Source organism: Caballeronia sp. INML2 (assembly GCF_023631365.1).
Classification (GTDB): domain Bacteria; phylum Pseudomonadota; class Gammaproteobacteria; order Burkholderiales; family Burkholderiaceae; genus Caballeronia; species Caballeronia turbans.
In genome coordinates this window covers 57,672-113,206 of sequence record NZ_JALQDH010000016.1, presented here as the reverse complement: position 1 = coordinate 113,206, position 55,535 = coordinate 57,672, and the positions used below count along the sequence as shown (strand labels likewise).

Annotated in this window: 56 protein-coding genes and 1 tRNA gene (2 of these 57 cut by a window edge); 17 read left to right on the top strand and 40 right to left on the bottom strand. The window is 63.3% G+C overall.

The features are described 5' to 3' along the window. On the top strand, positions 1-292 hold the 3' portion of the coding sequence (locus NCT32_RS06355; protein ID WP_061117509.1) for a hypothetical protein. The gene continues 92 nt to the left of window position 1, outside the view; the window shows 292 of its 384 coding nt (coding positions 93-384); the start codon falls outside the window, past its left edge; the stop codon is at positions 290-292. 21 nt (positions 293-313) lie between these two features. Here NCT32_RS06355 and NCT32_RS06350 read toward each other — a convergent pair whose 3' ends face one another. From NCT32_RS06350 to NCT32_RS06340, 3 genes are all read right to left on the bottom strand, one after another. Then, positions 314-652, bottom strand: coding sequence for a multidrug efflux SMR transporter (locus tag NCT32_RS06350; RefSeq protein WP_061117510.1), 339 nt, complete (start codon positions 650-652; stop codon positions 314-316). Positions 653-698: 46 nt separating this feature from the next. Then, on the bottom strand, positions 699-1,196 hold the full coding sequence (locus NCT32_RS06345; RefSeq protein WP_061117511.1) for a heme-degrading domain-containing protein: 498 nt from the start codon (positions 1,194-1,196) through the stop codon (positions 699-701). Positions 1,197-1,418: 222 nt separating this feature from the next. Next, positions 1,419-1,495, bottom strand: a tRNA-Met gene (locus NCT32_RS06340). A gap of 186 nt (positions 1,496-1,681) precedes the next feature. On the opposite strand from NCT32_RS06340, the gene NCT32_RS06335 reads away from it, so the two are divergent. The 3 genes from NCT32_RS06335 to NCT32_RS06325 all read left to right on the top strand — a co-directional run bounded on the left by NCT32_RS06335 (position 1,682) and on the right by NCT32_RS06325 (position 2,978). Then, entirely contained in the window at positions 1,682-2,062 is a 381-nt protein-coding gene (locus NCT32_RS06335; RefSeq protein WP_061117512.1) for a DUF2946 domain-containing protein, read from the top strand. A gap of 114 nt (positions 2,063-2,176) precedes the next feature. Then, complete coding sequence (locus NCT32_RS06330) at positions 2,177-2,539, top strand: copper resistance protein CopC (RefSeq protein ID WP_061117629.1); 363 nt, start codon at positions 2,177-2,179, stop codon at positions 2,537-2,539. A 7-nt stretch (positions 2,540-2,546) separates the two neighbouring features. Then, on the top strand, positions 2,547-2,978 hold the full coding sequence (locus NCT32_RS06325; protein WP_061117513.1) for a copper chaperone PCu(A)C: 432 nt from the start codon (positions 2,547-2,549) through the stop codon (positions 2,976-2,978). An 84-nt stretch (positions 2,979-3,062) separates the two neighbouring features. On the opposite strand, the gene NCT32_RS06320 is transcribed toward NCT32_RS06325, so the two are convergent. Next, positions 3,063-5,609, bottom strand: a complete 2,547-nt coding sequence (locus NCT32_RS06320; RefSeq protein ID WP_061117514.1) for a penicillin-binding protein 1A — start codon at positions 5,607-5,609, stop codon at positions 3,063-3,065. Between the two features lie 489 nt (positions 5,610-6,098). On the opposite strand from NCT32_RS06320, the gene NCT32_RS37575 reads away from it, so the two are divergent. From NCT32_RS37575 to NCT32_RS06305, 3 genes are all read left to right on the top strand, one after another. Then, a complete protein-coding gene (locus NCT32_RS37575) occupies positions 6,099-6,506 on the top strand; it encodes a plasmid mobilization protein (protein WP_061117515.1) in 408 nt (135 codons plus the stop codon). Positions 6,507-6,713: 207 nt separating this feature from the next. After that, on the top strand, positions 6,714-7,394 hold the full coding sequence (locus NCT32_RS06310) for a PspA/IM30 family protein (RefSeq protein ID WP_061117630.1): 681 nt from the start codon (positions 6,714-6,716) through the stop codon (positions 7,392-7,394). Positions 7,395-7,540: 146 nt separating this feature from the next. Beyond that, complete coding sequence (locus NCT32_RS06305; RefSeq protein ID WP_061117516.1) at positions 7,541-8,752, top strand: lipopolysaccharide assembly protein LapB; 1,212 nt, start codon at positions 7,541-7,543, stop codon at positions 8,750-8,752. 362 nt (positions 8,753-9,114) lie between these two features. On the opposite strand, the gene glgX is transcribed toward NCT32_RS06305, so the two are convergent. After that, a complete protein-coding gene (gene glgX, locus NCT32_RS06300) occupies positions 9,115-11,325 on the bottom strand; it encodes a glycogen debranching protein GlgX (RefSeq protein ID WP_061117517.1) in 2,211 nt (736 codons plus the stop codon). 258 nt (positions 11,326-11,583) lie between these two features. Between glgX and NCT32_RS06295 the strand changes: the two genes are divergently transcribed. The 4 genes from NCT32_RS06295 to NCT32_RS06280 all read left to right on the top strand — a co-directional run bounded on the left by NCT32_RS06295 (position 11,584) and on the right by NCT32_RS06280 (position 14,858). Continuing rightward, on the top strand, positions 11,584-12,969 hold the full coding sequence (locus NCT32_RS06295; RefSeq protein WP_061117518.1) for a DUF2252 domain-containing protein: 1,386 nt from the start codon (positions 11,584-11,586) through the stop codon (positions 12,967-12,969). A gap of 176 nt (positions 12,970-13,145) precedes the next feature. After that, on the top strand, positions 13,146-13,589 hold the full coding sequence (gene mscL, locus NCT32_RS06290) for a large conductance mechanosensitive channel protein MscL (RefSeq protein WP_061117519.1): 444 nt from the start codon (positions 13,146-13,148) through the stop codon (positions 13,587-13,589). Between the two features lie 322 nt (positions 13,590-13,911). After that, complete coding sequence (locus tag NCT32_RS06285) at positions 13,912-14,403, top strand: hypothetical protein (RefSeq protein WP_061117520.1); 492 nt, start codon at positions 13,912-13,914, stop codon at positions 14,401-14,403. Between the two features lie 248 nt (positions 14,404-14,651). After that, positions 14,652-14,858 carry a dodecin gene (locus NCT32_RS06280; RefSeq protein ID WP_061117521.1) on the top strand — a complete coding sequence of 69 codons (207 nt, stop codon included), beginning with the start codon at positions 14,652-14,654 and terminating at the stop codon, positions 14,856-14,858. 90 nt (positions 14,859-14,948) lie between these two features. On the opposite strand, the gene NCT32_RS06275 is transcribed toward NCT32_RS06280, so the two are convergent. From NCT32_RS06275 to NCT32_RS06260, 4 genes are all read right to left on the bottom strand, one after another. After that, positions 14,949-16,034: a BMP family ABC transporter substrate-binding protein gene (locus NCT32_RS06275; protein WP_061117522.1), complete on the bottom strand. Its 1,086-nt coding sequence runs from the start codon at positions 16,032-16,034 to the stop codon at positions 14,949-14,951. 108 nt (positions 16,035-16,142) lie between these two features. After that, positions 16,143-17,072 (bottom strand): ABC transporter permease, encoded by a 930-nt coding sequence (locus NCT32_RS06270; protein WP_061117523.1) that lies wholly within the window; start codon positions 17,070-17,072, stop codon positions 16,143-16,145. Between the two features lie 14 nt (positions 17,073-17,086). Continuing rightward, complete coding sequence (locus NCT32_RS06265; protein WP_061117524.1) at positions 17,087-18,193, bottom strand: ABC transporter permease; 1,107 nt, start codon at positions 18,191-18,193, stop codon at positions 17,087-17,089. Between the two features lie 5 nt (positions 18,194-18,198). After that, positions 18,199-19,773 carry an ABC transporter ATP-binding protein gene (locus tag NCT32_RS06260; protein ID WP_061117525.1) on the bottom strand — a complete coding sequence of 525 codons (1,575 nt, stop codon included), beginning with the start codon at positions 19,771-19,773 and terminating at the stop codon, positions 18,199-18,201. Positions 19,774-20,042: 269 nt separating this feature from the next. On the opposite strand from NCT32_RS06260, the gene NCT32_RS06255 reads away from it, so the two are divergent. Next, the gene (locus NCT32_RS06255; RefSeq protein WP_061117526.1) at positions 20,043-20,975 is read left to right on the top strand and encodes a LysR substrate-binding domain-containing protein; all 933 of its coding nucleotides are present in this window, start codon (positions 20,043-20,045) and stop codon (positions 20,973-20,975) included. Positions 20,976-21,133: 158 nt separating this feature from the next. Here NCT32_RS06255 and NCT32_RS06250 read toward each other — a convergent pair whose 3' ends face one another. Next, a complete protein-coding gene (locus tag NCT32_RS06250) occupies positions 21,134-22,498 on the bottom strand; it encodes an 8-oxoguanine deaminase (RefSeq protein ID WP_061117527.1) in 1,365 nt (454 codons plus the stop codon). Positions 22,499-22,982: 484 nt separating this feature from the next. Between NCT32_RS06250 and uraH the strand changes: the two genes are divergently transcribed. Beyond that, positions 22,983-23,336: a hydroxyisourate hydrolase gene (gene uraH / locus NCT32_RS06245; RefSeq protein ID WP_061117528.1), complete on the top strand. Its 354-nt coding sequence runs from the start codon at positions 22,983-22,985 to the stop codon at positions 23,334-23,336. A gap of 81 nt (positions 23,337-23,417) precedes the next feature. Beyond that, a complete protein-coding gene (locus tag NCT32_RS06240) occupies positions 23,418-24,611 on the top strand; it encodes a urate hydroxylase PuuD (RefSeq protein WP_250476564.1) in 1,194 nt (397 codons plus the stop codon). A gap of 57 nt (positions 24,612-24,668) precedes the next feature. Here the strand turns inward: NCT32_RS06240 and ltaE are convergent, their stop codons facing one another. The 21 genes from ltaE to guaB form a co-directional block, all read right to left on the bottom strand. Continuing rightward, positions 24,669-25,673, bottom strand: coding sequence for a low-specificity L-threonine aldolase (gene ltaE, locus NCT32_RS06235; protein ID WP_061117530.1), 1,005 nt, complete (start codon positions 25,671-25,673; stop codon positions 24,669-24,671). A gap of 103 nt (positions 25,674-25,776) precedes the next feature. Further along, positions 25,777-26,280, bottom strand: a complete 504-nt coding sequence (locus NCT32_RS06230; RefSeq protein WP_061117531.1) for an ureidoglycolate lyase — start codon at positions 26,278-26,280, stop codon at positions 25,777-25,779. After that, the gene (gene alc, locus NCT32_RS06225) at positions 26,280-27,290 is read right to left on the bottom strand and encodes an allantoicase (protein WP_061117532.1); all 1,011 of its coding nucleotides are present in this window, start codon (positions 27,288-27,290) and stop codon (positions 26,280-26,282) included. The genes NCT32_RS06230 and alc overlap by 1 nt, the downstream gene beginning before the upstream one ends. A 53-nt stretch (positions 27,291-27,343) precedes the next feature. After that, on the bottom strand, positions 27,344-27,868 hold the full coding sequence (gene uraD, locus NCT32_RS06220) for a 2-oxo-4-hydroxy-4-carboxy-5-ureidoimidazoline decarboxylase (protein WP_250476560.1): 525 nt from the start codon (positions 27,866-27,868) through the stop codon (positions 27,344-27,346). Beyond that, on the bottom strand, positions 27,865-28,815 hold the full coding sequence (puuE, locus tag NCT32_RS06215) for an allantoinase PuuE (protein WP_061117534.1): 951 nt from the start codon (positions 28,813-28,815) through the stop codon (positions 27,865-27,867). Before puuE ends, uraD begins: the two co-directional genes overlap by 4 nt. Before the next feature lie 134 nt (positions 28,816-28,949). Continuing rightward, positions 28,950-29,684, bottom strand: a complete 735-nt coding sequence (locus NCT32_RS06210) for an aspartate/glutamate racemase family protein (protein WP_061117535.1) — start codon at positions 29,682-29,684, stop codon at positions 28,950-28,952. A gap of 63 nt (positions 29,685-29,747) precedes the next feature. Beyond that, the gene (locus NCT32_RS06205; protein ID WP_061117631.1) at positions 29,748-31,241 is read right to left on the bottom strand and encodes an NCS1 family nucleobase:cation symporter-1; all 1,494 of its coding nucleotides are present in this window, start codon (positions 31,239-31,241) and stop codon (positions 29,748-29,750) included. A gap of 354 nt (positions 31,242-31,595) precedes the next feature. Then, entirely contained in the window at positions 31,596-32,342 is a 747-nt protein-coding gene (locus NCT32_RS06200) for a GntR family transcriptional regulator (protein WP_061117536.1), read from the bottom strand. A gap of 297 nt (positions 32,343-32,639) precedes the next feature. Beyond that, positions 32,640-33,563 (bottom strand): muramoyltetrapeptide carboxypeptidase, encoded by a 924-nt coding sequence (ldcA, locus tag NCT32_RS06195; RefSeq protein ID WP_250476577.1) that lies wholly within the window; start codon positions 33,561-33,563, stop codon positions 32,640-32,642. After that, entirely contained in the window at positions 33,557-34,168 is a 612-nt protein-coding gene (gene tadA, locus NCT32_RS06190; protein ID WP_061117538.1) for a tRNA adenosine(34) deaminase TadA, read from the bottom strand. The genes ldcA and tadA overlap by 7 nt, the downstream gene beginning before the upstream one ends. Continuing rightward, complete coding sequence (locus NCT32_RS06185) at positions 34,165-34,557, bottom strand: DUF1992 domain-containing protein (RefSeq protein WP_061117539.1); 393 nt, start codon at positions 34,555-34,557, stop codon at positions 34,165-34,167. Before NCT32_RS06185 ends, tadA begins: the two co-directional genes overlap by 4 nt. 277 nt (positions 34,558-34,834) lie before the next feature. Continuing rightward, positions 34,835-35,593, bottom strand: a complete 759-nt coding sequence (locus NCT32_RS06180; protein WP_061117540.1) for an ABC transporter ATP-binding protein — start codon at positions 35,591-35,593, stop codon at positions 34,835-34,837. Beyond that, positions 35,590-36,462 (bottom strand): ABC transporter ATP-binding protein, encoded by an 873-nt coding sequence (locus NCT32_RS06175; protein WP_061117541.1) that lies wholly within the window; start codon positions 36,460-36,462, stop codon positions 35,590-35,592. Before NCT32_RS06175 ends, NCT32_RS06180 begins: the two co-directional genes overlap by 4 nt. Further along, positions 36,452-37,363 (bottom strand): nickel transporter permease, encoded by a 912-nt coding sequence (gene nikC / locus NCT32_RS06170; protein WP_061117632.1) that lies wholly within the window; start codon positions 37,361-37,363, stop codon positions 36,452-36,454. The genes NCT32_RS06175 and nikC overlap by 11 nt, the downstream gene beginning before the upstream one ends. Positions 37,364-37,382: 19 nt before the next feature. After that, positions 37,383-38,414, bottom strand: a complete 1,032-nt coding sequence (locus NCT32_RS06165; protein WP_250476576.1) for an ABC transporter permease — start codon at positions 38,412-38,414, stop codon at positions 37,383-37,385. A gap of 32 nt (positions 38,415-38,446) precedes the next feature. Continuing rightward, positions 38,447-40,015, bottom strand: a complete 1,569-nt coding sequence (locus NCT32_RS06160; protein ID WP_086960925.1) for an ABC transporter substrate-binding protein — start codon at positions 40,013-40,015, stop codon at positions 38,447-38,449. 50 nt (positions 40,016-40,065) lie between these two features. Next, complete coding sequence (gene ddpX, locus NCT32_RS06155) at positions 40,066-40,629, bottom strand: D-alanyl-D-alanine dipeptidase (protein ID WP_061117544.1); 564 nt, start codon at positions 40,627-40,629, stop codon at positions 40,066-40,068. A gap of 91 nt (positions 40,630-40,720) precedes the next feature. Further along, complete coding sequence (thpR, locus tag NCT32_RS06150; RefSeq protein WP_061117545.1) at positions 40,721-41,296, bottom strand: RNA 2',3'-cyclic phosphodiesterase; 576 nt, start codon at positions 41,294-41,296, stop codon at positions 40,721-40,723. Between the two features lie 36 nt (positions 41,297-41,332). Beyond that, the gene (gene guaA, locus NCT32_RS06145) at positions 41,333-42,916 is read right to left on the bottom strand and encodes a glutamine-hydrolyzing GMP synthase (protein WP_061117546.1); all 1,584 of its coding nucleotides are present in this window, start codon (positions 42,914-42,916) and stop codon (positions 41,333-41,335) included. A gap of 190 nt (positions 42,917-43,106) precedes the next feature. Next, on the bottom strand, positions 43,107-43,934 hold the full coding sequence (locus NCT32_RS06140) for a hypothetical protein (RefSeq protein WP_061117547.1): 828 nt from the start codon (positions 43,932-43,934) through the stop codon (positions 43,107-43,109). A gap of 15 nt (positions 43,935-43,949) precedes the next feature. After that, positions 43,950-45,410: an IMP dehydrogenase gene (gene guaB, locus NCT32_RS06135; RefSeq protein ID WP_061117548.1), complete on the bottom strand. Its 1,461-nt coding sequence runs from the start codon at positions 45,408-45,410 to the stop codon at positions 43,950-43,952. Between the two features lie 212 nt (positions 45,411-45,622). Here guaB and NCT32_RS06130 point away from each other — a divergent pair, with 212 nt between their 5' ends. Then, on the top strand, positions 45,623-46,603 hold the full coding sequence (locus tag NCT32_RS06130) for a DMT family transporter (RefSeq protein ID WP_061117549.1): 981 nt from the start codon (positions 45,623-45,625) through the stop codon (positions 46,601-46,603). Between the two features lie 6 nt (positions 46,604-46,609). Here the strand turns inward: NCT32_RS06130 and NCT32_RS06125 are convergent, their stop codons facing one another. Together NCT32_RS06125 and NCT32_RS06120 are read right to left on the bottom strand one after the other, a co-directional pair. Then, a complete protein-coding gene (locus NCT32_RS06125; RefSeq protein WP_061117550.1) occupies positions 46,610-46,933 on the bottom strand; it encodes an RnfH family protein in 324 nt (107 codons plus the stop codon). Further along, positions 46,930-47,367 (bottom strand): type II toxin-antitoxin system RatA family toxin, encoded by a 438-nt coding sequence (locus tag NCT32_RS06120; protein WP_061117551.1) that lies wholly within the window; start codon positions 47,365-47,367, stop codon positions 46,930-46,932. The genes NCT32_RS06125 and NCT32_RS06120 overlap by 4 nt, the downstream gene beginning before the upstream one ends. Before the next feature lie 119 nt (positions 47,368-47,486). Between NCT32_RS06120 and smpB the strand changes: the two genes are divergently transcribed. Next, positions 47,487-47,936 carry an SsrA-binding protein SmpB gene (gene smpB, locus NCT32_RS06115; RefSeq protein ID WP_061117552.1) on the top strand — a complete coding sequence of 150 codons (450 nt, stop codon included), beginning with the start codon at positions 47,487-47,489 and terminating at the stop codon, positions 47,934-47,936. A gap of 42 nt (positions 47,937-47,978) precedes the next feature. Here the strand turns inward: smpB and NCT32_RS06110 are convergent, their stop codons facing one another. The 4 genes from NCT32_RS06110 to NCT32_RS06095 form a co-directional block, all read right to left on the bottom strand. Beyond that, entirely contained in the window at positions 47,979-48,905 is a 927-nt protein-coding gene (locus NCT32_RS06110) for an SPFH domain-containing protein (protein ID WP_061117553.1), read from the bottom strand. Between the two features lie 30 nt (positions 48,906-48,935). Beyond that, entirely contained in the window at positions 48,936-49,364 is a 429-nt protein-coding gene (locus NCT32_RS06105) for an NfeD family protein (RefSeq protein ID WP_061117554.1), read from the bottom strand. A gap of 96 nt (positions 49,365-49,460) precedes the next feature. Further along, the gene (ppsA, locus tag NCT32_RS06100) at positions 49,461-51,878 is read right to left on the bottom strand and encodes a phosphoenolpyruvate synthase (protein WP_250490003.1); all 2,418 of its coding nucleotides are present in this window, start codon (positions 51,876-51,878) and stop codon (positions 49,461-49,463) included. Between the two features lie 60 nt (positions 51,879-51,938). Continuing rightward, positions 51,939-52,244: a hypothetical protein gene (locus tag NCT32_RS06095; RefSeq protein WP_143756311.1), complete on the bottom strand. Its 306-nt coding sequence runs from the start codon at positions 52,242-52,244 to the stop codon at positions 51,939-51,941. A 122-nt stretch (positions 52,245-52,366) separates the two neighbouring features. Between NCT32_RS06095 and NCT32_RS06090 the strand changes: the two genes are divergently transcribed. Beyond that, positions 52,367-53,185, top strand: a complete 819-nt coding sequence (locus tag NCT32_RS06090) for a pyruvate, water dikinase regulatory protein (RefSeq protein WP_061117556.1) — start codon at positions 52,367-52,369, stop codon at positions 53,183-53,185. A 9-nt stretch (positions 53,186-53,194) separates the two neighbouring features. On the opposite strand, the gene NCT32_RS06085 is transcribed toward NCT32_RS06090, so the two are convergent. The 3 genes in view from NCT32_RS06085 to lpxB are tightly spaced (at most 17 nt apart) and all read right to left on the bottom strand, a layout consistent with a single transcriptional unit that may run on beyond the window. Beyond that, positions 53,195-53,971, bottom strand: coding sequence for an RNA methyltransferase (locus tag NCT32_RS06085; protein WP_061117557.1), 777 nt, complete (start codon positions 53,969-53,971; stop codon positions 53,195-53,197). Between the two features lie 17 nt (positions 53,972-53,988). Further along, positions 53,989-54,690, bottom strand: a complete 702-nt coding sequence (rnhB, locus tag NCT32_RS06080) for a ribonuclease HII (RefSeq protein WP_061117558.1) — start codon at positions 54,688-54,690, stop codon at positions 53,989-53,991. Beyond that, positions 54,690-55,535: the 3' portion of a lipid-A-disaccharide synthase gene (gene lpxB, locus NCT32_RS06075; RefSeq protein ID WP_061117559.1), read on the bottom strand. 321 nt of this gene lie beyond the right edge of the window; 846 of the gene's 1,167 nt are visible here — the last part of the coding sequence; its start codon lies off the right edge, out of view; it ends in the stop codon at positions 54,690-54,692. The genes rnhB and lpxB overlap by 1 nt, the downstream gene beginning before the upstream one ends.

The following is a 55,535-nucleotide window of genomic DNA, read 5'->3' as shown; positions in this document are numbered from 1 at the left end:
ACTCGGCGCGGCGGTCGTCGCCGTGGCGAGTCTCGGCGCGTGCGCGTCGTCGAACGAAGCATCGCTCATCAACCTGCCCGATGGACAGACCGGCTACGCCGTCAATTGCAGCGGCGCGGACGCGGGATCGAGCTGGGCGAGCTGCTATGTGCTCGCCGGCAAGAAATGCGGCGCGACGGGATACGACATCGTCTCAAAGGATAACGAGGAAGGCGGCCCGACCGGCGGCGGCATCACCAACGTGATATCGGCGAACGTCAAGAACCGCTCGATGATCGTGCGCTGCAAGTAAGCACGCAGGCGATGGACCGTGTCAGTGTGCGCTCATCTTCGAGAACGCATTGAGCACGACCACGCCGGCGACGATGAGGCCCATGCCGAGCATGGCGGGCAAATCCGGCGTCTGCTTGAAGAGCAGCGCCGCGACGAGCGTGATGAGCACGATGCCCGCGCCCGACCACACGGCATACACGACGCCGACGGGCAACGCGCGCAACGTCAGCGACAGCAGATAGAACGACAGCCCGTATCCGGTCACGACGATGACCGCGGGGAGCGCGCGCGTGAAGCCATCGGAGGCGCGCAGCGCGGAGGTCGCGACGACTTCGGCGACGATCGCGATCGCGAGGAGCACATAAGCGGTTGAGCGCATCTTTGTTGTCGTCAGTTGTCGTGTTCGTTCGAAGATGTCGATGGCGTCAGTCGCGTCCGAGCGAAAGATCGCCGAAGTTCTGGCCGAGCACGGCGCAAAGCGCTTCGACGACCATCTGATGATCGTCGCGCTGCGCAAGCCCCGACACCGCGACCGAGCCGATCACGCCCGCGCCGGATACGCGCAAGGGAAACGCACCGCCGTGCGTCGCGAACTCGGCGAGATCGAGACCGTACTTGTCGGCGAGCGTCGCGCCGGCCTGCTGCAGCGTAAGACCGATCGCATAGGAACTGCGGCGAAAATGCTCGACGGTGCGCGACTTTCGCTCGACCCAACGCGCGTTGTCGGGCGTGGTGTTGTCCATCGCGGCGTAGAAGAGCTTGCGGCCGAACGTGCGCACGTCGATGACGACGGCCGCGTCGCGCGCGAGCGCCATCTCGCGCAACTGCGCGCCGATCTGCCATGCATGCTCGGCGTGAAACTGGGGGAACACCAGCGTGTGTTCCTGATGCGCGATAGCCTGCAGAACGTGTGGAATGTCCATGAGCGAGGACTCCTTTAGCGTGCGTGGATTGGGATTGGCGTATGTGACTTCGCCGAGATTTTTGCGATTTTGACACGCGCGTGTGAAGTCGCCACGCGAGAGTCGGCCATGAACCGGTTCAATTGCGACCTGGGAGCTGGCACGCTGGACGCATCGCAATACGCGCGCGGAAAAGCAAAAAGCCCGGCTTGACCGGGCTTTTTGCGTAATGCTGGACGGTGTTGGTTGCGGGGGTAGGATTTGAACCTACGACCTTCGGGTTATGAGCCCGACGAGCTGCCAGACTGCTCCACCCCGCGTCCGTCGAAGAAAAGATTATAAGTCCTCGCTTAGTTTGCCGCAATACCCCGTTTGCTTCGATCTTCGAAAAAGAAGAAACGAAGCTGCGTCGCAGCGTCTCGCGTCGAAGCGAAGCCCGTAGAAACACGCGTGGCATAATCGTCCGTTCGTCATGGTCTCCATATCGACAACGGATCAAACGCGGCATGCATCACTTGCGTCGGGGCATCATCGGAAAGATCAGCGGGTTCGCGGCGATATGCGCGATCCTGCTGCTCTCGCTCGCGCCCGTCGCATCGCAGGCGTTCGAACATGCGCGCATCGAATCGCTGCTCGCTTCCGTGTGCGCATCCGATGCGCAGGCATCGCGCGATTCGCATCCAGCGAACCACCACGTCGCCGATCATCTTCAGGCATGCGCTTATTGCGATCTCATCGCGCACGCGCCAACGCCGCCGGTATCGCTCGATCGAGCTTTCTCCGCGTTTTCACCACGCGATGTATTCCCTTCCGCCCCGCTCACGGATGCGCCGCGACGCGAGTTGGTCAACGCTGCGCAACCGCGCGCCCCGCCCGCTTTCGCCTGAATCAATTTCCCATGCACGGGCTTCGTCCATCGCACAGCGCGATAGAAGTCTTTCATTCGCATGCAGCAAATATCGCCCGAAGCGTCGACTGCTTCGAGCACGCAAGGAACCATCATGCTTTCATCATCGTTCAGGCGGGGCGCGCTCGCGCTGGCGTTCTTCGGCTCGACGCAACTCGCGTTCGCGCACGCATTGCCTAAGCTGCAACAGCCCGGCCCCGGCGCGACCGTCAGTGGGCCGCACGAAGTCGCGATCGACTTCGGGGAGGCGCTCGAGCCGACCTTCAGCAAGCTCATCGTCACCAATGCGCGCGGCACGCAGGTCAACACCGCGAGCTCCACCGTCGATGCCGGCAACAAAAAGCACATGAGCGTCGCGCTTCCCGATCTCGCGCCGGGCGTCTACGAAGTGCAATGGACCGCTGTCGCGGCGGACGGTCATCGGACGCAAGGTCACTACAACTTCACCGTCAAGTGAGGACGATATGAAAAAAATCGCTGTACTCGTGGGCACGCTCGCCTGCGCATCGTTCGCCCAGGCCGCCACGCTCGAAGCCCGCGATTGCTGGATTCGCGCGATGCCGCCGAACCTGCCGTCATCGGGCTACTTCATCGTTACGAATAACGGCGACAAGCCCGCCACACTCACGGCCGCCGAGACCCCCGCCTTCGGCATGGCGATGATGCACAAGTCCGAGAGTAAAAACGGCACGGCGACGATGTCGCCGGTCGACTCGGTCGACGTCCCCCCGCACGGCACGCTGAGCTTCGCGCCCAAGGGCTATCACCTGATGCTCGAAGAACCCGGCAAGCCGCTCAAGGTAGGCTCGACGATTCCCCTCACCCTTTCGTTCGCGGACAAATCCACGCTCAACGCGAACTGCGAAGTGAAGTCGCCGGCGACGGTCGGTCATTGAGATCACGCAGCTCACGCTTCTTAAAAACAAAGCGCGCCGGATTTGCAGCCCGGCGCGCTTTTTTAGCGGCTACACAGCATTACTTCACGGCCTGCTGAACATGTCCATGATCTGCTTGCGTTCGTCGGTCGTGACTTGCGGCGTTGGGGGCGCCTGCATGCCCGCCGGTCCCACGCCGCCCATCGTGGTCGCATCGCCCGCCATGGGGTTGGTGTTATCCAGTCCGATGCTCGCGACGAAGCCGGCGCCCGGCGTGCGGTCGGCATAGAACAACTCGCCGTCGACGGTCGTAATGCCATCGGGCTTCGCCATCTGCTCCTGCGGAATACCCCGCAGCGCGCGTCCCATGTATTCGACCCAGATCGGCAACGCGAGCTGCGCGCCGAACTCGCGGCTGCCGAGCGTCTTGGGCTGGTCATAGCCCATCCACGCGACCGCGACGAGTTGCTTCTGATACCCGGCGAACCAGCCATCCTTCGCGTCGTTGGTCGTGCCGGTCTTGCCTTGCAGGTCGTTGCGCTTCAGGACGTTGGTGCCCGAGCCCGTGCCCTGCGTCGCGACCGTATGCAGCAGGCTGTTCATGATGTACGCGTTGCGCGGCTCGAGCGTCTGCGGTGCGTTGCTGCCGGCCGTGAGCGGATTCGCGCGCGAGATCACGGTGCCGCGCGCATCGGCGACATCGGCGATGAGATAAGGATTGATGCGATAGCCGCCGTTCGCAAACACCGAATACGCGCCGCTCAGTTGCAAAGGCGTGACGAGCCCGGCGCCGAGCGCAAGCGGCAGATAAGGCGGCGTCTTGTCCTTGTCGAAACCGAACTTCTGTGTGACGAAGTCCTGCGCGTAGCCCGTGCCGATATACGACAGGATGCGGATCGACACCAGGTTCTTCGACTTCTGCAGGCCGGTGCGCATCGACATCGGGCCGTCCGGCTGGTCGTCGTCCTTCGGTTCCCACGCGTCGCCGCCGCCCGCCGCGGGGAAGTACAGCGGCGCATCGTTGATGATGGTCGCCGGTCCGAGACCCTTGTCGAGCGCCGCCGAATAGATGAACGGCTTGAAGCTCGAGCCCGGCTGGCGCCAAGCCTGCGTGACGTGATTGAACTTGTTCTTGTTGAAGTCGAAGCCGCCGACGAGCGCGCGGATCGCACCGTCCTGCGGCGTCATCGACACGAGCGCGCCCTCGACCTGCGGCAGTTGCGTGAGCTGCCAGTTGCCCTTGTCGTCCTTCGCGAGGCGCACGATCGAGCCCGGCTTGATCGCAAGCGCCTTCGTCGCGTTGCTGCGCAGCCCCGCCGCCACAAAGCGCAGGCCTTCGCCGGAAATGGTCGCGGTATCGCCGCCGACGAACTGCGCCGTCACCTGCTTCGGGCTCGCGCTCGTCACGACCGCCGCAACGAGCTCGCCGTTGTCCGGATGTTCGACGAGCGCGTCTTCGATCGCCTCGGCGCGGTCGTCCGCGTTCGACGGCAGATTGATGTTGCCCTCCGGGCCACGATAGCCATGCCGGCGCTCGTAATCCATCACGCCCTTGCGCACGGCCTTGTAGGCGGCGTCCTGATCGGCGGAATCGATGGTCGTCGTCACCGTGAGGCCGCGCGTATAGGTCTCTTCCTTGTACTGCGCGTACATCATCTGCCGCACCATTTCCGCGACGTATTCCGCATGCACGCCGTACTCGGTGCCCGCGGACTTCGTGCGAATATCCTCGGCGATCGCCTGATCGTACTGCTCGCGCGTGATGAAGTTCAGGTCCAGCATGCGCTTGAGAATGTATTGCTGGCGCACCTTCGCGCGCTTCGGATTGACGACCGGGTTATACGCAGACGGCGCTTTCGGCAGGCCCGCGAGCATCGCCGCTTCGGCGAGCGTGATGTCCTTCAGATCCTTGCCGAAGTACACGCGCGCCGCAGCCGAAAACCCGTAGGCGCGCTCGCCGAGATAAATCTGGTTCATGTACAGCTCGAGGATCTGATCTTTCGTCAGCGCGCGCTCGATCTTGTACGCGAGCAGCATCTCGTAGATCTTGCGCGTGTAGGTCTTCTCGCTTGACAGGAAGAAGTTGCGCGCGACCTGCATCGTGATCGTGCTCGCGCCCTGCGATGCGCCGCCGTGCGTCAGATCGGTCACGCCCGCGCGCAGAATCCCGACGAAGTCGACGCCGCCATGATCGTAGAAGCGGTAATCCTCGATCGCGAGGACGGCCTTCTTCATCTGGTCGGGAATGTCCTGGAAGCGCACGAGGCTGCGCCGTTCCTCGCCGAACTCGCCGATCAGCACGTGATCCGCGGTGTAGACGCGCAGCGGCACCTTCGGCCGATAGTCGATGAGCGCATTGAGCGACGGCAGGTTCGGCCCCATGACGACGAGCGCATAACCGACGATGAGCGCGCCGATCACCACGCCGATCGCGGCGAGGCCCGCAAACCAGAGCGCGATGCGCGCGAAGGGCGAACGCCCTCGCCCGTCGCCGTTACGATCGTTGCGGCCGCCGCGGCCATTTCCGCCGTTACGTCCGCCGCCGTCGCGGCCGCCCGAGTCATTGCGTGAGTCGTTGCGAGAGTCGTTCCAGCGGGGCTCGCGATCGTATCGCGAAGACTTCGATGAGTCGGGTCGTTTGATGATAGGCATGTGTGGTTTGTTCAGCGTGCCTTGAAGCGCGCGCGCTGCCGGGCTGCGATGCGACGCGCCGAAGCCTCGGCGCTACTGCAAAGACGGGACGAACGAATGGGGCCGGTTTCGACCGAGAATAACTGCCCATTTTAAAGAATTCGTGCGCGCCACTACAAAACCAGCGGGAATTTTTTGTAAGTAAATGCCGCGCGCCTGGCGAACGCCTGCGTATGTCGGGTTACCCACAGAAAGTGTTGAGAGCCTTGTGGACAACCGTATGAGAAAATATCCAAGTTGTTGATCGCGCGCCGTTTTTGCGCGACGCTCAAACGCGTGCGATGCGAGGTGGCTCACACGCACGGCCGGCGCGCAAACCGATATGATGGTTGAGTGGATCGCGGGTTCCCCGCAACCACTCGGGCGTGCCTGAGATATAGATGTCGTGCCGTTTGATGAACCGAAGCCGCGATCTTTCCATACGATCGCCTTACTGTTTGCGAGCCGCTCATGACGACCAAACCCAGCGAACGCATCGTTGTTTTCGTGACTCCCGCGCAGAAGCTGGCCATCAGCAATACAGCGGACACCCTCGGCATCAGCGTGAGCGAGCTCATGCGACGCGCGGTGCTGAACTTCAACGCGACGAGCGAGCAGATCAAGGTGGCTGGCATCGTCGATCGTCTGCGTGCGCCGAAGGCCCCCGATCCGCTCAACGCCGCGCTGAAAAGCGTCGCCGCGAAAGCAGCCGCGCGAGAAGCCCGGGAAGCGGCGGCGAGCGCGACCAAGCGCGCCGCGCAGGCGCGCACCGTCACCCAGCCCCTTCCTGACCCCGCTTTAGCCGAAGATGAAGTCGTGCACGACACCGATCACGACGACGATGCCTCCCTGACGGACGACACGCGTTCCGAACGCTAGCTCTGCCCCGCTGCGGCCGCGCGCGTCGTTACACTCCTTAACCTTCCGTTAAGGCCCGATTAAGTCACGGCATGATTTAATGAGCGGGTAAACCCGGCGTGAACGCAAGGCTCACGCCGCTTGCAATCCCGCGCGTTGCGCCTCACATTCGAGCCGCGTGGCACGCTGATGAGCGCGCACGCCGCCGTCTTCATCCAGGAGAAATACATGTCGCTTTTCGATTCCATCACGCGCACCGTCAGAGGCCTCTTGAACGACGCCGCCGATACCATGCAGGACCCTTCGCGCGACGCGCGCCAGATCGTGCGCGAGCTCGACGACAGCATCGCGAAGGCGGAGAACTCGCTCATCGAGATAGAAGCGCAGGTCGCGACGCAGCAAAGCAAGCGCGACGCCGCCGCCGACAAGGCGAAGAAGTACGGCGACGGTGCGAAGCGCGCACTGCAGACAGGCGATGAAGGACTCGCGCGCGAAGCACTCGCGGCGCAGGCGAACGCCGAAACCGAACGCGACGCGCTCGCGGCGGAACTGCAGACGCTGGAGCCTTCGGTCGAGCATCTGAAAAAGCAGATCGCGGACATGCGTCAGCGCCGCAACGATCTCAACGCGCGTTCCAATATTCTTCAGGCAAAGCAGCAGATCGCGCAGGCGAAGGACACTGCGGCGACGGCGCTGGGCGGCATCGGCGGAAAAAATCTTTCAGAGGACTTTCAGAAGCTCGAAGACAAGGTTCAGCTCGCCAACGCCCGCTCGGACGCGCGTCTGAATTCGGCGGACCAGAAATCCGGCAAGGCGCTCGACGACAAACTCGCGGAACTCAATCGCGGGCCTTCGGTCGAGGATCGTCTCGAGGCGCTGAAGAAGCAGTTGAATACGCCGGCGCAATAAGTGCTGGTGTTGAAGGCGTCGACGCATGGCGAACTCCTGGGTTCGCGACGCGTTGCACGAACATGCGCTACTTTGAGTATCACCACTTGCATCACTCGTTCGCAGCATCGACAGGAGACGGACGTTCATCGCGTCCGGCCCGCATCATGAAAAAGACTTTGACGGCTCTGGCGTTGTCGCTGTCGCTTGCTTCCCCGCTCGCGTTCGCCGTGCCGACCGCGCAGCAGGTAGAGCAGTCGATGACGCAAGGCAACTGGCAACAGGCCGACTCCCAGTTGAGCGAAGTGCTTGGCGCGCATCCGAAGAATGCGCATGCGCACTATCTCTATGCGCAGGTGCTCGACCGCGAAGGCCGTTACAGCGATGCTCTTTCGCATCTTCAACAGGCGAAATCGCTCGATCCTTCCCTGAGCTTCACGGATCCGTCGCGCTTCGCCGCCACGCAAGCCCGCATTCAGGCCGATGCGACGCGCGCCAGCATCTCGCCGCGCTCGAGCAACGGCACGACTACATCGAGCGCGCAGAATCCCTTCAATCAGGATCAGGCCGCCGCGGCACCGCAAAAGCACGGCATCGGCATGGGCGCGTGGATCGGTTTGGCGCTGCTGATCGCGGCGATCGCGCTCGTGCTGCGCTGGGGCTTGCGACGCGCCCGCGCACGCGACGACGGTCAGGCCGAGAACGACCGCCGCTCGCAGATGAAGCGCGCGACCGAACTGCTCAACGACGTGCGCACGCTCAAGCTCGATGTCCGGCTGTCTACTGCGCCCGGTCACGAAGCGCTGCTGAGAGACGTCGAAGGCACCGAGACTCAACTGCGCGAGATGGTCGAGTCGCTATCGAACTCGAAGAATCCGGTGCCGCCGTATGCGATCGAAGATCTGGAAAATCAGGTCGCGAGCCTGAAGGCCCGTTCCGAGGGCCGTCCCGATCCGAACGTTGGCAACAACGCTCAGCCGGGCGCGCCGAACGGCTCGCCCTATGCGCAGGAAGCCGAGCGTTTCGGGCGCGGCCAGCAGTATCCGCAGCAAGGGCCTTATCCGCCTTATCCGCCCCAGCAGGGGCAGCAGCAGCCGCCCGTCATCATTCAGCAAGGCGGCGGCGGATTCGCCGGCGGCATGGGAGGCCTGCTCACCGGCGTGCTGCTCGGCGAAGCGTTGTCACATGGACGCGATCGCGTGATCGAGCGCGAGGTGCCCGTCGATCGTCCGCCGCAGAACGATAACGGCGGACTGGATTTCGGCAACAACAGCGGCGGCGGCCTCGATCTCGGCAACGGGTCGAACGACTGGAACGACGGCAGCGGCGGCGGCGGGCTCGATCTCGGCAGCAACGACGACAACTGGCGCGACTCCTGACCTTGCCACGCACGCATCAATGAGGGCCCCGTTTTCGCGGGGCCCTTTTTCGTTCTGACTTGAAGAACCGGCGCGCAGAAGTCAGCGCGTCACCCGCCGCCGAGAAAGCGCAGCAGGCCCCACAGAAACCTGAAGAAGCCGACGATGAACTCCCAGATGCGCTCGAGCTGATCCCAGCTCGCGACGTGCAGGATGGCGCGGAGGATCATGCCGTCGGCGTCGCGCGGCCTTCGACGAGCGCGCGTTCATGCTTGAATGAAACATCCATCGTGGAAAAAAGAAGGCGGCTCTCGCCGCCTCCTGTGCCTGTCGCAAAAATCGCATGATACCCGGTCGGGCATGGCGGCCCGCCGAGTCGAGCTTCACCCCTGCGCTTTCTTCTCCTCGCTTTCGGGCGGTGCTTCGTCGGTCAGCGCCTCCTCCAGTCGGTCAAAGATTCGCTTCGTTGCGCCGCGCGGCTGAAGCGCGAACAACAGCAACGAGCGGCCCGTCACCTGATATACGTCGTCCGAGCCGAACTCGGGCAACTCCTCACGGATCGGCGCGTTCGTGTCGATCAGACAAATCCACTCGTCCGGACCCGGGATGTCCGGCAGCGTGAAATCGACCACGTCGTGATACGCGTTCACGATGAGCAACAGCGTCGCGTCCGATGCCGGCTTGCGGATGCCTGACGCCCGCGCGCGGCCGTCGAAGACGACGCCGAAGCAGCGCATGTTCGGATCGTCCCATTGTTCCTGCGTGAGTTCGTCGCCGGTCGTACCGAGCCATCTGACGTCGGCCACCTGCAAGTCGGCGTTGTACTCGCCCGTGAGGAAGCGCTGGCGGCGCAGCACCGGCAGCGTGTGGCGCAGCGTCGTGAGCTTGCGCACGAACTCGGTGAGCGCGCGGCCATCGTCATCGATTTCCCAATTCACCCAGCTGATTTCGTTGTCCTGGCAGTACGCATTGTTGTTGCCCTTCTGCGTGCGGCCGAACTCGTCGCCCGCGAGCAGCATCGGCGTGCCTTGCGAGAACAGCAGCGTCGCGAGCATGTTGCGTTTCTGGCGCTCGCGCAGCGTGCGGATTTCCACATCGTCGGTCGGGCCTTCGGCGCCGCAGTTCCACGACTTGTTGTCCGAGTGGCCGTCGTTGTTGTCCTCGCCGTTCGCCTCGTTGTGCTTTTCGTTGTACGACACGAGATCGTTCAGCGTGAAGCCGTCGTGCGCCGTGATGAAGTTGACGCTCGCCCACGGCCTGCGTCCGCGCTTGTTGAACTTGTCGCCCGACGCGGTGATCCGCGTCCCGAGCTCCGGCGCGACGCCCTCGTCGCCCTTCCAGAATTCGCGCACCGTGTCGCGATAGCGATCGTTCCATTCCGCCCAGCCCGGCGGAAAGCCGCCGACCTGATAGCCGCCCGGCCCGCAATCCCAGGGCTCCGCGATGAGCTTGACGCTCGAGAGAATCGGGTCCTGCCGGCAACTGTCGAGAAAGCCGCCGCCTTCGTCGAAGCCGTACGGCTCGCGGCCGAGAATCGTCGCAAGGTCGAAGCGGAAGCCGTCGACATTCATCTCCGTCACCCAGTAGCGCAGGCTGTCGGTGACCATCTGCAGCACGCGCGGATGCGAGAGATTGAGCGTGTTGCCCGTGCCGGTATCGTTGATGTAGTAGCGCGTCTCTTCCGGCATCAGCCGATAGTACGACGCATTGTCGATGCCGCGGAACGACAGCGTCGGCCCGCGCTCGTTGCCTTCGGCGGTGTGGTTGTACACGACGTCGAGGATCACTTCGAGGCCGGCTTCATGCAGCCGGTCGACCATCTCCTTGAACTCGGCGACGACGCCCGGCCCGCGCGCGAAATAGCGCGGATCGGCGGCGAAAAAGCCGATCGTGTTGTAGCCCCAGTAATTCGTGAGACCCTTGTCGAGCAGGTAACTGTCGTTGACGAACGCGTGAATCGGCATCAGCTCCACCGACGTCACGCCGAGGCTCTTGATGTATTCGACGACCTCTTCCTGCCCGAGCCCTTCGAAGGTGCCGCGCATGTGCTCCGGAATCGCCGGATGCAGCTTCGTGTAGCCGCGCACGTGGGTCTCGTAGAAGATCGTGTGCTCCCACGGCACGCGCACGCGCGTCGCATGGGTCCAGCTAAAAGTCTGATCGACGACCTGGCACTTCTGCATGAAAGGCGCGCTGTCGCGTTCGTCGAAGGTGAGATCGTCGCCTTCGGCGTCGAGCGTGTAGCCGAACAACGCCGGGTCCCATTCAAGCGTGCCGACGTGCGCCTTCGCATAGGGATCGAGCAACAGCTTGTTCGGGTTGAAGCGATGTCCGGCTTCCGGTTCGTATGGACCGTGCACGCGGTAGCCGTACACCGTGCCGGGTTCGAGCCCGTGAACATAAACGTGCCAGACTTCGTCGGTATATTCGGGCAGCTCGATACGCTGCGTTTCCTTCTCGCCCTTCTCGTCGAAGAGGCATAGTTCGACCTTGGTCGCGTTCGCGGAGAAAAGCGCGAAATTGACGCCCTTTCCGTCCCAGCTCGCGCCGAGCGGAAACGGGGAGCCTTCAGCAATGCGGAGTTCTTTCGGCATGAGATGATGTGTTCGAGTGGTTGACACGCGGTGCGTCGGGATTGTGCGTGGGCATTGCGGGGCTTCCAACGGATCGTAAGGAGCATTTAGCGTGCCCATGCGCTGATTCGGCGCGCGGCTCGCTTCAGATTGGCTGCAACGTCCGAAGCGTTACGCGCGCACCGCCCCGCGTGTAAAACGTTCGCTTACCGGAGCGCGAAATGCTCGGCGCCCGAATGACGTTCGACACACCCGCCCATCGCAGCAGGAGAACACGCCTTGTCCACACGCCCAGGTCCCGCCATGTCGATTTCCCCGATCAACGGCACAGCCGAAGACAGCCGCGCGGCCGGCCGCGCGCTGCGCGACGCCGTTCCGTTCGAGGCCCACGGCGCGTGGTCGCCCGAGCCCGACCGGCCCGACCCGGTCGAGCGCGTGCTCGCGGGCAACGCGGGCCGGCAGGAGCGGCTCATTCCACTACGCATGCAGCGTATGGCCGAGTCGCCGTTCGCCTTCCTGCGCGGCTCCGCGACCGTGATGGCGTGGGATCTGGCGAAGTCGCCGTCGATCGGGCACAACGTGATCATCGACGGCGATGCGCATGTCAACAATTTCGGCCTCTTTCGCACGCCGCGCCAGGACGTGGTGTTCGATCTGAACGATTTCGATGAAACGCTCGTCGGCCCGTGGGAGTGGGATCTGAAGCGCCTGACGGCGAGCATCAACGTCGCGGCGCGCGAGAACGGCGTGGACGCCGCGGGGCGCGAGCGCGCGGTGCGCTCGGCCTGCTTGGCGTATCGCACGACGATGGCCGGCCTCTGGCAAGTGAGCCCTTACGATCTCTGGCAGATGCGCTCCTACGCGAGCGCGCTGCACATGGACGCCCCGACGAAGCTTAACGCCGAAGAAAAAGCGACCATCGAAAAGACCGTCGAGCGTGCGATGAAGCGCTCGCACGCGACCATGCTCGCGAAAGTCGCGGAACCGGTCGGCAAGAGCTATCGCTTCAAGGTCGATCCGCCGATCCTCACGAGCCTCGACGCCGCCGAGAAAAATCATGTGATCGACGGCCTGAAGGCGTATCTGCAGACCATCGCGGGCGAATGGCGCATGATGCTCGAGCGATACGACGTCGTGGATGTCGCGCATCGCGTCGTCGGCGTGGGCAGCGTCGGCACGCGCGCGTATCTCGTGCTGATGCTGAGCCGCGCGCTCGGCGATCCGCTTTTCATTCAGGTCAAGGAAGGCATCGTGCCCGCCGCCGCGCCGTTCGTGCCACCGCTCGAGGAGCCGTATCGGCACCAGGGACGGCGCGTCGTGCATGGCCAGCGGCTTTTGCAGAGTTCGTCGGACGCGCTGCTCGGCTGGACGACCATCTCCGGCCGCGATTTCTACGTACGACAGATGAAGCAGATCCGCGGCTCGATTCCGATGGACTGGCTGCACGGCGCCACGTTCGATTTCTACGCGTGGTGTCTCGGCCTCCTGCTCGCCCGCGCCCACGCGCGCACGGGAGACGCCGCGCTCATCGCGGGCTATTGCGGCAATTCGGATCGCCTGGATGCCGCGTACGCGACCTGGGCCGAGCGCTACGGCGCACAGACGGTCGCCGATCACGCCGCCTTTTGCGCGGCGATCAGCGTGGGCCGCGTCCCGGCCGCCTGATGGTCGAACGGGCGCGATTCTCAGCGCGCGGGCGGTCCGCAGTCGAATTGACTATCATTGTCGGAGCCCGCAATGGAACGCACTTTGCCGCATGTTTCGCGGGCTTTTCAATGGCATAGCCCTTGCTGCCGCTTTGGCCCGCACAACCGTCTAACTCAAACTGGAGGAAGCCGCGCATGAGCATGATCGATGAATTCAAGAACTTCGCGCTAAAGGGCAACGTCATGGACCTCGCGGTCGGTGTGATCATCGGCGGCGCTTTCTCGACGATCGTGAACTCCGTCGTGAAGGATCTGATCATGCCGGTGGTCGGTCTCGCCACCGGTGGCCTCGACTTTTCGAACCTCTTCGTAAGACTCGGTCAGATACCGCCTACCTTCAAGGGCAATCCGGATTCGTACAAGGATCTGCAGACCGCGGGTGTCGCCGTGTTCGGCTACGGTTCGTTCATCACGACGCTGATCAATTTCATCATCCTCGCGTTCATCATCTTTCTGATGGTCAAGTTCATCAACAATCTGCGCAAGCCCAATGAAGCCACGCCGCCGCCCGCGACGCCGGAAGACGTGCTGCTGCTGCGCGAAATTCGCGACGAACTCAAGAACGCGCCGCGCGTCTAGCCGGACAAACCCGCTCGAAACAGATTGAACCCACGCGGCTCGCGCGGGTCTGCCCGGGTAGCCCACCCCCGCTCGCTTGGTGCGCCCACCCGCTTTTTTCTTTACGAAAGCTGTTCGCGCGGGTAGCAGCAGGACTATTATTGGGATAGATGCTCAGAGGGATGCCAAGCGGGCCGCCAAACGGTCATCGGCACGAATCATGCGCCACGGACGTGCACCGGCACCTTGCCGGTCACGACGAGATGGCCCGATTCACCGTGACCTAATCACATCGATGCGCTATAAAAGATCGACGTGCGGCGCGCAAGACGGGAGTGGCCGCATGAGGACGCTGCGTTTCTTGCAAATCTTTTTCAGGCGAGTTTTTATGTCCTTCCCGAAAAGGCGTAAGCGCGTGAAGGCCGATGGCGACGAGTCTTTTCTCGCCGTGCTGCGGCATTTCAAGCCATTTGGTCAGCTCGACACGAAGATCGCCCGGGCTCGCGCCCAGGATGAACCGGTGCTCTACGCACACGTTCTGCCCGGTCTCGATGTCCTTCTGTGCAGCGTGCGAGGCGCACAGCCACCGTACCCGGCCATCGACGACTTACACAGGCGCTGCGTCGAATCGATCACCAATGCGCTCGAGCAGCCGCTCGACGGACTGGAGAACGGCGGCTACTGGTACGAGGCAAACGGCTTTGGTTTCCTCGTGTTCGCGAGCCGCGCCCGTGCGCAGATCCTGAGCGAATTCGGTGCGACGGTGTCAGCGCGCAGGCGTCGCGGCACCCGCCGGCAGGACGCGGGCGATGCCGCATCGCGGCCGCTGCGTTGATCCCTCTCTGACCTTTCCCGTGTGTCTTTGATGCGCGCGGGCCTCGTGAACGAGGCCCGGCGTGCCGTCGGCTGCGCGTCGAGGCGCTTCGCGCAAACCCCGACTACTCCCGCGCGCTTTCGTGTTCTTTAATGGAAGCCACGCGCGAAAGCGTGATGGCGCGTGCCTTGCTGCGTCGGGATTGCAAGCTGCCTACCCGATCCATCATGCCCCGAGGAAATCGCCTTGGGGACTACAAGGAGAACACCATGTCGGAACACGTCTACAAGCAGATCGAATTGACCGGCTCCTCGACGCAATCGAGCGATGACGCCGTACGCGTCGCGCTGGACAAGGCGTCGAAAACGCTGCGCAACATGCACTGGTTCGAAGTGGTGGAAACACGAGGGCACATCGAGGACGGCAAGATCCTGCACTGGCAGGTGACGATCAAGGTGGGATTGCGCATCGATTGATCCGCTCGCTGCATCGCATGAAAAAACCGCGCTTCGTTTTGCAACGAAGCGCGGTTCGTCATTGCGCGGACTGAAGATAGAGACGCGAGCTTACTTCGGCAGCGAGCCGTCAACGCCCTCGACATACCAGTTGATGCGCTGCAGTTCCGGATCGGTCAGCGTCTTGCCAGCCGGCACTTTCTCCGCGCCCGACTGATCCTTGATCGGACCGCTGAACACATCCCACTTGCCCGCGTGCAGTTCGTCACGCTTCGCGGCAACCGCCTGCACCGCCTTCGCCGGAATCACGCCGGTGTTCAGGTCTTCGAGATCCACGGCCTTCTGCGGAATGCCGAGCCACACCGGATCGTTTTTCCACTTGCCGTCGAGCACTTGCTGGATCACCGAGTTGTAGTACACGCCCCAGTGCGCGACCACCGAGCCCAGATGCGCGCCCGGGCCAAACTTCTTCATGTTCGAATCCCAGCCGAACGCGAAGACCTTCTTTTCGGCGGCGGTGTTGAGCGTCGCGTTCGAGTCCGTGTTCTGCAGCAGCACGTCGGCGCCCTGGCCGATCAGCGTCTCGGCAGCCTGCTTTTCCTTGCCCGGATCAAACCAGCTGTTGATCCAGATGACCTTCGTGTGGACCTTCGGGTTCACGGAGCGCGCGCCCATCGTGTAGGCGTTGATGTTGCGCACGACTTCCGGAATCGGCACCGACGCGACGAAGCCGAGCGTGTTGGTCTTCGTCACGTAGCCCGCGGCGACGCCGGCCAGATACGCGCCCTGATACATGCGCACGTCATAGGTGCCGAAGTTTTTCGCTTTCTTGAAGCCGGTTGCCGTCAGGAAGATGGTGTCCGGGAAATCCTTCGCGACCTTCAGCGCAAAATCCTGATAGCCGAAGCTCGTAGCGAGGATGACCTTGTTGCCCTTGTTCGCGAGGTCGCGGAACACGCGTTCCGAATCCGCCGACTCCGGCACGTTTTCCACGCGCGTGATCTTGATCTTGTTGCCGAACTTCGCTTCGGCTTCCTTGCTGCCCGCATCGTGCGCGAAGGTCCAGCCCGCATCGCCCGGATTGCCGAGATAGACGAACGCGACGCCCGGCGCATCCGCCGCCTGCGCGCTCAGCGCCGCGACGGTGGCGGACAATGCGACCGTCGCGGTGATCGCCTTCAGCCATGGTTTATTCATTGTGATTCTCCTGGTCGATGTTGTGTGTGAAACGATATTTCAGGCCCGCATCAGTGTGGTCGGTCAAAAATGAGAGCGGAACCGCGATGCTGCGCAAGAACAACAGCATCAGCTCGCCGCGAAAAACGGCTTGCCGAGCGATGCGGGCGCGTTGAGCTTGATGGTGTTCGGGTTGCGTGAGATGAGCACGAGGACGACGATCGTCGCGATATAAGGCAGCATCGCGAGAAATTGCGTCGGGACGGGCACGCCGATCGCCTGTGCGTAGAACTGCAACGCCATCACCGCGCCGAAGAGCAGCGCGCCGATCAACAGGCGGCCGGGGCGCCATGTCGCGAACACGACGAGCGCGAGCGCGATCCAGCCGCGACCTGAAGTCAGTTGTTCCTGCCAGACATGCAGATAGACGATCGAGTAATAGCCGCCCGCGATGCCGGCCATCGCGCCGCCGAAGAGCGTCGCGCCATAGCGCACGCCGACGACCGGAAAGCCCACCGCATGCGCGACCGCCGGCGACTCGCCGACCGAGCGCAGCACGAGGCCCGCGCGCGTCTTGTAGAGAAACCAGCCGATGACGGCGAACATGATGAACGCGAGATAGCCGAGCGGCGTGAGCGAGAAGATCGCGGGTCCGAGCACGGGAACGTTCGCGAGGCCGGGAATCGGCATCACGTCGATGGTCGAGCGCACCGCCGCCGACGTATAAGGCTTGCCGACATACGCCGAAAAGCCGATGCCGAAGATCGTCAGCGACAGGCCCGTCGCGACCTGATTGGCGAGCATCGTGATGGTGAGAAAGCCGAAGAGCAGCGCCATCGCGAGTCCCGCAAACACGGACGCGACGATCCCGAGCCACGGACTTCCGGTGATCGCCGTGACGGCGTAGCCGGTGACGGCGCCCATCAGCATCATTCCTTCGACGCCGAGATTCAGCACGCCGGATTTTTCCGCGACGAGTTCGCCCGCGCCCGCGTACATCAGCGGGATGGCGGCGATCACGGCGCTCGACGCGAGGTTGCTGGCCTGATTGATGTCCATTTCTTATTGCCTCGTCATGCGGCGTGATGCGCAGGCGTCCTGCGCTTGATGCGGAAATTCACGAACAGATCGCAGCCGAGCAGGCAAAAGAGCAGCAAGCCCTGGAACACGCCCGCGAGCGCTTGCGGCAATTGCAGCGAGGTCTGCACGGCTTCGCCGCCGAGATACAAGAGCGCCATCAGCAGGCTGGCGAGCACGATGCCCACCGGATGCAGACGTCCCACGAACACGACGATGATCGCCGTGAAGCCGTAGCCCGGCGACCAGCCCGCCTGAAGCTGGCCGATCGGGCCGGCCACTTCGCCCATGCCGGCGAGTCCCGCCAGGCCGCCGGAGAGCAGGAGCGATGTCCAGATCGTTTTCTTGTCGGAGAAACCGGCGTAGCGCGCGGCGAGCGGCGCGAGACCGCCGACGTTCATGCGAAAGCCCGCGAAACTCTTGCGCATGAAGAGCCACACGCACGGAATCGCGATCGCCGTCAGAAACACCGACGCATTGATGCGCGTGCCCTTGAGCCACGTCCAGTGCCAGTCTCCGTAGAGGCGCGGGAACAGCGCGTCGTCGCCGAACATCGCCGAGATCGGGAAGTTCATGCCTTCCGGGTCGCGCCACGGGCCGCTCACCAGATAGATCAGCAATTGCGTCGCGACGTAGGTGAGCATCAGGCTCGTCAGGATTTCGTTGGTGTTGAAGCGGCTCTTGAGGAGCGCGGGAATCGCCGCCCACACCATGCCGCCGACGACGCCGCCCGCCATCATCAGCGGCAGCGTCCACCAGCCGGACGCATCGCCGGCGTGAATCGCGATGCCGCCCGCGACGATTCCGCCGAGCAGCATCTGCCCTTCCGCGCCGATGTTCCACACATTCGCGCGATAGCCGACCGCGAGCCCGAGCCCGATCAGGCACAGCGGCGACGCCTTCAGCACGAGCTCGGACCAGCCGTTGATGCTGGAAAGCGGCTCGATGAAGAACGCGTGCATCGCGCGCAGCGGGTCCTGTCCGACGAGGCTGAAAATCAGAAAGCCGATGACGAGGGTCGCGACGGCGGCAACTACCGGCACCGCGAGCTGCATGACGCGCGAGGGCGTCGGGCGCGCTTCGAGTCGATAAGGAAAGGTCATCGTGCTTAATGCTTCAAGAGAGAGTCGGGTTCGGCGGCGGGCGCGGTCTTGCCTTCGAAAAGACCGGCCATGAAGAGGCCGACCTCCTCCGCGTTGGTTTCGCTCGTCTTGCGCACCGGCGAGAGCTTGCCGCGCGCGATCACGGCGAGCCGGTCGCAGATGTCGAAAAGTTCTTCGAGCTCTTCGGAAATGACGAGGATGGCGACGCCGCGCGCCGACAGATCGAGCAGTTGCTGACGAATGAAGCCCGCCGCGCCCACATCGACGCCCCAGGTCGGCTGCGCGACCACGAGCACCTTCGGCTCCTGAAGAATCTCGCGCCCGACGATGAACTTCTGCAAGTTCCCGCCCGACAGGCTCTGCGCGAGCGCACCGCTGCCGCCGCAGCGCACGTCGAACGCCTTGATGCAACGCTCGGCGAACGATTTCACCGCCGCAGTTTTTATCCAGCCGCCGCGCACCATGTTTTCGCGGTGCGCGGTGAGCAGACCGTTATCGGCGAGGGACATCGCCGGAACCGCGCCGCGCCCGAGGCGTTCTTCGGGCACGAAGGCAAAGCCGAGCCTGCGCCGTCCGCCCGCGGTCAGACGTGCGGCGGGCTTGCCGCAGATCGAGACGGCATCGGGCGCGACGTGCCGGTCGCGGATCTCGCCCGAGAGCGCCGCGAGCAGCTCCGCCTGTCCATTCCCCGACACGCCCGCAATACCGAAGATCTCGCCCGCGTGCACGGCGAACGAAACGTTCTCCAGCGACGTGCCGAACGGATCGGGGCTCGCCACCGACAGGTTCTTCACCGCGAGCCGCACGTCGCCCGGATTGTGCTCGCGCCGCGTGTAGTCGGGCAGCGAATGGCCGACCATCAACTGCGCGAGCGACGCCTGCGTCTGCTTGCGCGGATCGACGTTGCCGGTCACGCGCCCGCCTCGCATCACGGTGGCGTTTTCGCAGAGCGACTGAATTTCGTCGAGCTTGTGGCTGATGTAGAGAATGCTGCAACCTTCAGAGGCGAGGCGTCGCAGTACTTTGAAGAGCTTCTGGACGGCCTGCGGCGTGAGCACCGAGGTCGGCTCGTCCATGATGAGCAGACGCGGATTCTGCAGCAGGCATCGCACGATTTCCACGCGTTGCCGCTCGCCGACCGTCAGGCTGTGGACGTGCCGCTGCGGATCGACATCGAGACCGTAATCCTTTGAGACGTCGCGGATGCGTTTGCCCAGCGCCTTCATGTCGAACTTCTCGTCGAGCGCGAGCGCGATGTTCTCGCCGACCGTCAGCGTCTCGAAGAGCGAAAAGTGCTGGAACACCATGCCGATGCCGAGCTTGCGCGCGGCGGCCGGGCTGCCGATCTCGACCGTTTCGCCCTGCCAGCGGATCTCGCCTTCGTCCGGACGCACCGCGCCGTAGATGATCTTCATCAGCGTGGACTTGCCCGCGCCGTTCTCGCCGAGCACGGCGTGAATTTCCCCCGGCATGACGACGAGATTCACGCCGTCGTTCGCCTTGACGGACGGATACTGTTTGCTGATACCCGACAACGCCAGGCGCGGTGGCGTCATCGACGTGGAAATGGCGTCGCCCATTGAGATCCAGAAATGCGCCCGGCCACCGAGCAGGCCAGGCTGGAAAGGTTACCGCTCATGAGCGCGAGACAGGTCATGTCGCACGAACTCATATCGCGGGCAGAATTTACAGAATTCGGGGCCCTAAGTCGATAACTCAAAATTAGTGTTGCGTGCCGGTAAAGCCAGTGTTTGCGGGTATCCCACACCTTGACGAATTTTTCACGTCATATTAAAAACGATATGTCGCACCCCCGCGTCGATCAGCCAGAACATATAGTGGAGATAACATGAGTCAGCAGCGCGAGGCGATCGATACGTATCTGTTACGCGTCTTGCATACCCTTCTGATTGAACGCAGCGTGACGCGTGCAGCCGTCAAGCTCAATCAGTCGCAACCCGCCATCAGCGCCGCCTTGCGCCGGCTGCGCGATATCACCGGCGACCCGCTGCTGGTACGCGGCAAGTCCGGCATGGTGCCGACCGAATACGGTCTGCGCCTGCTCGAGCCCACGCAGAACGCGCTGCGTGAAATCGAGCGCATCAAGGTCCAGCAGCACAACTTCGATCCGTCGACCTCCGTGCGGTGCTATCGCATCGGCTGCCCCGACTATCTGAACGTGCTGTTCGTGCCGACCGTCGTCGAACGATTCCGGCAGGCTGCGCCCAACGCGACGCTCGAGTTCCATTCGCTCGGCCCCGCGTTCGATTACGAACTCGCGCTCGAGGACGGCAAGCTCGATATCGTCGTCGGCAACTGGCCTGAGCCGCCCGAGCAGTTGCATCTCTCAAACTTGTTCGTCGACAAGATCGTGTGTCTTGTCAGCAACACGCATCCGTTCGCCAAGCGCGGCGGGCTTACGCTCGATCAATACCTCAACGCGCCGCATCTCGCGCCGACGCCCTATTCCGTCGGCCAGCGCGGCGCAATCGACGTGCATCTCGCGCGCGAGCGCCTGAAGCGCCATGTCGTCGTCACGCTGCCGTATTTCAACCTCGCGCCTTACGTGCTGATCAAGTCGGATCTCGTCTTCACGACCACGCGCCTTTTCGCGGACCATTACGCGCGGTTCCTGCCCCTCGCGGTCGTGCCCGCGCCGCTCGATTTCCCGCCGATGCAGTATTACCAGCTCTGGCATGAGCGCTGTCATTATTCCGACGAAGTCCGCTGGCTGCGGGGGCTCGTCGCGGAAGCGACGCGGTCGTTGATCGATCAGCCTTAGGGCGTGGTTGCCGCTTGTTTGATCGTCGCGAAAACTGGTGTTCGTGTTGGTGTATTTGCACTGCCCCTGTGCGGGGCGCAGTGCTCATAACCAACACGTAGACAGGTTTCACGAACGCAAACCAAACCAGACAAGTCAAGCCACCGCGCAGCCGACCCTCACACACCCGAAGCCTCAACCAGCCCCCGCGCCAGGCGATTGTGGCGCTCCACCACCACGCCCAGATCGACTGTCGTCAGCCGCCCTTCCTTCACCACGATCTTCCCGTCGATGACACTCGTCGACACCTGCGACGGCGCGCAAAACACGAGCGCCGCCACCGGATCGTGCAGCGCGCCTGCAAACGCCGCCTGCGACAGGTCGAACGACACGAAATCCGCCGCCATGCCGGGCGCGAGCGCACCGATGTCGTCGCGATTGAGCACTTTCGCGCCACCGAGTGTCGCGATTTCGAGCGCCTCGCGCGCAGTCATTGCGTCCGGCCCGAAGCCGACACGTTGCAAAAGCAGCGCCTGACGCACTTCCGCGACCATCTGCGCACCATCGTTCGACGCCGAGCCATCCACGCCGATGCCCACCGGCACGCCCGCGTCACGCATCGCGCGGATCGGCGCGATGCCCGACGCGAGGCGCATGTTCGAGCAAGGGCAATGCGCGACCCCCGTGCCCGTGCGCGCGAACAGCTCGATGCCCGCCCTGTCGAGCTGCACGCAGTGCGCATGCCATACGTCGTGCCCGACCCAGCCGAGGTCCTCCGCATATTCGGCGGGCGTCATGCCGAATTTCTCGCGGCTGTACGCAACATCGTTCACATTCTCAGCCAGATGCGTGTGCAGCGACACGCCGTATTCGCGCGCGAGCAGCGCCGAATCGCGCATCAATTCGCGGCTCACCGAAAACGGCGAGCAAGGCGCGACGACCACGCGCAGCATCGCGTAGCGGCCCTCGTCGTGATACGTCTCGATCAGGCGCTGCGAATCCTTCAGAATCGCGTCTTCCTTTTCGACGACCGAATCGGGCGGCAAGCCGCCATCCTTCTGCCCGACGCTCATGCTGCCGCGCGCCGCGTGAAAACGCATGCCGATTTCCCGCGCCGCCGCGATGCTGTCGTCGAGCCGGCTGCCGTTCGGATAGATATACAGATGGTCGCTCGACGTCGTGCAGCCGGAAAGCAGCAGCTCCGCCATCGCCGTCTTGGTCGAAACGTCGATCATTTCGGGCGTGAGATGCGCCCAGATCCGGTAGAGATTCGTGAGCCAGCCGAAGAGTTCGGCGTTCTGCGCCGCGGGAATCGCGCGCGTCAGGCTCTGGTACATGTGATGGTGCGTGTTGACGAGGCCCGGAATGACGAGATGGCCGCGCATGTCGAGCACCTCGTCGGCGGATGGCGGCAGCTCGCACGTCGGTCCCGTCTGGACGATCCGGTTGTCTTCGATATACATGCCGCCGTCGCGAATCTCGCGGCGATGCTCATCCATCGTGACGAGCATGTGGGCGTTCTTGACCAAAAGACTGCGTGGCATCAGCGTTATCTCCAGAGACGGTGAGGGAAACCAGTAAAAGCCCCGGTTACCCAGCGTGTGCCGCCGTCTTCGGGACGCCGCCATATGCAACAGATATTGCGGGCATTGCCACTGTCCGCAACCAAAAAATCGGACGCAATCAAGCCGCCGTCATAGTCGTCTTCACGGCGGCGATATATTCCCGAATTTTGGCGCGGGTAGCATCGCCGGAAAAGCCGTCGGGAAGCCGCCGGAAACGCCGGCGAACCCTTTGCCGCAAGGCTTACGCGCCGCTGTCATGCGTTGGGCATTATCTTTCCTATCGCGGGCGCACAGCGCGTCTCAAATTCCTACAATGCTGTACACGGCGCGCATCTGAAACGCCGACGGGTATGTAGCCACTGACGTGGAGCCTCGATCCGCCGCAGACGCACTGACGTTTCAAGGTGCCGAATTTCGGATCGATGCGCAAAGCCGGATCTCGCACAACTCAAGGAAACTGCGAATGGGCAAGCTCACCACCCACGTCCTCGACACCGCGCACGGCCGCCCGGGCGCAAACATCAAAGTCGAGCTGTTCGCGCTCAACGGCGACGCCCGCCGCGCGATCAAGACCATCCACACCAACGACGACGGCCGCGCCGATGCGCCGCTGCTCGAAGGCGCCGATCTCGAAACCGGCGAATACGAACTGGTGTTCCACGCGGGCGATTATTTCGCCGCGATCGGCGTAAACGTGCCCGAACCGCGCTTCGTCGATCGTGTGGTGCTGCGCTTCGGCATCGCGGATTCCGGCGCGCATTATCACGTGCCGCTGCTCGTGTCGCCTTGGGCGTACAGCACGTATCGCGGCAGCTAATAAAAAAGACATCCAGGCACATCGCGCCCGTCCCCATCAACTCGACGATGTGCGCATAACGAATCGGTAGTGGAGGAGTACATGGAAGGCTTTGTCACCGACTGGCTCAATCTTGTATTGCGCTGTCTGCACGTCATCGTCGCGATCGCGTGGATCGGCGAATCGTTCTATTTCGTTGCGCTCGATAACAGTCTGAAACCGCCCACGGATCCGAATGCGCGCCGTCGCGGCGTGTTCGGCGATTTCTGGCACGTCCACGGCGGCGGCTTCTATCACATGCAGAAGTATTCCGTCGCGCCGCAGGACATGCCCGAGAACCTGCACTGGTCGTTCTGGCCGTCTTACACCACGTGGATGTCGGGCTTCGGCCTCTTCTTGGTGCTGTATCTGTTGTCGCCGAGCACCTATCTGATCGACAAGAGCGTGCTCGACATGGGCCCGGTCGTCGCGGTGTCCGCCGCGCTCGGCTTCCTGATGGCCGGCTGGATCGTGTACGACACGCTGTGCCGCGTACTCGGCACCAACGACAAGCTGCTCGGCATCTGCGTCGGCATCTACGTGCTGATCGCGGCATTCATCGCGTGCCAAGTGTTCGCGGGCCGCGCCGCTTATCTGATCACCGGCGCGATGATCGCGACGATCATGTCGGCGAACGTGTTCTTCGTCATCATTCCGGGCCAGCGCAAGATGGTCGCCGCGATGCTCAAGGGCGAGACGCCGAACGCGATCTACGGCAAGCGCGGCAAGCAGCGCTCCGTGCACAACACGTATTTCACGCTGCCGGTGGTGTTTGCGATGCTGTCGAACCACTACGCGATGACCTACACGCACAAGTTCAACTGGCTGATTCTCGTGTTGATCATGCTGGCGGGCGCGCTCATTCGCCAGTTCTTCGTGATGCGCCATCGCGGCCAGGTGCTGTGGTACATGCCGGTCGCGGGTCTGGTGCTGGTGCTCGGCGCATTCGCATGGACGATGCCCGCGCCCACCGTGCCGGTCGCACAGGCCGCAGGCGCGCCGACGATCAAGGTCGCCGACATCCAGCCGATCATCCAGCAGCGTTGCGCGACATGCCACTCCGCGCATCCGACGATGATGGGCAGCGCCCCCGCCGGTGTCTTGCTCGATACGCCCGCGGAGATCAAGCAGAACGCCCAGCGCGTGCATCAGCAGGCCGTGACGTTGAAAGCGATGCCGCTCGGCAATGTCACGCAGATGACGGATGCCGAGCGCCAGAAGGTGGCGGCCTGGTTTGCAGGCGGCGCCGTCGAATAAATCTGCCGTTCCGAGGCGCGAATGCCCCGCTCATGTTTCGAGCGGGGCATTTTTCATTTACCGCGAAAAATAGTCCTTCACCGCTCGAATGACGCTATCGAGATCCGCGCGCGACACATCGCGGTGGGTGACGAAGCGCGACGCATAGAGCATCTGCATGAGGATGCCGCGCTCTTTCAGAAAGGCTTCGAGCGGTGCGCAATGCGACTCGGGAATCTGCGCGAAGACCATGTTCGTTGCGTGCGATTGCACTTCGATCTGATCGATCTGGGCGAGGCCGGCGGCGAGATACGCAGCGTTGTCGTGATCCCGCGCGAGGCCGTCGACGTGATGATCGAGCGCATACAGACACGCCGCGGCGAGCAGGCCTGACTGACGCATGCCGCCGCCGAGCACCTTGCGCCAGCGGCTCGCGGCATCGATCAACGCCTTCGATCCGACCAGCACCGAACCGACCGGCGCGCCCAGCCCTTTCGAGAAGCAGATCGACACGCTGTCGAACGGTGCGCACAACGCGCTGACCGGTTTGTCCGACGCCACCGCCGCATTGAACACGCGCGCGCCGTCGAGGTGCGTGGACAAGCCGCGATCGCGCGCGAGCTGCGTCGCCTTCGCCACGTACTCGGCCGGCAGCACTTTTCCGCCGATGGTGTTCTCCAGCGCCAGCAAGCGCGTGCGCGCGAAGTGATTGTCGATCGGCTTGATCGCCGCCGCGATCTTGTCGAGCGGCAACGAGCCGTCGGGCGCGTTTTCGATCGGCTGCGGCTGGATGCTCCCGAGCACCGCCGCGCCTCCGCCTTCGTACTTGTATGTGTGCGCAGACTGCCCGACGATGTATTCGTCGCCGCGCGCGCAATGCGCCATCAACGCGGCGAGATTGCTTTGCGTGCCGCTCGGGAAGAAGAGGCCTGCTTCCTTGCCCGTGCGTTCGGCAAGCGTGGACTGAAGCCGGATGACGGTGGGATCGTCGCCCCAGACATCGTCGCCGACATCGGCGGCCGACATCGCGGCGAGCATGGACTGGCTGGGACGGGTGACGGTATCGCTGCGCAGATCGATCATCGTTGGGTCGGGGTCGTCGGAAAAGAACTGCTTATCTTAACGCCCCAAGAGCAAAAGGACCGGCCCTACCGCACCGGTCCTTCCCTGGCCCGAAAGAAGCGTCCTAGCGCATTGCCTCTTCCGTCAGCCACAGCGATTCCTTCAGATCCAGCTCGTTGAGGTTGTGCCCTTCGCCACCGCCGCGATCGACGACGATGTAATCGCTCACCTTCCCCAACGCGAGCAGCGGATGGTGCCACACGCCTTTTGCATAGTTCACGCCCTGCCAGCCGCTCGTGACGAACGCGCGGATCTTCGACTCGTCGAGATCGCCCGCGGGCGCTACGACGACGAGATACGGCCGGTCGTCGAGCGGAATGAACGCCTGGCTGCCGAGCGGATGCCGTTCCATCATCTTGCATTCGAACGGCAGCGTGCGCGGCTGCCCGCGAAAGAGATTGACGATCGCATGGCCGCCCTGATCCGTCACGTCCACGTTGCACAGATCGTGAAAGCGGATCGTGGTGCCGAGGTTGATCGGGATCTGCTTCGCGCCATCGAGTTCGATGACATCGCCATAAGGCTTGAACGCGGCGCGCGTCAACGGAACGATCTCGAGCTTTTTCATTATGCGAGGGTGCCGAAGAGACGAAGACGCGACACGCCGCCGTCGGGATAAATATTGAAGCGCACGTGCGTCACCGGGCCGAGCGCAGCCAGTTCCGACTCGAAGAAATGCTGCTTGTCCATCTGCAGTTTCTGCTCGCCGAGCAGCACCGGCCAGAACATGGCCTGCGTCACGAGGGAACTGTCCGTGCCGCCCTTCACGTAAGCGGCCTGAAGCGAGCAGCGATCCGGGAAATTGCCCTTGAAGTGCGCGGTGTCCACTTCGACCTTCTTGATGACGCCCGGCTGCGCCAGCGCGACGATACACCAGTCGTTGCCCGGCTCCCGACGGCGACGGGTTTCCCAGCCATCGCCCATGTTCACGCCGCGGCCGGGCATCAGCAACGTCGATGCGAGACCGAAGTGCTGGTTGTTCGTGCCCACCATGTACGCGCCGTTTTCCATCGCGCCGAGATCGACGAGCTGGTTGCGGTCGGCGTTGCTCCAGTCGAGCTGCGGCTGGCCGTACACGCGCAGACGCGCAATGCCGCCGTCCGGATAGATGTTCACGCGCAGGTGGGTGAACGGCTCTTCGGCCTTGACTTCGAGATAGTGGTGACTGTTGCCTTGGAGCGTCGTCGAGGGGACGATTTCCGTCCATTGCGTCGACTGGTTCGGCGACCCCTCGGCGACATGCGCGCCTTCGATCGACGCCGCGGGCGGGAAGTTGCCGGTGAAGTGGCTCGTGTCCACGTCGATGCCCTTGATCACGCCCGGACGCGCCAGCTTGACGATGCACCAGTCGTAGCCCGTCGTGCGCTTGCGGCGCGTTTCCCAGCCGTCCATCCACTTGCCGTGATCGTCGTACTTGCCGGGAATGAACACCGCCGGCTCCGGGTTCAGCATGCGTTCCTTCGGCGCGAAGAAATCGTCGCTCGCCTCGAGTGCCTGCGCGCCCAGACGCGGGTCCGCGAGATTCACATAGCGGCGCGTGAATTCGGGCGCGTTGGGATCGAGTGTCGGAATTGCCATTGTCTTCGTCCTTGCTCTTCGTTACGTTCAGTTCGGTTACGGTTGATGCGGAATCACGCGGCCTGGATCAGGTCGTTCAGCCTGAAACGCGCGATCCGGTAAATCTGGTCGAGACTCGTGCGCAGCTCTTCGGCGCGATCGTGATTCACGCGCTTTTCGAAGTTCGCGATGATGCCGTGACGGTCATACCCGCGCACGGCGAGAATGAAGGGAAAGCCGAACTTCTCGCGATACTGCGCATTGAGCGATTGCAGCCGGTCGAATTCTTCCTGCGTGCAGAGATCGAGGCCCGCGCCGCTTTGCTCGCGCGTCGATTCGGCCGTCAGTTCGCCGCGCACCGCGGCCTTGCCCGCGAGTTCCGGGTGCGCGTTGATCAGCGCGAGCTGCCTGTCATCGCCCGCGCTTTCGACGATATGCGACATCGCCGCGTGCAACGTGTCGATGTCCTTGAAAGGCCGCTGCTTCGCCGCCGCTTCCGGCACCCACGGCGAATGTTCGAAGATGCCCGCGAGCACCGTCACGAACGTGTCGGCGGGCATGGTGTTGAGTTGGTCGAGTGTGTATTGCATCGCCTTCATGCCGCCGTCCCGGTGTTGGTTCTTTCGAAAGGATGTTGCTCGCGCCAGTGACGCGCGATGTCGACACGCCGCGTGACCCACACGCGATCATGCTTTTCGATGTGATCGAGAAATTTCTGCAGACCGCGGAAACGCCCGGGACGCCCGAGCAGGCGGCAATGCATGCCGATGGACAGCATCTTTGGCGCTTCGTCGCCTTCTTCGTAGAGCACGTCGAAGGCGTCCTTCAGATACGTGAAAAAGTGATCGCCCGTGTTGAAGCCCTGTGGCGTCGCGAAACGCATGTCGTTCGTGTCGAGCGTGTACGGCACGATCAGATGCGGCTTCTTCTCGCCGCCCGTCACTTCCACTTCGGTCCAGAACGGCAGGTCATCGCCGTAATTGTCCGAGTCATAGAGGAAGCCGCCGTATTCCGCGACCAGCCGATGGGTGTTGGGACTGTCACGCCCGGTGTACCAGCCGAGCGGACGCACGCCCGTCACGCGCTCGATCGCTTCCATGCCGAGGCGCATGTGCTCCGCCTCGCGCTCCGGCGACATGTCCTGATAGTGAATCCAGCGATACCCGTGACACGCGATTTCATGCCCCAGTTCGACGAACGCCTTCGCCAGTTCCGGATGCCGTTCGATCGCCATGCCGACGCCGAAGATCGTCAGCGGCATGCCGCGCTTTTCGAACTCGCGCAGGATGCGCCACACGCCCGCACGCGAGCCGTATTCGTAAATCGACTCCATGCTCATGTGCCGCGAGGGGTACGCCGCCGCGCCCACGATCTCCGACAGAAACTGCTCCGAGCCCGGATCGCCGTGCAGCACGCAATTCTCGCCGCCTTCTTCGTAATTGAGCACGAATTGCACGGCGACGCGCGCGCGTCCCGGCCAGTTGGCCTGCACCGGGTTGCGGCCGTAGCCGATCAGGTCGCGTGGATAGTTCGGATCGAGTGACATGGCTGGCGTTGAGCTCAAGCGTTTAAAAAACGGGATTGTTGACGATCGAGTGTAGCTAAAAGACCCGGACGCGCCCATACATCAGGGCAGATAATCCGGGTCACGTCGGGAGTATGTGTCCCTCGGAACCGCGATCAGCGCGGGCTGAAATCCGACAGCACGCCGTCATACCGTTTCGCGAGCGGGCGCGCATAGTCGCCGCGTTTCGCGGTGTGGAGTTTCAGCGCGATCAACGCCTCCGCCCATTTCACCGCCGCCGTCACACCCTCGACCACCGGCGCGCCGATCGCGTCCTCCACCTCGCGGCAGAACTCCGCCATGCCCGCGCAGCCGAGGACGATCGCATCCGAGCCGTCCTCGTCGAGCGCGCGCCGGCATTCGTCGATGATCGTCTGGCGCGCGGGCGACCCCGGCACGTCCAGTTCGAGCACGGGAACGTCGGTCGCGCGAACGTTTTTGCAAAAGCGCGTCATGCCGTAGCGCTCCGCCAGATGCCATGCCATGCCGACCGTGCGCTGCAACGTCGTGACGACGGAAAATCCCGGCGCGATCACGCTCGCCGCGTGCATCGCCGCTTCCGCGATGCCGATCACCGGACCGCGCGCCAATTCACGTGCGGCGTAAAGGGCCGGATCGCCGAAGCAGGCAATCACGTAACCGTCGAAACCCTGCTTTTCTCCCGCTTCCACTTCCGCCAGAAGTCCGAGCGAGGCGATCGCTTCGTCGTAATAGCCCTCGATGGACGGCGGGCCCATCGTCGGGCTCACGGCGACGATCTCCGTGCCGGGCGCCGCGACTTCGCGCGCGCAGCGGCCCATCGAATCGGTCATGCGCTGCGTCGTGTTCGGGTTGATCAGTTTGATGCGCATTGCTGTTCTCCACACTGCTTTGGAAGGTTCTCTCAGGTTCTATCGTGTGTTATAGGCGATGGGTCAGACCGGACGCTTGCGATCCGCCAGGAAGTAATAGAACACCGCGCCCAGGCCCGCACCGATGAACCAGGAGAAGTTCGCGGCGCCTTCGAGCGACGGCAGCATCACACAGAGAATCGCGATGACGGCGGCCGGCAGGAGCGCCATCACCGCACGGCGGTTCACGCCCTTCGTGTACCAGTACTTGCCTTCTTCGGACACCGAGTAGAGATCGTCCACCGCGAGCTTGCCGCGCTTCACGAGATAGAAGTCGAGGATCAGCACGCCGTACAACGGTCCGATGAAGCTGCCGAGAATATCCAGCGTGTAGTGGATCACCGCCGGATTGTTGAACAGGTTCCACGGCGTGATGAAGATCGACGCGGTCGCGGCCATCATGCCGCCCATACGCCAGCTGATGAGCTTCGGCGCGACGTTGGAGAAGTCGAAAGCCGGCGATACGAAGTTGGCCACGATGTTGATGCCGATGGTCGCGATCGTGAAGGTCAGCGCGCCGAGAATCACGGCGGTCGGATGATCGATGCGGCCGACGGTTTCGACCGGATCGGTGATCAATTGGCCGAACACCGGCAGCGTGGCCGCGGTCGTGATGACGGTCACCAGCGAGAACGCCAGGAAGTTGACCGGCAGGCCCCAGAAGTTGCCGCGCTTCACGCTGCGAAAGCTCTTGCAGTAGCGGGAGAAGTCGCCGAAATTCAGCATCGGGCCGGAGAAGTACGACACGACGAGCGAGATCGCGGTAATCATCACGGGAATCACTTCCATGCCGTGATACTTCACGCCGCCCAGATTCAGGCCGATGTTCTTGATGCCCGCGCGCCACACCATGTAGCCGGCGAGCAGGAACATCACGACGTAGACGGCCGGACCTGCGAAGTCGATGAACTTCTTGATCATCTCCATGCCGCGCCAGAACACGATGGCCTGCAGCACCCAGAGCAGCATGAAGCCCGCCCAGCCGAGCGCCGACAGACCCACGAAGCCGTACTTGTGCACGTCGGCGTAAGGCATCAGCGACGGCACGAACTTCAGCACGACGATGACGAGCGCGCTCGAAGCCAGATACGTCTGAATGCCATACCACGCGACCGCGATGAGCCCGCGGATCACGGCTGGAATGTTCGCACCGAGCACGCCGAACGTGGCGCGGCACGCGACGGGATACGGCACGCCGGCCACCTGGCTCGGCTTCGCGATCATGTTGCACAACGCGTTCACCAAGCCGATGCCGATCAGCAACGACACCAGCACTTGCCAGCTCGTCAGGCCGAGCGCGAAGAGACTGCCCGCGAACACATAGCCGCCGACGCTATGCACGTCGGACATCCAGAACGCGAAGATGTTGTATGCGCCCCAGGTCTGGTTCTTGAGCGGGGCGAGGTCTTCGTTGTAAAGGCGGTCGCTGTAACCGGCGGGTAGATTCGGATCGTGTTCCGCTGTCTGCTCTTCGTATTGCGGCAAGGCTGAACTGCCGGGTGCACTGAACTGGGCCATGACGTCTCCTTCATTGGCTGCTTGCGTAAGAAAAAACTGCAAATGCTGCTGTGACGAGCTTCGATCGGACACCTTCGCTGACATTTCGAATCAGCGCGGCATTCTTCGGATTTGCGTTTTCGCTTTGGGGCGTCAAGCCAGAAGCGCGCGAGCACATGGCCCGGCACGCTCGCCCTGCGGCGACTTTCATCTCACGCTCACATGAGCGTCGTGTTCGATGCAGTGCACGCTGCTGATTTTTTTGCGCGTGCGACTCTCCACGCGCCGGCGCGGGGCGCGAGCACGGTCTTCAATTATTTAGTCCTGCTATCTTCAGCCGATGGCAGATTCTGCGATCTGCACTGTCACTGCTGCCTACGTATCGAGCGCCCTTTCGCGCTCGGCGGGCCTTGTGAATACTTCCTTCAAATCGACCGCGCCACGCGCCGGCCGCTCCAGCATCTTCAGCTCGACATCGCGCAGATGCTGCGCCATCAGGTCGCCGGCTTTCGCTGCATCGCCGGCATCGAGCGCGGCAAGAATGTCTTCGTGATCCTCGAATGAGCACGAGCTCTTTCCGAGCGACTCATACAGCGCCGAGATCAGCGTCGAGCGCGCGACGAGTCCCGACAGACATTCGCACAACACCGTATTGCCGGTGAGCGCCGCGAGCTCGGTGTGAAATTCGCCGGACAGCCGGATCCACGAAGAAAAATCGTGGCTCTCGAATGCGCGGCGCTCCTTGCCGATGGTCGCGCTGATCGACTTCAGCCGGCGCATGCCGTGTCCCTGCGCAATCCGCTCCACCACCGCCAGCTCGATGATGCGGCGCATCTCGAACACCTCATGCACTTCCTGCAGCGACGGACTTGCGACGAAGGCGCCGCGGTTCGGCTCCAGATCGACGAGCCGTTCGTTCGACAGTTGCGCGAGCGCCTGACGGACGGTGCCGCGCTTCACTGCGAACACCTCGCACAACTGCGCTTCGGTCAGCTTCGCGCCCGGCGCCAACCGATGTTCGAGAATCGCGGCGCGGATACTCTCGGCGATCGACTCGGCATTCGCCCCGTTCGGAGCGACCGGTGAAGCATCGGATGCAGCACTACGTTTGGCGTCGGACATGATGTGCTCGCTTGCATGTTAAGTATCTTAGAATCGACATAAAGATTGTCAACAATTCATTTCAAAAACCGAGGTCTCGAAGCGGTTCTTTAGGCAGAGCACTGGCCTGCGAGCCTGCTCCGGCAGGCCTCTGCGCCAATTTCACACGTTTTTGTCAGCATTGCCGGCAACTTTTTGTCGACAATTCATGCGTTTGATTTAGGGTGTAGTTGAATTCCGGATGGTGCACTTTAAGACCGTTAGTTGCACATATCCATTAAAAGAGAGGCGCTCGCTGGAGCGCCTTTTGTGCTCAAGTCAGGCCAGATGCGGGTAATCGGACAGTTTCAGCGTAAATCCCCGCTCGGTCGCGACGAGGTGCGCCGTCGCTCCGAAAGGAAGCGTCAGAAGATTTTCCACGTGTCCGAACTGCAACCCGGTCACCACAGGAATGCCGATCACGGATCGGACCTGCTCGATCATCGCGTCGAGCGAATAGCCGTTGTCGTAATCCGAAAGCCGCCCGCCCGAAAATTCGCCCATGACGATCGCCTGCTGACGGCCGAGCATGCCCGACTGATGCAACTGATAAATCATCCGTTCGATCCGGAACGGATGCTCGTTCACATCTTCGACGTAGAGAATTCCACCGTCGATCGGCGGCATATACGGCGTGCCGACGAGCGAGGCCAGAATCGCGAGATTGCCGCCCCACAGCGTGCCGGTCGCGTCCACTGACTGGCGCTGCGGCGTGTTGCTCGTCACGGTGAAACTAGAATGCGATATCGCGTTCCAGAAGTGCTGCATCGTGAACGGGCTCACCTGTTCGGCGCCGAAATCGCCTGCGAACATGGGGCCGCCGAAGCTTTTCACGCCGGCGTGCGCAAAGAGCGCGCACTGGATCGCCGTGAAATCGCTGTGACCGATGATGGCGACCGGCTGATCGGCGAGTCTGCGCAGGCCGAGATAGTCGAGTCCGTGCAGAATGCGCGATGCCCCATAGCCGCCGCGCACGGCAAGTACGATGTCAGGCAACGGCCGCGACGCGTCCGCGAGCCGGTTGAGGTCGGCCGCACGCTCGGCGTCGGTGCCGCCGAAGCGTTGAAAGCGCCGCCGCGTGGCATTGACGTTCTCCAGGCGATGCCCTTCCCTGCGCAAGCGTCCGAGGGCGCGCTCCACAGCCGCCGGATCGTGCGGATAGCCCGAGGGCGCGACGAGGTCGATGGTGCGTGATTTCACGATGTTGTCGTTGGATTCGTTGTCGGATCGGAGGTATCGGTCGCGGCGAGCAGGCCGGCTTCGCGCGCACGGCGCGCATCGCGCTCTTCACGTGCCAGGCGGCGGCGCTCGGCGAAGAAATTCTTGAGCGCGTGCCCGCATTCGTCTGCCAGCACGCCGCCCGTCACCATGGTGTGATGATTGAGCTGCGCATTAGCGAACATGTTGACGACACTGCCGCACGCGCCCGTTTTCGGGTCCGTCGCGCCGAAGACGACGCGTGCAATCCGCGCGTGCATGATGGCGCCCGCGCACATCAGGCACGGCTCGAGCGTCACATAGAGTTCACAGCCCGGCAGACGGTAGTTCTCGAGCTTCTGGGCGGCGGCGCGCAGCGCGGCCATTTCGGCATGCGCGGACGGATCGTGTCCGCGAATCGGATGATTGAAACCCGTGGCGATGACTTCATCGCCCAGCACGATCACCGCACCCACGGGCACTTCGCCCGCACGACGGGCTTCGTCGGCGGCGCTTTGCGCAAGCGCCATGAAGCGGCGATCGCGTTCGCTTGAAGGATCGGCGATGGCAGCGCTGGGCGCGGGCTCCGGCGCGTCCGGTGTCCCGATCACTTGACTTCCACCGCCACGCGCGACTGTGCGCGCTCGGAGAGCCGCTCGGCGATGCGCCGGCGGTACTCATGCGGCACGCAGCCGCCGCCACGGAGCGATTCGAGCGCCATGTCGAGCGCGAGCATCTTGGCTTGCAACTGACAACGGGCCGCGGGGTCCGTCACCTTGTCGAACTCTTCCTGCAGCCCACGCAACGCGCGCAGCTGTTCGACGGCGGGTGGGACGAAGCCCGCATTCTTGAGGATTCGATTGGCGACACGCACTTCCTCGGGCACGAGGACGTCGTCGTCGAAGTGCAGCGGAGCGCCCGCGCCCGGCAGGTTGTTGAACTCGCCACGCGCAGCGGCTTCGTTGATCCGCTGTTCGACCAAAGCATCTAGCAATTTCATCGGGGATTACGACCGGCTTTCACCCGCGAGCGGGCGCGGTCTGTCACGATTTCCGTTGGTTAGCTCGAAGTCGGAAGGCAGCCGGAAAACCACGCTCGCGCGTTGTTCGGCACGTCTCGACAATCCAAGCCCTATTCTATCAGCGGCTGCCGCGAGGTTTTCGGGCGACGCACGCCTGTTCGCGGCGCTTCACCGTATACCGGGCTTATCGCTGTCCATATGCGTCGTTTGCGCAACATTCGTTGACTGCTTCGTGGCAACTGTGCTTGTACGATGACTACGTGCCCGGCTCGCGCTCCAGACGCGTGGCGCTGTCGCGCGTGTAGCCCTCCGTCGCGAGAAGCAGCCGGCGCGTATATTCGTGCGCGACATCGCGCGAGCGCACCGCGTCCACGTCCAGTTGCTCGACGATCTCGCCATTGCGCATCACCGCGACGCGCTGACACAGAAAGCCGATCACCGCGAGGTTGTGGCTCACGAGAATCATCGTCAGCTTGCGCTCGCGGTGCAGACGCCGAAGCAGGTTCAGAATCTCGGCCTGCACGGACACGTCGAGCGCGGAGGTCGGCTCGTCCAGCAACAGGACGCGCGGCTCGACGATCAGCGCCCGCGCGATCGACACGCGCTGGCGCTGGCCGCCCGACAACTGATGCGGATAGCGAAAGCGGAACGCCGGGCCGAGTCCGACTTCGCCGAGCGCATCGAGGATGCGCGCGTCTTCGTCACCGATGCCGTTGATCGCGAGCGGCTCGCGCAAGGTCTTGTCGACCGTGAAGCGCGGATGCAGCGCGCCGTAGGGGTCCTGAAACACCATCTGCACATCGCGCCTGACGGGACGCGAACCGATGCGTATGCTGCCACCCGCGAGCGGCGTCAGTCCGGCGAGCGCGCGAAGCAGCGTCGACTTGCCGCTGCCCGATTCGCCGACCAGCCCAAAGACTTCACCCTCTTCCACGCGCAGGGAAACGTCGCGCACCGCGTCGACGTGGCCGGTCTTCGTCTTGAAACGGATGCAGGCGCGCTCGATGTCGATCATCGCGTCGTCCTTTCATCGAGCCACGCCGGGTCCCGTCGCAAGGTCGGCAGTTCGTCGGGCGGATTATCGAGCGGCGGATTCGCTTCGAGCAGCCCGCGCGTGTACGGATGGGTCGCGTGCGCGAGATCGCGCGCCGCGCACGTCTCGACGACGCGTCCGCCATACATCACCGCGACGCGGTCGCAAAACGACATCACGAGCGGTAGATCGTGGCTGATGAACACGAGCCCCGTGTCGTGGCGCTCGATCATCTCGTCGAGCACGGCGAGCACCTGCATCGACACGAGGACGTCCAGCGCGCTCGTGGGCTCGTCGGCGATCAAGAGGCGCGGCCCGGCAGAGACCATCATCGCGATCATCACGCGCTGGCCCATGCCACCTGAAAGCTCATGCGGATATGCATCCGCGACGCGCTGCGGATCGCGGATATGCACCGCTTCCAGCGCCGCGACGATGCGCTCGCGCAGCACGCGCCGGCTCTCTTTCACGCCTTGCCGCACGAAGGTTTCGCGCATCTGCTGCGCGACGGTCATCACCGGGTTGAGCGAGAACTTCGGGTCTTGCAGGATCATGCTCATGCGTGTGCCGCACAAGCGGCGGCGCTCTTTGGGGCGCATCGCGAGCAGGTCCCGATCTTCGAAGCGCAGCGCCTTGGCGGACCATTTCGCCTCGGGCGGCAAGAGCCCGAGCAACGCGCGCCCCGTCAGCGATTTGCCCGATCCCGATTCCCCGACGATGCCGAGCCGCTCGCCCCGCCGCACCGTCAGCGATACGCCGCGCACCGCGGGCATGAGCGCGCCGTCGTGGCCCGTGAAGGCCACTTCCAGCTCGTCGATATGCGCCAGCGCGTCGGACAAGTCAGCCTCCATGACGCGGATCGAAGACGTCGCGCAGACCGTCGCCGAGCAGGTTAAAGGCGAGGCTCACCGCGAGGATCGCGAGGCCGGGAATCGTCGCGACCCACCACGCGTCGAGCAACACATTGCGGCCCGCCGCAACCATGTAACCCCATTCCGGGCTCGGCGGCTGAGCGCCCAGGCCGAGAAACCCCAGTCCCGCGACGGCGAGAATGATGCCGGCCATGTCGAGCGTCGCCCGCACGATCACCGACGACGAGCACAGCGGCACGATATAGCGCAGCAGAATGCGCAGGTGCGATGCGCCTTGCAGACGCGCGGCGTGGATGTAATCGGCCCGCGCGAGCCGCAGCGATTCCGCGCGCGCGAGTCGCGCATACGGCGGCCATGCGGTGATGGACAGCGCGATCACCGCATTGAGCACGCCCGGCCCGAGCGCGGCGGCGAACGCGAGCGCGAGCACGATCTTCGGAAACGCGAGCGCAACATCGGTCACGCGCATCAGCACCGTATCGACGATGCCGCCGCAGTAGCCCGCCACCGTGCCGATCGCGAGGCCGACCGGCACGACGAGCACGACGACGAGCATGGCGATGGCCAGCGTGAGGCGCGAGCCGTGCACGAGCCGCGAGAGAATGTCGCGGCCGAGCTGGTCGGTGCCTAACCAGTGCGCCGCGCCGGGCGGCGTGAGACGTTCGGCGAGCACTTGCTGCAACGGATCCTGCGAGACGAGTATCGGCCCGACTGCCGCAACCACGACGAGCAGCAGCAGGATCGCGAGTCCGAGCATGCTGAGCGGATTCGACGAGAACCGCCGCCAGCGCCGATAAGCCCGGCCGAGCGCGGCCTGGCGCGGGGACGCGGGCGTATCGGTGAGAAGCCACGTGCGCAAACCCGATCGCGCCGGTTTCATCTGCGCAAAGTCCTCCATGTCAGCGCGTGCGCGGGTCGAACACGCGGTAGAGCGCGTCGGTCAAAAGATTGAGCGCGATGAACGTCGCGCCGATCACGAGCGTGCTGCCGAGCACGGCGTTCATGTCGGCATTGAGCAACGCGCCCGTCAGATACGAACCGATGCCCGGCCACGCGAACACGATCTCGGTCAGCACCGAACCTTCGAGCAGATAGCTGTACGCGAGCGCGATCACCGTCAGAAGCGGCACGGCGATATTGCCGAACGCATGCCGCCAGATCACGCGGCGCTCGGGCAGGCCTTTGGCACGCGCGGTCGTCACGTATTCCTGGCTCAGTTGTTCGAGCATGAACGAGCGCGTCATGCGCGACAGATACGCGATCGAATAAAACGCGAGCACGCTCGCCGGCAGCGCGATATGAGAGAACGCGTTCCTGAAGACATCCCATTCGCCGGCGACGAGCGAGTCGATCAGCAGACTGCCCGTGCGCGTGTCGACCATGCCGTCGTAGACCGGATCGATGCGCCCCGGCCCCGACACCCAATGCAGCCGCGCATAGAACAGCAGGAGGCCCATCAGCGCGAGCCAGAACACCGGCACCGAACTGCCCGCGAGCCCGATCACGCGCGCAATGTGATCGACGATGCGATTGTGCTTCACCGCGGCCGCGACGCCGAGCGGCACGCCGATCGCAATGCCGATGAACGTCGAGAGCGTCGCGAGTTCCAGCGTCGCCGGAAAGACGCGTTTGATGTCGTCGATCACGGGATTGGCCGTCAGCAATGAGACGCCGAGATTGCCGTGCAGCACGTCGCGCGCGTAGATCACGAACTGATCGATGAGCGGCTTGTCGAGCCCGAGCCTCAAGCGCGCGGCGGCATACGCGCCCGCGGACGCGCGGTCGCCGAGAATTGCAAGCACCGGATCGATCGGAATCTTGCGGCCGATGAAGAACGTGATGGCAAGCAGGCCCGTGAACGTGATGACGAGCATCGCGATCCAGTGCGCGAGCGCAAGCGCGATGCGCACGCCGCCCCGATGCGCGCTCATGGCGCGCACGCGCTCGATGAACGTGACCCTACTCACTGCTTCCTGATGTTTCGGTAGGACACGAGATCGTTGATCGGCCCGACTTCGAGACCGGTCACACCGGGACGCGCCGCGACCTGCGACACCTTCTGGAACATGATCACGAACGGCGACTTCGCGAGCACTTCACGCTGCATTTTCTCGTAGAGATGCGCACGCTTTTTCGTATCGCTTTCGGCGAGCGCCGCGTTGGTTTCCTTAGTGAGTTGCGCAATGTCCCACGCGTTGCGCCATGCAAGCATCTTGTAGCTCGATGCATCCGAGTTGTCGGGGTTCCACACGAAACCCTGCGCGTTGCTGTGCGGATCGATGTAATCCGCCGACCACTCGCCGATATAGATGTCATGCGCGCGCGCCCGATAGCGTCCGAGCGTCTGCTTGTTATCGCTCGGCATGAGCTGCACCTTGATGTTGGCGAGCGCGAGATTCGCCTGCACCGCCTGCGCGATCTCGCTGTACGGATAGTCGTTGCGCACGTCCATCTTCACGGTGAACCCGTTGGCCAAACCCGCCTTGGCGAGCAGCGCCTTCGCCTTCGCGACGTCCTGGTGATACGGGTTCTCGTTCAGCGCGCCGAGAAAGCCTTCAGGCAGAAACGTCTCGTGAACCTTGTAGGTCGTGCGGATCACGTTTTTCTGGATGCCCTGATAGTCGATCAGCCACTTCATTGCTTCCCAGACCTCGGGCTTCGCGAGATTCGGGTTCTTGTTGTTGAGGCCGAGATACATGAGCGTGGCCTGAGGCACGGCCGTCGCCTTGATGACGCCGCTCTTCGAGAGCGTGTCGAGATCGTCGGGGCTCAGATCGCGCGCGACGTCGATGTCGCCGTTCTGGATCATCAGGCGCTGGCTTGCCGCCTCTGTCACGTGACGCAGCACGATGCGCTTCATGGCGAGCGGAATGCGATAGCCCTCGAAGCGCTGCAGCACGATACTGTCGTTCGCGGTCCACTTCACGAGCTTGTAGGCGCCCGAGCCGGCTTCGTTGGTCTTGAGCCACTCATTGCCGTAGTCGTTGCCCTTCGCGTGCGACTCGACGAGCTTGCGATCCACCACCGACGCCGGCCACGAACCGAGCACGTTGAGCACGAAGGTCGGCGCGTAACGTTGGTCAGTCGTGATCGAGACGGTCGTATCGTCGATCTTCTTCACGTTCTGCAATGCGTTCGCCTTGGTCAGGCCGATGCCCGCGAGCACCGCCGCCGCACCCTTGTCGAGCAGCGCGGTGCGCTGAATCGACCATGCGACGTCGTCGGCTGTCAGCGGATTGCCGGAGTGGAACTTGAGGCCCGGGCGAATCTTGAACGTGAACGTGAGGCCATCCTGACTCGCGCTCCAGGACTCGGCGACGTCGCCATTGAATTTCGACGGGTCTTTCAGGTCGACGCGCACCAGCCGGTCATACGTGTTCGCGACATATTCCTCCGGCACCAGTTCGTAGATTTCGCCGGGATCGAGCGAAGTGAATTCATCGAGCAGCGTCGCCATGACGAACATGTCCTTCGGCGTCGCCGCCTGCACGCCCGACAAGCCCGTGAATGCCGTCAGCGCCGAGGCGAGCATGACCGCCGCCAATGCCTTTTTCATGTGATGTCGTCCTGTTGGTATCGGGTTCACATCAGCCGCAGCGGGCCGCTTTCTTCGTTGTCGATCAGAGCAAGTTCGCGCGAGCCTGGCAATTCGTAATGCCACCACTCGCTTTTGATGTGCGTGAAGCCCGCGCCGTGCATCACGCCGAGCAACAGCGTTCGATTACGCTGGACGTGCTCCGGCAGGCCGAAGTGGAAATGCTCCGATTCGACGACCATCGCGTCGAATTCGGTGCCCATGTCGAGCGCGTTGCCATCGCGATCGACGAGTGTCAGGTCCACCGCCGTGCCGCGGCTATGGTTCGAGCCGCGGCCGAGTTCGGCGATGAACGTCGGATCGGGCAGGAAATCCCACAGCACCTTCTGCGCTTGCGGCGGACGATAGGCGTCGAAAATCCGAAGCGTCGTGCCGATGCTGCGCGCGATATCGACGGCCTTTCTTAGCGCGGCTTCGGCGGGTTCGAGCAGCAGGCAATGCTGCGCCTTGTAGATCGGCTTGCCGGTGAAGTTGCGATCGGTCGCGTAGACGAGATCGATCTGGACATTGTGCGTTTCGGGCGTGATATGCAGCAGGCGGGACCGGGTCATGTAAGCGCTTCGTATCGATTTATTCCGATACACGAACCTTAACGCGTTAGAAAAATCCGCGAAACCCTTTATTTCGGGTGGTTCCGGCGATTCACGACAGGAGCGGCCAGCGCGCGAGGACTTCGTATTGCGACCGGCCGATGAAGCTGCGCACGAGCGCGAACTCGTGCGCGGTCCATGCGATGGGTTCGACGGCCTGGCGCGCGATGCGGTGCTCGTCGTAGAGCAAGGTCACGTGGGGCGTGAAGCGGGGATGGCGTTTGAGGGCGATGCCGGCGGCTTCGAGCGCGGTGCCGAGCGTGTGTTCGAGGGCGCCGAGTGGCTCGGCGACATCGCCCGACAGAACGAGCGGGCGCTTCGCGCGGCGGCCGGCAAAGCTCCCGATGCGATCGAGGACGAGTTCGACGGGCGGCGATGCGATTCGGCAAGCCGCGGTGCGTGCTTGCGCGACCACATCTGCGGGAACGCCTGCGAAGGCGCCGAGATAAAGCAGCGTGACGTGAAGGCGATCGGCGGAAATCGCCCTCGCCTTCAGCCTATGTTCGATGCGCAGCCGCGCCGCCAGTTCGGCGATTCGTGCAGCGGCGGCTGCGTCGGGATAGAGCGCGAAGAAGAGCGAGTCGGTGATGCGCTCGCCCGGTTTGAGGTCGGGTGCCGTGTCACTCATGCGCCCGACTCGTGGTCAATGTGAAGCGACGCGCGGTCACTCCCACTCGATTGTCGCCGGCGGCTTCCCCGAGATGTCATACACCACCCGATTGATGCCACGCACTTCATTGATGATGCGGTTGCTCACATGCCCGAGCAGTTCATGCGGCAGATGCGCCCAATGCGCGGTCATGAAGTCGAGCGTCTGCACGGCGCGCAGCGCGACGACGTACTCGTACGTGCGGCCATCGCCCATCACGCCGACGCTCTTCACCGGCAGGAACACCGCGAACGCCTGGCTCGTGAGGTCATACCACGACTTGCCGGTTTCCTTGTCGATGGTATTGCGCAGCGTCTCGATGAAAATCGCATCCGCACGACGCAGCAAATCCGCAAACTCGCGCTTCACTTCGCCGAGAATCCGCACGCCGAGACCCGGACCCGGGAACGGATGGCGATACACCATCGCAGGCGGCAGTCCGAGCTTCACGCCGAGCTCGCGCACTTCGTCCTTGAAGAGTTCACGCAACGGCTCGAGCAACTTGAGATTCAGCGTCTCCGGCAGGCCGCCGACATTGTGATGGCTCTTGATGGTGTGCGCGCCCTTCTTGCCCTTGCCCGCCGATTCGATCACGTCCGGATAGATCGTGCCCTGCGCGAGCCACCTGGCGTCGGTGAGCTTGTCCGATTCCTTATGAAACACTTCGACGAACTCCGCGCCGATGATCTTGCGCTTCGCTTCCGGATCGGTGACGCCTGCGAGCTTTTGCAGAAACTCCTCGCTCGCGTCGACGTGAATCACTTTCACGCCCAGATGATCCGCGAACGTCGACATCACCTGCTCCGCCTCGTTCTGGCGCAGCAATCCGTGATCGACGAACACGCACGTCAACTGATCGCCGATCGCGCGATGCAACAGCGCCGCCGCCACCGACGAATCGACGCCACCCGAAAGGCCGAGAATGACGTGCTCACCGCCGACCTGCGCACGGATCTTCTCCACCGCCTCGTCGATGTAATGGCCCATCTCCCAATCCGCTTTCGCGCCGCACAGCTCCAGCACGAAGCGCTCGAGCATCGCGCGACCCTGCACCGTGTGCGTGACTTCCGGATGCCATTGCAGGCCGTAGAAGCGGCGGTCGTCGTCGGCCATCGCGGCGATCGGGCACGACGGCGTCGAGGCCATCAGCCGGAAGCCCGCAGGCAAGTCGACGACCTTGTCGCCGTGGCTCATCCACACCTTGAGCATCGACTCGCCCTGAGCGGCCTTGAAGTCCTCGATGCCTTCCAGGAAACCCGTGTGATTCAGCGCCTGCACTTCCGCATAGCCGAATTCGCGCACGTTGCCCAGTTCGACTTTGCCGCCGAGCTGATCGGCCATCGTCTGCATGCCGTAACAGATGCCGAGCACCGGCACGCCGAGATCGAAGACGATTTGCGGCGCGCGCGGCGACTTGGCCTCGGTGACCGAGCTCGGCCCGCCCGACAGGATGATGCCCTTGGGATCGAATTCGCGGATGAACGTCTCATCGACGTCGTACGGATGGATTTCCGAGTAGACGTGCGACTCGCGGATGCGCCGTGCGATCAGCTGGGTGACTTGGGAGCCGAAATCGAGAATCAGGATTTTGTCGTGCATGGCTGCGGCCAAAGGCTAGTGAACGATGAATGTCTGTGCTGCCGGACGCGACGTCGCGCAGCCCGTCTGCAAATAAATCGACGGCCGGCGAAAGGGCCGACCGTGCTTGTCTTGCGTGTTTGTCTTGCGTGTTTGCGCTGCATGTTTGCGCTGCTGCACGTGCGTGCCTTGCGGCATGTGCTTCGCGCCCTCAACGTGGTGCGCGGCTCGCGTCGGGCCCGAGCGGATCGACTCTTCGACCCGTCGCCGGATCGATCTCGCCGCTGATCAGGGGTTCGATGCGCTTGCCGGTGACCGGATCGATCGCGCGGCCCGTCACCGGATCGAGCGTGCCGCCCGTGACGGGATCGACGGCGCCGTCCGGATGCGCGCGTATCGCGGCCGATGAGATCGGTGAAGCCGGATCGAGCGGACGCCCCGTTGAATCGATCGCGCGACCGGAAACCGGATCGATGGCCGTCGCTCCCGGCGCGCGCGCCGCGGGACGGACGCCGGCATCGATCGGCTCGACGCGCGACGAAGGCGCCGTGGCGCCCGTGCGAACGTCCTCGCGCTTTTGCGCCGCCTTCTTCTCCGCGCGCTGGGCCGACGCGGCGCCAGCCAGCGCCGCGCGCTCGCGTCGCCGCACCACCGACGACAGTCTCACGCTGCCCAAACCGAGTACCAGAAGCACGGCGCCGACCACCGCTGCGCTGATCTGTCCGAAGCCATCGACCTGCGGCGCATGCAGACCGAGCAGCCACACCAGCACCACGACCCCCGAGAGCCATTGCACATGACCCGAGACGCGGGCGGCCCGGGCCGACAACGCGCCATCGACGGCCGCATGAAACGCGAGCCACGAAAGCCCGATGAGCGCGATGCCGAGCAGTTGCCCGGCAAACGCCGGCTGCACGCGGATCGAATCCAGTTGCAGCGCGCCGTACAAGCCCGCCCACGGCGTCAGCAGAAATAGCAGACCGAACGCCAGAAAAATCAGGGCATTGATGACGAGCACGACCCGCAGCAACGGCTTCATGATCGCTCCGCTTGATTAGTCGACGTGATAGTTGGGTGCTTCCTTCGTGATCTGCACGTCGTGCACATGCGACTCGCGCATGCCGGCCGCCGTGATCTGCACGAATTCCGCCTTCTCGTGCATTTCGCCGATGGTGCGGCAACCGCAATAGCCCATGCTCGCGCGCACGCCGCCGACGATCTGGAACAGGATTGCGTTGACCGAGCCCTTGTAGGCCACGCGGCCTTCGATGCCTTCCGGCACGAGCTTGTCGATGTTCGCCGAGTTGTCCTGGAAGTAGCGGTCCGCCGCCCCGTCCTTCATCGCGCCGACCGAGCCCATGCCGCGGTACGACTTGTATTGACGGCCCTGGTACAGGAAGACGTCGCCCGGGGATTCTTCCGTGCCGGCGAGCATGCTGCCCATCATGACGACGTTCGCGCCCGCCGCAAGCGCCTTCGAGACGTCGCCCGAGAAGCGCACGCCCCCATCCGCGATGACCGGCACGCCGGTGCCGCGCAGCGCTTCGGAGACGTTGGCGATCGCCGTGATCTGCGGCACGCCGACGCCCGCGACGATCCGCGTCGTGCAGATCGAGCCCGGGCCGATACCGACCTTCACCGCGTCCGCGCCGTATTCGACGAGCGATTTCGCCGCCGCTGCCGTCGCGATATTGCCGCCGATGACCTGCACGCGCGGGTAATTCTGCTTGACCCAGCGCACGCGCTCGAGCACGCCCTGGCTGTGGCCGTGCGCGGTATCGACGACGATCACGTCGACGCCCGCCTGCGCCAGCAGGTCCACGCGCTCTTCATTGTCCGGACCTACGCCGACCGCCGCGCCCACACGCAGCTTGCCGTCCTCGTCCTTGCAGGCGTCCGGGTTTTCGGTCTGCTTGGTGATGTCTTTCACCGTCATCAGGCCGCGCAGCTCGAAGGCGTCGTTGACGACCAGCACGCGTTCCAGGCGATGGCTGTGCATCAACGCCTTCGCTTCGGCGAGCGACGTGCCTTCCTTGACCGTCACGAGACGCTCGCGCGGCGTCATGATGTTGCGCACCGGCTCGTCGAGACGCTCCTCGAAACGCAGGTCGCGGTTGGTGACGATGCCGATCAGTTGCGCGCCCTCGACCACCGGGAAGCCCGAAATGCCGTGCTGCTGCGTCAGCGCGATGACGTCGCGCACGCGCATCTGCGGCGGCACCGTGATCGGATCACGCACGACGCCCGACTCGAAGCGCTTCACTTTCGCGACTTCGCGGGCCTGTTCCTTGGCGGTGAGATTCTTGTGGACGATGCCGATGCCGCCCATCTGCGCCATCGCGATGGCGAGCCGGCCTTCGGTGACCGTGTCCATGGCTGCGGACACGAGAGGCATGTTCAGGGAAATATTGCGAGTCAGCTGGGATTTCAGGCTGGTGTCGCGCGGGAGAACGCTGGAGAACGCAGGCACGAGGAGCACATCATCGAACGTGAGTGCTTTCTGGATCAGACGCATGGCAAATCCTATGGGCGCAAAAGCAGATTATACCGATAGTTCCCTGCATTTTCACTGCCCGAACAGCAGCTTAGGCCATTCCGGCGCAAAATCCGCGCCGTGCGCGCCCGCGTGCCGGACACACCCGCCGTTGCAGTTTTCGACAAGACGGCCGCCCGGGGCCGCGTGCTACGCTTCGCGCCGTCAAGTGAAATAACGACCGGAGTCGGGCAATGCAGCGCGGTGTGATGTACGGAATGGCAGCGGGTGCGATCTGGGGCTTCATCTTTCTCGCACCACGGCTCTTGCCGGATTTTTCGCCGCTCGCCCTGAGCGTGGGACGCTATCTGATGTACGGCGCCGTGTCGCTCGCGGTCGCGCTGCCGATCGCTCGAAGGCTCCTCGCCAAACTCACGCGCGCCGATTTCATCGCGCTCGTGAAGCTGGCGCTGGTCGGCAACCTGCTCTACTACATGCTGCTCGCGAGCGCGGTGCAGCTCGTGGGCGTCGCGCCTTCGTCGCTGATCGTGGGGATTTTGCCCGTGACCGTCACGCTCGCCGGACGGCGCGACCACGGCGCGATCGACCTCAGGCGGCTCGTCGGGCCTTTGCTGCTCGTGCTGGCGGGCATCGCATGCATCAACCTGGACGTGTTCAGCGACGTGCTTTCACCCGCGGTCAGCAGCGAGCACGCGACCAGCGTGCTCACGCGACTGACCGGTCTGGCGTGCGCCCTCGGGGCGCTTGCGTCCTGGACCTGGTACGCGGTTGTCAACGCGCGCTATCTGCAAGCGAATCGCCACTTCGACGGCAACGAGTGGTCCGTGCTGTGGGGCATCGTGACGGGCCTGCTCGGACTCGTGCTCGGCGCGGTCATCTGGATGTTGCCCGCGGGCACGGTTCAGGGGAGCGTGCCGGTCGCACGCTGGCACCTGTTCTGGATCGTCTGTTTCGCGCTGGCGACCGGCGGCTCGTGGCTCGGCAACATGCTGTGGAATGCGGCGGCCAAGCGCTTGCCGCTCACGCTCGCGGGCCAGATGATCGTGTTCGAAACGCTCTTCGCCTTGCTTTACGCTTTCGTCTACGACGGCCGCTGGCCCCGTACGCCGGAAGTGCTGGCGATTGTACTGCTGCTCGTCGGCGTGCTCTGGTCGGTCAGACAACACACGCTGGAGCCCGCCCCGGCGGGGGCGAAGGAAGCGCCCGCGCATTGAATCCGCTCAGCGCGAATCCTTCGACTGCCACTTGCGCCCTTCGATCGACCCAGCCTTGCGCGCCTTGTCGACACGGCGCTGACGCGCGGCCTTCGGATCGACCAACAGCCGCCGATAAATCTCCACGCGGTCGAAATCGGCGAGCGCCGTATCGAGCGCCTTCACCTTGCCGAACACGCCGACCTTTTGCGTCGTCAGGTCGATGTCCGGATGCGCGCGCAGCACGCCGCTCGCGTCGATTGCATCGCGCACCGTCGCGCCCTCTTGCAGATCCACGCGCTTCAGAAACGCGCCGTCGGGCAGACCGTAGCAAACGTCGATATGCATCATGGCTTGCCGTAGCGCTGATCCGCACGCTTCACGAAGGAATCGACGAAAGTGTTGGCAATATGGCTGAACACCGGCCCGATGAGCTTCTCCAGGATCACATTGGAGAATTCATAGTGAAGCGCGAATTCGATCTTGCACGCGTCCGCGCGCAGCGGCGTGAAGCGCCAGTAACCGGTGAACTTCTTGAACGGGCCGCTCAGGAACTCCATATCGATGTTGGTCGGACGGTTCTGCGTGTTGCGCGTTGCGAAGTGCTGTTTGATGCCCTTGAAGCTGATGTCGATCTTCGCTTCCATGCCGCTTTCGTCCTGGCGGCCGATTTCGACGCCACCGCACCAGGGCAGGAAATTGGGGTAGTCGGCGACATCGGTGACGAGGTCGAACATTTCTTCCGCTGAATGGCGGATCAATACGGTTTTCTGGACGTCTGCCATATAGGGCGCAGCGGTGGCTGAATTGGGCGGCAACGCGCAAGAGAACGCGGGAGAAGTTCGAATGCCCGCCGGCGCGCTGCTAAAATCGTGATTTTAAACGAGTTGGGCACTTTCCATTCATGAGCATCATCGACAACAGAAAAGCCTTCTTCGATTACTTCGTCGAAGAGCGCTACGAGGCCGGTCTCGTGCTCGAAGGCTGGGAAGTCAAGGCGCTGCGCGCGGGCCGCGCGCAGATCAAGGAAGGCTATGTCGTGATCAAGAACGGCGAGCTCTTTCTGATCGGCACGCATATCAGCCCGCTGCCCGAGGCGTCGAAATTCGCCAATCTGGATCCGGTGCGCACGCGCAAGCTGCTGCTGCATCGCGACCAGATCGACAAGCTCATCGGCAAGGTCGAGCAGCGCGGGCATACGCTCGTGCCGCTCAACTTCCATTACAAGGACGGCCGCGTGAAATGCGAGATCGGGCTGGCGAAGGGCAAGAAGCTGCACGACAAGCGCGAGACCGAAAAGAAGCGCGACTGGGAACGCGAGCGCGGGCGGCTGATGCGCACGGCTTCGCGTTGAACGAATCGGGGCGCTTTGCAGCGCCCCGATTGCTTTGCCGCGTCAGCTCTTTCTGATGACGCCGCCGCCCTCGCCTCTCACGATGGTCAACGCCGACGCGATCATCGAACTCATATCGGACAGGTTACCCGGCACGATCAACGTATTGCCCGTCTTCGCAATGTTGCCGAACGCGCCGACATACTGCTCCGCGATCTTCAGGTTCACCGCTTCCATGCCGCCCGTCGTCTGAATCGCCGTGCCGATTTTCTGAATGGCCTGCGCATTCGCCTCGGCCACCGCGAGAATCGCCGATGCCTCGCCTTGCGCCTGATTGATCGCCGCCTGACGCTCGCCTTCGGACTTCTGGATCGCGGCTTCGCGCGCGCCGGCGGCGAGATTGATCTGCTCCTGCTTGCGGCCTTCGGACGCGGCGATCAACGCGCGCTTTTCGCGCTCCGCGGTGATCTGCGCCTGCATGGCGTGGAGGATTTCCTTCGGCGGCGTCAGATCCTTGATCTCGTAGCGCAGCACTTTCACGCCCCAGTTCGACGCGGCTTCGTCGAGCGCATTCACGATGCTCTGGTTGATGAAATCGCGCTCCTCGAACGTCTTGTCGAGCTCCAGCTTGCCGATGACCGAGCGCAATGTCGTCTGCGACAACTGCGTGATCGCGAACACGAAGTTACTCGAGCCGTACGACGCCTTCATCGCGTCGGTGACCTGGAAGTACAGCACGCCGTCGACTTGCAACTGAGTGTTGTCGCGCGTGATGCATACCTGGCTCGGCACTTCGAGCGGAATCTCCTTGAGCATGTGCTTGTACGCGATGCGATCGATGAACGGCAGCACGATATTGAGACCCGGCGTGAGCGTCGCGTGATAGCGGCCGAGCCGTTCCAGCACCCACGCATGCTGCTGCGGGACGATCTTGACCGTGTTCATCACGATCACAATGGCGATGATGAGCACGATGAGCGCGAAATACATTGTGTGACTCCTTCTTGTTGAGCGAGCTTGCTAGCGTTTGGCCGCGACGATCAGCCGATTCCCGTCCAGCGCCGTGATCCGGTAGTACCGCGCGCCTTCGGCTTCACCCGGCGCGAGTTCGACGTCCCACTGCGCGCCGCGGTACATCACGCGCGCGCGACCGTCGCGCCATTGATCCACTTCCAGCGTCGCGCCGATATCGAGATTCACGGCCACGTCCCGCGACGCGTCGCGCCGTTTCCGGCTGCCGAAGCGCGAGCGCCGCAGCACCGCGACGGCGATCAGCGCGATCACGGCCGCCGCGCCCATTTGCACATGCGGCAACGCGCCTGACACGTAAGCGATGCCGCCGGCGATCATCCCCAGCGCGATCATGAGCAGATAGAACGTGCCGGTGAACAGCTCCGCGACGATCAGCGCGCCCGCCGCGACCCACCAGATCAATCCACTCGTCACCATCGCCGGTCTCCAAACGAAAACACCCCGGAGAAGTCCGGGGTGTTTTTTATAGCACGCTCGCGCCTTTCCGAAAGCATCCGGAAAGGCACTTCTGACTTATTTTGACAAGGTCTTAGCCAGTTGCTGCCATGTCTCGATGATCGTGTCCGGATTCAGCGACATCGACTCGATGCCCTGCTTCGCGAGCCACTCCGCGAGGTCCGGATGATCGGACGGGCCCTGGCCGCAAATGCCGACGTACTTGTTCATCCGCAGACACGTTTCGATCGCGCGCTTGAGCATGAACAGCACCGCTTCGTCGCGCTCGTCGAAGTCCGCCGCGAGCAGCTCCATGCCGGAGTCGCGGTCGAGGCCGAGTGTCAACTGCGTCAGATCGTTCGAGCCGATCGAGAAGCCGTCGAAGCGTTCCAGGAACTGCTCGGCGAGAATCGCGTTGGACGGCACTTCGCACATCATCACGAGCTTCAGATCGTTCTTGCCGCGTTCGAGACCGAACTTCTTCAGCAGTTCGACGACGCGATCCGCCTGCTTCACCGTGCGCACGAACGGCACCATGATCTGCACGTTGTCGAGACCCATTTCCTCGCGCACCTTCTTCAGCGCGATGCATTCCATGTGGAACGCCTCGGCGAAGTCTTCCGCGATATAGCGCGAAGCGCCGCGGAAACCGAGCATCGGATTCTCTTCGTCCGGCTCATAGCGCGAGCCGCCGATCAGCTTCTTGTACTCGTTCGACTTGAAGTCCGACAGACGCACGATGACGGGCTTCGGATAGAACGCCGCCGCGATCGTGGCGATGCCTTCGGTCAGCTTGTCGACGTAAAACGCACGGGGCGACGCGTGACCGCGCGCGACGCTCTCGACCGCCTTCTTGAGATCGGCATCGACGTTCGGGTACTCGAGAATCGCCTTCGGATGCACGCCGATGTTGTTGTTGATGATGAATTCGAGCCGCGCCAGACCAACGCCCGCATTGGGCAACTGCGCGAAGTCGAACGCAAGCTGCGGATTGCCGACGTTCATCATGATCTTGACCGGAATCTTCGGCAGTTCGCCGCGCTGCACTTCGGTCACTTCGGTTTCGAGCAGGCCGTCGTAGATCTTGCCTTCGTCACCTTCCGCACACGATACCGTGACGAGCGCGCCGTCCTTCAGCACGTCCGTGGCGTCGCCGCAACCGACCACGGCCGGTACGCCCAGTTCACGCGCGATGATCGCCGCGTGGCACGTACGGCCGCCGCGATTCGTCACGATGGCCGATGCGCGCTTCATCACCGGCTCCCAGTTCGGGTCGGTCATGTCGGCGACGAGCACGTCACCCGGCTGAACGCGTTCCATTTCCGACGGATCGTGAATCACGCGCACGGGACCCGCGCCGATCTTTTGGCCGATCGCGCGGCCAGTCGCCAGCACGTTCGACTGACCCTTGAGCTTGAAGCGCATCTCGGCCTTGCCGGACGCCTGGCTCTTGACCGTTTCCGGGCGCGCCTGGAGGATGAAGATCTTGCCGTCGCGGCCGTCCTTGCCCCACTCGATGTCCATCGGACGCTGATAGTGCTTCTCGATGATGACCGCGTACTTCGCGAGTTCGATCACGTCTTCGTCGGTGATCGAGAAGCGGTTGCGCTGCTCGTGCGGCACGTCGACGGTCTTCACCCGGCCCGGCTCACCCGGCTTCGTGAATTCCATCTTGATGAGCTTCGAGCCGATCGAGCGGCGGATGATCGGATACTTGCCCTGCTCGAGCGTGGTCTTGAAGACGTGGAACTCGTCCGGATTCACCGCGCCCTGCACGACCGTCTCACCGAGGCCGTAGCTCGACGTGATGAACACGGTTTCCTTGAAGCCCGATTCGGTGTCGATGGTGAACATCACGCCCGCCGCGCCGACGTCCGAGCGGACCATGCGCTGCACGCCCGCCGACAACGCAACTTCGGCGTGCGTGAAGCCCTTGTGGACGCGATAGGAAATGGCGCGGTCGTTGTAGAGCGACGCGAACACGTGCTTCATGCGATCGAGGACGTCCTCGATGCCGACCACGTTCAAATAGCTTTCCTGCTGGCCCGCGAACGATGCGTCCGGCAAGTCCTCGGCGGTCGCGGACGAGCGCACGGCGAATGGAAGCTCTTCGGGCGAGCTGTTCTGGAGCACCTCGAATCCACGGCGGATTTCGTCTTCGAGACGCGGCTGCATCGGCGCGTCCACGATCCACTGGCGGATTTCCTTGCCCGCTTCGGCGAGCGCTTTCACGTCGTCGACATCGAGCGTCTCGAGACGCTTGGCGATGCGGTCGGTCAGGTCGTTGTGCTGGAGAAAGTCGCGGAACGCGAGCGCAGTTGTGGCAAAGCCCGTCGGCACGCGAACGCCGGCTTCGGAAAGCTGGCTGATCATTTCGCCGAGCGACGCATTCTTGCCCCCGACGATTTCCACGTCGGTCATTCGCAACTGCTCGAATGGAACTACATACGCCTGATCCTTTGCGACATCTTTCGCAACATTGACTGCGTTAGTCATACAAGCCCCTAAGGTGGATGGAATTCACGATCGCACGAGTGGGCTCATATGCGGCGGCGCTCATTGGAAGCGCGGACGCATCTCGTACAACCTGTTTGATAAACCATCGGGGAGCGCGTCACGGGAGCCGGCGCGCGTTGCAAAAAGAAGCGGGACGTCTGAAATCTGCTCGAAACCGTGGGTTTTTGCTGCCAAAACCGACGAACCGACCGCGATTTGACGAAAATCCGAATCAATTTCTCCGCAATTGCTTATCGAACAGGTTGCCGCTATTCTACCGTGCCGATTCTCAATTTGTTTCGGCAGAGACGGCAATTCCACGGCAGAATCGAAGACTTTTACGCCGTTGGGTTCGCCGGCGCTCATCGCTGGGCAACCAATGTAACACAGGCGCTTTCGTCCGCCGTGCCGGGCGTTCCCGCGGTTTGTTTCGCGTGTTACCGTTTGAGCGCGCCCGCCCCAACTCGTTCCCATTTGGTCCTTTGCCGATGCCGCCTTCCGTATTCATCGTTTCCGACGGGACCGGGATCACTGCCGAAACGTTCGCGCATTCGATCCTCGCCCAGTTCGATCAAAAATTCCGGCTCGTGCGCGTGCCTTTCGTCGATTCGATCGACAAGGCGCACGCGACGGTCGAGAAGATCAACGAGGTCGTGGAACTCGATGGCCGCCGGCCGATCGTCTTCACCACGCTCGTCGACAGTGCGTCGAACGAAGTGGTCAAGCGCTGCAACGCGCTCGTTCTCGACATGTTCCAGACCTTCATCGAGCCCCTCGAGCACGAACTGGAAATGAAGTCGACGCACGCGATGGGCCGCGTCCACCAGAACGCCGACACCGAGGAATACAAGAACCGCATCGAGGCAATCAACTTCTCGCTCGCGCACGACGACGGCCAGTCCAATCGCAACCTCGCCGACGCCGATGTCATTCTGGTCGGCGTGTCGCGCAGCGGCAAAACGCCGACGAGCCTCTATCTGGCGATGCAGTACGGCGTGAAGGCCGCGAACTATCCGCTGATCCCGGAAGATTTCGAGCGCGGCAAGCTGCCTACGCCTTTGCTCGAACATCGGTCGAAGATGTTCGGTCTGTCGATCGACCCACAGCGGCTCGCGGAAATTCGCAACGAGCGCCGCCCGGGCAGCAAGTACGCGGCGCTGGAGAACTGCCGCTACGAGATCAACGAAGCGGAAATGATGATGAAGCGCGAAGGCATCAAGTGGCTTTCGTCGACGCACAAGTCGATCGAGGAAATCGCCACGACGATCCTGCAGGAAATCAAGCCGGAACGGCCGTCGTATTACTGAATCTCCTGCTCAGCGCTGCTGGCGGCACTGCTCGAAAAGACAGATCGCCGCCGCGGCCGCCACGTTGAGCGACTCCATGCCGCCCGGCTGCGGAATGGTCACGCGATGCGTCACGGCATCGCGCCAGATCTGCGACACGCCCGCGCCTTCGTTGCCGAACACCCACGCAAGCGCCCCCGACAGATCGCAATCGTAGAGCGGAACGGCGCCGTGCGAATCGGTGATGGTCACGGGCGCATCGAGCCGCGCGATCAGATCCGCAGGCTCCACGTCCTCGAAAATATCCAGCAGGAAGTGCGCACCCATTCCCGAGCGCAGTACTTTCGATGACCATGCATATGCGGTGCCCGGCGCGCAGAACACGCGCGTGATGCCCGCAGCCGCCGCGCTGCGCAGAATCGAGCCGACATTGCCGGCGTCCTGAATGCCGTCGAGGATCACGCACGTTTCGGCGACGCGCGCGGGCAACGCGGCATCGATCTTCTCGACCTGCAGCAACATTCCCACGCCGTGCACGACGCTCGAAAGCTGTCCGAAAAGCGCGTCCGGCAACACGACGACACGCTTCTCCTCGATACGCGCGACGATTTCGCGGGCTTCCTCGTGCGTGAGCGCGCCTTCGGTGACTACGCACGTTTCGGGCTGTCCCGCTGCATCGAGATAAGCCGACGCCAGATGCAGCCCTTCGAGCAGGGCATGCCCGCTGCGACGCTGCTGCGCGGTCGAGCCGGCCAGCGCCTTGATACGCTTATAGAGCGGATTGTCCCGCGAAGTGATGGATTTCACGTTTGGATTAGTGCCGCTCAGAAGGCACGCGCGTCCGGATCGTCTTCGAGCGTCGAGGCGGCCTGAAGCACTTCAGGCGCGATCTCGGGCAGGACGGAGCCGAACAGGAGATGCGCCTCGCGCACCGGCGCGAACGAACGCCGATGATGCTCGCACGGGCCGTGCTCGCGCAGCGCCCTGAGATGCTGCGGCGTGCCGTAGCCGGAATGCGCATCGAAGCCGTAGACCGGATAGGTTTCGTGAAGCTCGACCAGCATGCGATCGCGCGTGACCTTCGCGAGAATCGATGCCGCCGAAATCTGCTTGATGAGCGCGTCGCCGCCAATCACGGCTTCGGCGCGAATCGACAGAACCGGGCAGCGGTTGCCATCGACCTTGACGAGCGTCGGCGCGACCGACAGTCCTTCCACCGCGCGCTTCATCGCGAGCATGCTCGCATGCAGGATGTTGATCGTGTCGATTTCCTCGACGCTCGCCGACGCGACGCAATACGCGAGCGCGCGATCGACGATCTTCTCGTAGAGCTCCTCGCGTCTTTTGGCGGTCAGCGCCTTGGAATCGTCGAGACCGTTGATGCGCGGCCTGGCGGGATCGAAAATCACGGCCGCGGCCACGACCGGGCCGGCCAGCGGACCGCGCCCCGCCTCATCGACGCCGCAAACGATGTCGAAAGGTGAACTGAAATCGAGTCCGGCCTGAGCCGATCGTTTCGCCGCCATTATCGCGGGCTCCGCGTTTCGAGCACTCGCGCAACCGCCTCGGCCGCCTTCTGCGCCGTGTTCTGGCGCAGCGCGATGTGCATGTCGGTGAAGATTTCTGTCAGGGTACGGCGGTTGGCGTCGTCATTCAACTGTTTCAGCGTCGCGTCGGCGAGCGCTTCGGGGGTCGCGAAGTGCTGGAGAATTTCCGGCACGACGAAGCGGCCCGCCAGAATGTTCGGCAAACCGACATACGGCAGATAACCCTGCCGCTTCATGATCTGACCAGTCAGCCAGGGCACCTTGTACGAGATGACCATCGGCTTCTTGAGCAGCGCCGCTTCCAGCGTCACCGTGCCGCTCTTCACGAGAATCGCGTCGGCGGCGGTCATCGCGGTTTGGGCGCGGCCGTCGGTGATCGTCAGTGACAGATGCGGATGCGCGTCCACGAGCGGCTGCAGCAGCGCGCGCAACGCCGGATTCGCGGCGGGCATCAGAAAGCGCACGCCCGGTTCGCGAAGCTGCATCAGTTCCATCGCGTCGAAGAAGGTCGGACCGATCAGCGAAATTTCGGAGCGTCGGCTGCCCGGCAGCACGGCGATCACAGGGCCGCCTTCCGCGATACCGAGTTCGCGGCGCGCGCCCATGACGTCCGGCTCGAGCGGAATTTCGTCTGCGAGCGGATGACCGACGTAGCTCGCCGCCACGCCCGCCTTCGCCAGCAACGCAGTCTCGAACGGAAACACGCACAGCATGTGATCGACCGCTTTCGCGATCTTCTTGATGCGGCCGCCGCGCCAGGCCCAGATCGACGGGCAGACGAAATGCACGGTCGGAATGCCGGCTTCGCGCAGCGGCTGTTCGAG

Bases quoted from the DNA above. Each gene is read 5' to 3' on its own strand.
- NCT32_RS06350 (WP_061117510.1), bottom strand. From the start codon at position 652: ATGCGCTCAACCGCTTATGTGCTCCTCGCGATCGCGATCGTCGCCGAA.
- NCT32_RS06345 (WP_061117511.1), bottom strand. From the start codon at position 1,196: ATGGACATTCCACACGTTCTGCAGGCTATCGCGCATCAGGAACACACG.
- NCT32_RS06335 (WP_061117512.1), top strand. From the start codon at position 1,682: ATGCATCACTTGCGTCGGGGCATCATCGGAAAGATCAGCGGGTTCGCG.
- NCT32_RS06330 (WP_061117629.1), top strand. From the start codon at position 2,177: ATGCTTTCATCATCGTTCAGGCGGGGCGCGCTCGCGCTGGCGTTCTTC.
- NCT32_RS06325 (WP_061117513.1), top strand. From the start codon at position 2,547: ATGAAAAAAATCGCTGTACTCGTGGGCACGCTCGCCTGCGCATCGTTC.
- NCT32_RS06320 (WP_061117514.1), bottom strand. From the start codon at position 5,609: ATGCCTATCATCAAACGACCCGACTCATCGAAGTCTTCGCGATACGAT.
- NCT32_RS37575 (WP_061117515.1), top strand. From the start codon at position 6,099: ATGACGACCAAACCCAGCGAACGCATCGTTGTTTTCGTGACTCCCGCG.
- NCT32_RS06310 (WP_061117630.1), top strand. From the start codon at position 6,714: ATGTCGCTTTTCGATTCCATCACGCGCACCGTCAGAGGCCTCTTGAAC.
- NCT32_RS06305 (WP_061117516.1), top strand. From the start codon at position 7,541: ATGAAAAAGACTTTGACGGCTCTGGCGTTGTCGCTGTCGCTTGCTTCC.
- glgX (WP_061117517.1), bottom strand. From the start codon at position 11,325: ATGCCGAAAGAACTCCGCATTGCTGAAGGCTCCCCGTTTCCGCTCGGC.
- mscL (WP_061117519.1), top strand. From the start codon at position 13,146: ATGAGCATGATCGATGAATTCAAGAACTTCGCGCTAAAGGGCAACGTC.
- NCT32_RS06285 (WP_061117520.1), top strand. From the start codon at position 13,912: ATGAGGACGCTGCGTTTCTTGCAAATCTTTTTCAGGCGAGTTTTTATG.
- NCT32_RS06280 (WP_061117521.1), top strand. From the start codon at position 14,652: ATGTCGGAACACGTCTACAAGCAGATCGAATTGACCGGCTCCTCGACG.
- NCT32_RS06275 (WP_061117522.1), bottom strand. From the start codon at position 16,034: ATGAATAAACCATGGCTGAAGGCGATCACCGCGACGGTCGCATTGTCC.
- NCT32_RS06270 (WP_061117523.1), bottom strand. From the start codon at position 17,072: ATGGACATCAATCAGGCCAGCAACCTCGCGTCGAGCGCCGTGATCGCC.
- NCT32_RS06265 (WP_061117524.1), bottom strand. From the start codon at position 18,193: ATGACCTTTCCTTATCGACTCGAAGCGCGCCCGACGCCCTCGCGCGTC.
- NCT32_RS06260 (WP_061117525.1), bottom strand. From the start codon at position 19,773: ATGGGCGACGCCATTTCCACGTCGATGACGCCACCGCGCCTGGCGTTG.
- NCT32_RS06255 (WP_061117526.1), top strand. From the start codon at position 20,043: ATGAGTCAGCAGCGCGAGGCGATCGATACGTATCTGTTACGCGTCTTG.
- NCT32_RS06250 (WP_061117527.1), bottom strand. From the start codon at position 22,498: ATGCCACGCAGTCTTTTGGTCAAGAACGCCCACATGCTCGTCACGATG.
- uraH (WP_061117528.1), top strand. From the start codon at position 22,983: ATGGGCAAGCTCACCACCCACGTCCTCGACACCGCGCACGGCCGCCCG.
- NCT32_RS06240 (WP_250476564.1), top strand. From the start codon at position 23,418: ATGGAAGGCTTTGTCACCGACTGGCTCAATCTTGTATTGCGCTGTCTG.
- ltaE (WP_061117530.1), bottom strand. From the start codon at position 25,673: ATGATCGATCTGCGCAGCGATACCGTCACCCGTCCCAGCCAGTCCATG.
- NCT32_RS06230 (WP_061117531.1), bottom strand. From the start codon at position 26,280: ATGAAAAAGCTCGAGATCGTTCCGTTGACGCGCGCCGCGTTCAAGCCT.
- alc (WP_061117532.1), bottom strand. From the start codon at position 27,290: ATGGCAATTCCGACACTCGATCCCAACGCGCCCGAATTCACGCGCCGC.
- uraD (WP_250476560.1), bottom strand. From the start codon at position 27,868: ATGAAGGCGATGCAATACACACTCGACCAACTCAACACCATGCCCGCC.
- puuE (WP_061117534.1), bottom strand. From the start codon at position 28,815: ATGTCACTCGATCCGAACTATCCACGCGACCTGATCGGCTACGGCCGC.
- NCT32_RS06210 (WP_061117535.1), bottom strand. From the start codon at position 29,684: ATGCGCATCAAACTGATCAACCCGAACACGACGCAGCGCATGACCGAT.
- NCT32_RS06205 (WP_061117631.1), bottom strand. From the start codon at position 31,241: ATGGCCCAGTTCAGTGCACCCGGCAGTTCAGCCTTGCCGCAATACGAA.
- NCT32_RS06200 (WP_061117536.1), bottom strand. From the start codon at position 32,342: ATGTCCGACGCCAAACGTAGTGCTGCATCCGATGCTTCACCGGTCGCT.
- NCT32_RS06185 (WP_061117539.1), bottom strand. From the start codon at position 34,557: ATGAAATTGCTAGATGCTTTGGTCGAACAGCGGATCAACGAAGCCGCT.
- NCT32_RS06180 (WP_061117540.1), bottom strand. From the start codon at position 35,593: ATGATCGACATCGAGCGCGCCTGCATCCGTTTCAAGACGAAGACCGGC.
- NCT32_RS06175 (WP_061117541.1), bottom strand. From the start codon at position 36,462: ATGGAGGCTGACTTGTCCGACGCGCTGGCGCATATCGACGAGCTGGAA.
- nikC (WP_061117632.1), bottom strand. From the start codon at position 37,363: ATGAAACCGGCGCGATCGGGTTTGCGCACGTGGCTTCTCACCGATACG.
- NCT32_RS06165 (WP_250476576.1), bottom strand. From the start codon at position 38,414: ATGAGCGCGCATCGGGGCGGCGTGCGCATCGCGCTTGCGCTCGCGCAC.
- NCT32_RS06160 (WP_086960925.1), bottom strand. From the start codon at position 40,015: ATGCTCGCCTCGGCGCTGACGGCATTCACGGGCTTGTCGGGCGTGCAG.
- ddpX (WP_061117544.1), bottom strand. From the start codon at position 40,629: ATGACCCGGTCCCGCCTGCTGCATATCACGCCCGAAACGCACAATGTC.
- thpR (WP_061117545.1), bottom strand. From the start codon at position 41,296: ATGAGTGACACGGCACCCGACCTCAAACCGGGCGAGCGCATCACCGAC.
- guaA (WP_061117546.1), bottom strand. From the start codon at position 42,916: ATGCACGACAAAATCCTGATTCTCGATTTCGGCTCCCAAGTCACCCAG.
- NCT32_RS06140 (WP_061117547.1), bottom strand. From the start codon at position 43,934: ATGAAGCCGTTGCTGCGGGTCGTGCTCGTCATCAATGCCCTGATTTTT.
- guaB (WP_061117548.1), bottom strand. From the start codon at position 45,410: ATGCGTCTGATCCAGAAAGCACTCACGTTCGATGATGTGCTCCTCGTG.
- NCT32_RS06130 (WP_061117549.1), top strand. From the start codon at position 45,623: ATGCAGCGCGGTGTGATGTACGGAATGGCAGCGGGTGCGATCTGGGGC.
- NCT32_RS06125 (WP_061117550.1), bottom strand. From the start codon at position 46,933: ATGATGCATATCGACGTTTGCTACGGTCTGCCCGACGGCGCGTTTCTG.
- NCT32_RS06120 (WP_061117551.1), bottom strand. From the start codon at position 47,367: ATGGCAGACGTCCAGAAAACCGTATTGATCCGCCATTCAGCGGAAGAA.
- smpB (WP_061117552.1), top strand. From the start codon at position 47,487: ATGAGCATCATCGACAACAGAAAAGCCTTCTTCGATTACTTCGTCGAA.
- NCT32_RS06110 (WP_061117553.1), bottom strand. From the start codon at position 48,905: ATGTATTTCGCGCTCATCGTGCTCATCATCGCCATTGTGATCGTGATG.
- NCT32_RS06105 (WP_061117554.1), bottom strand. From the start codon at position 49,364: ATGGTGACGAGTGGATTGATCTGGTGGGTCGCGGCGGGCGCGCTGATC.
- ppsA (WP_250490003.1), bottom strand. From the start codon at position 51,878: ATGACTAACGCAGTCAATGTTGCGAAAGATGTCGCAAAGGATCAGGCG.
- NCT32_RS06095 (WP_143756311.1), bottom strand. From the start codon at position 52,244: ATGAGCGCCGGCGAACCCAACGGCGTAAAAGTCTTCGATTCTGCCGTG.
- NCT32_RS06090 (WP_061117556.1), top strand. From the start codon at position 52,367: ATGCCGCCTTCCGTATTCATCGTTTCCGACGGGACCGGGATCACTGCC.
- rnhB (WP_061117558.1), bottom strand. From the start codon at position 54,690: ATGGCGGCGAAACGATCGGCTCAGGCCGGACTCGATTTCAGTTCACCT.